This is a genomic window from Legionella beliardensis (assembly GCF_900452395.1).
GTDB classification, from domain to species: Bacteria; Pseudomonadota; Gammaproteobacteria; order Legionellales; family Legionellaceae; genus Legionella_C; species Legionella_C beliardensis.
In genome coordinates, this window is record NZ_UGNV01000001.1 from 455172 (window position 1) to 512842 (window position 57671).

Sequence of the window (57671 nt, forward strand, 5' to 3'; positions counted from 1 at the left end):
TAACATGAATAAATTACTTGTTAAACCCAATTAATCAGCTGTTTCACTATTCAAATAAGCTTTGCTGTGTATTTAAATAGCACGCAAGATATCTTAATATCGCATACCCCGTTGCTTGATTATAATTTTGCATCTTCGCTATAGAATAGAGAAATGGATACTGCGGACAAGCCGTGGTACGTAGGAATGGGGTTTATTGCATAATTAAAACCCTACGTACCGCGCATTAGTTTACCAGGTAAACGTATAGTGGGTTTTTGCTGAGCTCCATCCATCTGAGACTTGGATTTCAAGGCGTTTTTCTGCAACTAGGTGAAAGTCTATAACTGAGCCCCAATAAGGGTTGTTGAAATTAAATACATTATTAGATTTGCCATTTATATAGGTTAGCTTACAATAAATTTGTCTTGGGTCTGGTGCACCAAGTCCATCACCATAGCCTAAATCTAATTGAATAGAACTTTGCGCGCCTCCTAAGGCTTCTATCTGTTCTAGGCCATTACAATCAATCCTAATGGCTTGTTCATACTGATTATTTAGCTTTAAACAGCTATGCCTATACCAACATGGTTTTGCTGAAAAAGCTGTACTAGCAATTAAACTTAAACATAAAAAAGAAGAAAATTTTAACATGATGAGCACACTATTTTAATTATGATTGATAGGCTTTAACAGTTAATTAGTTAAAAACCACGTTAATAGCAAAAAGATTGTAATATTGAAGATTCGTTGCTGCAAGCAGGCGCGGTATTAAGCTTGTATTTTCTAAGTTGCAACGCCGGTTAATTCCTGGCCGTCTTCTTTTTTCAATTGAATAAAAATTAATGTAGATAAACACGTTATCAAAGCTAGCGCAATAAAAGTGTGATGAAATGTCATTAAAGTAAGCGTGATATTGCTAGGAAAAGGCGTAAAAATACGTAACATAATAGCCGCAATAGCAACGCCAAAACTTTGTGATAATTGCTGAACTGTACTCATAATACTTGTTGCAGCACTAAGGTCTGCCGGTGTTACATTAGCATATGCAAGGGAATTCATCCCGGTGTACTGTAAGGAAATAAGAAAGCCATAAATAAACGTTAAAATACCTAAGTTTAAAATAGTTGAGTATTCATTGATTAATGAAAAAGAAAATAAAGACAGGCCAACGAGGAAAGTATTTAAAATGAGTAATTTTTTATAGCCTAATAAGCGTAAAATATAAACGGATAAAGGCTTAACTATTACCACACCTAAAGCCATAGGGGCTAATAAAAGGCCTGAAGTTTGAGGAGATAGACCAAGACTAATTTGTAACAGCAAAGGGAGAAGAAAAGGCATGCCGCCAAAACCTAGTCGACAAATTAAGTTGCCAATAATAGATATGCGAAAGGTTCTTGTATTTAACAAAGTAATTTTAACGATGGGATGAGCGTTATTTTGTGAATGCCAAGCATAAATGACTAGTAAGAATAGCGCGGCCCCTATGATTATCGTTGAACGTAAATCAGATGTATGCGATTCACTAAAGCTTGCTAATCCATAAGTTAAGAAGGCAAGACTGGTACCAAACAGAACAAAGCCAATTTTATCTAGCCGATGAACTTGACTAGGCGGCATATCAGGCAATAAACGATTTGCTGAGACAAGAGTAAGCACGCCAATTGGCGCATTAACCCAAAAAATCCAGCGCCAGGAAAAATGATTTGTGATGAAGCCGCCAAGGACAGGCCCTATCATTAAGCCTATAGCACCAACCATAATGACCACACTCATTTTGCTGATTAATTCATGTCGTTCGCAAGTACGAATGATAATTAATCGGCCCACAGGCATGGTGATAGAACCGCCCAAACCCTGAATAAAGCGTGCTGCAATTAATTCAGCAAGATTATGAGTAAAGCCACACCAAATTGAACTTAGAGTAAAAATAGCAATGGCTGTCATAAACACGTTTTTAGCACCGAATTTATCGGCTAGCCAACCACTAATAGGAATGAAAATTGCCAAGCTTAAGAGGTAACTAATTAAGGCAAGCTTTAAGTCTATGGGATTTACGTTTAAGCTGTGCGCCATAACTGGAATAGCAGTATTGATAATGGTAGTATCGACTGCTTCCATAAACATAGCAAACGCCACAATAATCAGAATAATAGTTTTATTCATAGTAATTTAGTCTTGACATATTCTTATCAGCTATGTTGAATAAAAAAACATTTGGTTTATTCGCTTTCTAAGACGTATTATAGGCATGCCTATGTTTTTAATAAAAGGAGTAGGGAATTTATGAGAAAAATAGCGATGTTTTTATGTTGTGGTTTATCTGCTATGTCTGTGCAAGCAAATCCAAGCTTGTGTGGTTATAAAGATTATTTTCGCTTAAGCGATGCAACCCATCCAGGTATTTACATTGTTGATGCTAATACATCACCAGAAATTTTTATGCAAGTCATTAGTCCGCGAAGCTTTGAGTTACGTGATACACCTGCTTGCCGTAGCGGCTATGCGCATGTCACCGTAGCCTATGATAATTATAATTGGTGCATTCTAGATATTAAAGATGGACCTTATATGAACCATCCTAAAGTCAAAGCAACTTGCAGTGGCATTCGGTATATTGGTACAAAATACGATGGTGCTGGTTCTTATTCTTATACAATTCAGTTTGATTAAAGCCTGACTTGGGAAGCAATGCTTCCCAACTTATTGTCATCTTTAAATTGCTGCTGCAGTAAATGATTTAACTTCATTAGCATAACTCGTAAATGATGCAGGCCAAGCTAAACTTAACGTGTCAGCTTGCTTAATAAATGGTTGAATATATTGTTTAAATAAATCCTTAGTATTTTGTTTAGAATACATAGGATAATCATTGTCTTTAAGAAGTTTATCTAAACTATCGCGAATTGCATCACGCTCGCCTGCTGAGTTTATTTTACTGATTTGATCGCGAATAGCATAAATAGCGCCAGCCAGTTCATGCGCTGAAAGAGGCTGTTCACTTAAATTAAAAAACCAATTAATTAAAGCATAGTATTGCTGCGAAGGTTTATTCTTAAACATGCCGAAACAACAGGCTCTGCTATTATGAAGCTTAATATAATATTCAGCTTCGGTAAGCAGATTCTTAAAGCCTGTACAAAATCGAGACTGCTTAAGCTTTTCTAGTCGATCATTAAATTGGATAAGATTATTATAAGCATCTAAAACGAGCGCTTGTTGATTAGTTGACACGTTATTTTGCCCTAGAATTATTTCTAAGAGATGAGCATATTTATCGATTACTGTTGCTGCTATTTGAATATTAATAGTTAATGTTTTGCGACTATGTGGATCGTCTTTATCTTTTGGAGTAATGGCGACACTTAGCTCCGCATTATTTAGTGCTTCTTGCAGGTAAGTGTTTACTTTGCCTTGGTAGAGATCGCGTAGTAAATTGATAAGCTCTCCTAGATTGCTAAGAGAAGACGTCGCTGCTTTGGCAAAGTAATGGGTAGGTTTTAAGCTATTGTCTGGCGCTGTAAACTGATTTTTTAGCTGATTGAAATTATCTATCCACTCATCTAGCTCTTTAATCTGCACACAGTTATTTACCGTTAGTTTGATTGTTTGCTGGATTACGTTTAAATCATGCAACATCGACTGCTTATTTTCTTCCGTAAGCTTCATTGCTTTTCCTTTTCTAGTCAGCGATAGTCTAGAGTCTAGTCAATAGACTTCTAAACAGCTCAAGTATAGTTGATAAAAAAGTATCAGGTTAAAGGATAAAGAAATCGAGCTAAAGATAACATATGAGTGGGATCGCCCTTATCTTCAATAAACCATTGCGCAGACAAGATAACTCGTAGGAATACCCAAGCTATTAAGCGATTAATATCAATATCAATGGCATGGGCAAGCACGTTTATTCGTTCTAGAATAATGTGAATGCTGTCTTGCTGATAATGGCTTAATTCTTCCTGGCTGATTAAATCGTAAGCAGCCGCTTCAAATCCGCGCTCACTGATAATTCCCTTAGGATCAATGGCAAGCCAAGTACTTTGATGGTTTATAATATTTTCTAAATGCAAATCACCATGACAGCAATATTCTGACGTTGCGGTGTTTAATAGGCTAGAGCGTAGTGTGTAAGCTTTATCAATAAAAGATTGCGCAAAATGCTCTGTTGTTAATTTATCAATGGCCCTTAACCAATGACTCACATGAATAAACTGGTTTTCTTGCGGTAGAGGGAGGTCGGCTAGCGCTTTAATAACACCAGCATAGCTGGTAACTTTTTCATTGAAGGACAAATCAGACGCATTTTTTAATAACGTTCCTGGTATAGCTTGTTCGAGCAATAATGCTTGATAATTTAAATCAGCAGCGAGAAGTTGAATACAGCGATGGCCATTAAAATGCATTAATGCGCGGTATTCATCAGCAGTCGTTTTTTGATCACAACCTATTTTTAATACAATAGGTTGATTATTTTTCATCCCCTTAGCCACATAATGCCATGTCATATTGTTAACTGGTTTAAGCGCAGTCAGCGACCATACTGCTGATAAGGTATTGATCGTAGTAGGAAGGCTTTGTAACCACAACTTTCCTTGTTCACCAAAGGCGCCAATGATATTTTTTTCTAACAATTTCATGAATAAAATCCCGTGCGTTTAAGTTGAGTAGTTATGGCATCAGCTATAATTGATTTAGCGTATATCTTTCGTTAATAACTTAAACTAATCATCTTAGAGTAAAAACACGGCTAATTAAAATCGCTAAGGAAAGGATATGGATTTAAAGTCAATTAGTCTTTTTATTGTATTATTGGCTGCTGTTGGTAGTGCATTTTGGAATATTAATGTTAAAAAATCGAGTGATCGTGTCATTTTTGTCACTTTAATGGTCATTCCGCAATTTTTGATTGCACTTCCTTTGGCGCTGCTGTTTCCTATTAAGACCTTGTCGAGTTTATATTACATAGTAGCCAGTTCATTAGTCCAAACAGGGTATATTATTTTTCTTAGTAATGCTTATAACCATGGCTTAATTAATAGAGTCTATCCGTTAGCTATTGGCATACCGCCGCTACTGTCATTACTCGTTTGGCATTTTGTTCTACAAAAGCCTGTAACAATTATTGCTGATCTAGGCGTCATATTGCTATCATTTGGGATTATAAGCTTTACCTTTGCGCGCAAAGATGACCATGCTATTAGTATGCGCGGCATACTTTATGCAGCTGTAACCAGTTTATTCATATTTTCATATACCCTTATTGATACGTTTGGCGTTCGTAACACCTATCACCCTTTAGCTTATATTAGCTGGCTTTTTTTCATTAAAGCGTTAATTTTGTTTATACCTATGTATTTCTTATATAAACCTAAGCTTTATAGAGTCGCTAAAGAGAACACAAGTTATATTTTTGCGGGGCTATTAGCAGGGGTATGTTATGGTATTGCCATTTGGGCTTTTACTTACTCAAGAACGCCCCCGGTGCTTGCGCTTCGTTCTACATCAATGGTATTTGTTTTTCTTTTTTCTATTTTTTATTTGAAAGAGCAAGCGTCCCCTAAGATTTTCTTACTAACTCTATTAGGCGCAGTTGGTATTTTTCTAGTTTTAATTGGCGAATGAGTAAATTAAATAATTATTAATAATTTATTTTATTACTTTGTTTTTACACAATTTCTTATATTCTTTTTCTAAAATTTTTAATTCCTCATCATCTAATTTATCCAAATCAATGGAAGAGTTATTCGCATTACGTTGCGATTTAATTAATTCATCTAATTTTAAATTTAAAATTTTCGTGTCTCTATTTTGAGTATGTTGAATTAAAAAAACCATTAAAAAAGTAATAATGGTAGTCCCAGTGTTAATGATTAATTGCCAGGTATCTGAGTAATTAAAGATAGGCCCGGTAATTGCCCAAACAAGAATAAATAGCAGCGCAATTAAAAAGGACCAAGGGCTGCCTGCTAGATTACAACTTAGAGTAGCAAATTTATTAAATAAATTACTTAACCGATTATTTTTTCTCATGTTTTCTATCCTTGTACGAGCTCAGCGCTCGTTATTCCCTAAGCATAGTTACTAAAAATAGGCTATTTTTTAAATTAGATTAGCAATAATAAGACCTATATTGAACTAATCTTTTAATTTAGATTCCGTAAATATTATGCGTGTTATTTTAAGTATTAAAAATCTGTTTTCTCAATTATCTGTAAAATAACTTATATACTTAAAAGGCTTAATAACTTAAATGACAAGGAGAGCAAGATGATAGAGAATCATTCAGAAGATGTAGTAAGGACAGAGGATGTGATTGGTAAAGAAGTAAAATCTCCTACTTTAGATGATTTAGGAACAATTGAAGAAATTGTTCTTGATAAATTTACAGGCCAAACTCGCTATGTCGTGCTGTCATTTGGTGGCTTTATGGGCATGGGTGATGATTACTTTGCTTTTCCTTGGAAAAGTATTAGCTATAACAAAGAGGAAGAGTGCTTTATCCTTAATATAGATAAAGAAAAATTACAAAGAGCACACGGTTTTAATAAAGATCACTGGCCTGATATGAGCCAATGGCCTAATACAGTTGATAATTTGTATGCACAGCACTAACCTAAAGCAGCCTTTAAGGCTGCTTTCCTAAGTTTTAAGAAGTTTAATGATTATTTAATCAGGTACATGCAGCGCGACTTTAATCCAGCCATCATCGCGCTTATCAAAATGCTCATAAGCCTCTAACACATTACTTATGGCAACTTTTTGCGTTAAGATAGTTAAAGGATCAATGCGTTTATCTTCAATTAATGCCAGTAGTTGGGGAATATAGGCCCTGTGAGGGCAGTTACCCATAACTATGTTTAGATTTTTATTCATTGCTTCGCCAATAGGATAAACCTTAAAATTAGGAGGATAAACGCCAACAATAGAAATAGTGCCACATTTAGCTGCTAGTTGTACCCCTTCTCTAAGCGCATAGCTTGGTGCATTTCCAGGTACCCAGTGCTCAGTTTGGCTTAAAGCATTTGGTGCTAATTGCATTAGTTCTTTTTCAAATTCAGCTTGATATTGCTTAGTCTTTTTAGCGGCAGGCCCATGTTTTGGAGAGCAAGCGTCAATACCTACTGCATCAATTACGACGTCAGCTAAGGTACCATTCGTTAAATCCTCAATCACGGCTACAGGGTCTTCTTTATTAAAATTAATACATTCTGCGCCCTGTAAGCGCGCCATCTCTAAACGTGATGGGATAGAGTCAATCGCAAAAATCCTTGATACGCCTCGTAGCTTACTGCTTGCTATTGCAAATTGGCCAACCGGCCCGCAGCCTAAAACCACGACGATATCACCCTGTTTTGCTCGCGCATTATCTACAGCAAAATAAGCTGTTGGGAAAATGTCGGAAACTAAGATGGCTTGATCATCTGAAATCGCATCTGATAATTTAATTAAGTTATTGTTTGCAAAAGGAACACGTACGTATTCAGCCTGACAACCATGAAAAGGACCTGTTGTTTTAGGCCCGCCATAGAAAGCGGTGCCGGCTGTCGGGCCATTTGGGTTAGCTACATCGCATTGTGAATAACAACCTTTCCGGCACATGACGCAATAACCGCAAGCAATGGTAGAAGGAATAACCACTCGGTCACCTTCTTTTAAATTCCTGACCTCACTACCTATAGCCTCGACAACACCGACTGCTTCATGGCCTAATATTGTTCCTGATTTCATTGGGCCCATTGTCCCCCGGATAAAATGTAAGTCAGTGCCACAAATCGCTGATGTCGTGACCTTGACCAAGGCATCATACTGATCTTCTATTCTCGGTTTTTTTATATCTTCATAGCGAATATCACCAATGTCATGAAATACGAGCGCTTTCATTAAACCTCCTTGGCAGAATTAGGCTACTTGCAATTTAGAGTCCATCTACTAATAGTAGCTCAACAGTTAAGAAAGCGCTTTGCAAATTGGTTTGGTTTTAGACAATAATTTATTGAGATTTCCTCATAAAATTAGACACTTCATTATAAACTGCATCACCGCCATTTATTATATTTCTGAAGGCATTTTCAATTTCTGAACTTTCTGCAGCAGCTTTTGATGAGAAAAAAGTATTAATACTATTTAGTGCATTGGAGCCTGGTCTTCTGCTCTTGCCTATATTATGAAGTTGCTGTATTAGAAAGGCGTTTACTGCGATAGTAAATGCTAAACCAAGTTTAGAATCAATTAAATAAACCGGGGATACTATTAAATTTCCTAGACCAATTATTATGGAAGTTTTAACGAGTTTTTCTTCCAATTTTTTGTTATTATTTTGCATACTTACTCCTTGTTTTAGGCAAACAGCTTTATGAATATATTCTAAGACAGGGAGGTTAGCAATAGTGGGTGGACTTACTAGTCATGGCCGTTAGGCTAAGCAAATAGTTCTCTTAGCACCATAGAAAATAATACGTTTAGAGTACTTACGGTCTCGCAGCTTCCAAAAAGGGACCAGATTTACCTCTGCCTGCCTCTACCTTGGCCCTTGGGTGCTTAGCCTGATGGCCATGGCCTTACTAGTAGGGCAGCCCTTTATTATTTTTTTCTCATGATTTATTGCAAATGTATTGTATTATTAATAATTCATTTACTTTTAGGAAACTTATGCTAAATGGAATTCATCATGTGGCAATCATTTGCTCTGATTATGCCAAGTCTAAAGATTTTTATACCAAGGTTTTAGGCTTAACTATTATGAGAGAAACATTTAGAGAAGCACGGCAATCTTATAAACTCGATTTATGCGTCAACGGCAACTACTTAATTGAGCTTTTCTCATTTCCTAATCCACCTAAAAGGCTATCCAGACCTGAGGGGGCTGGACTTAGGCATTTAGCCTTTGCAGTTAATAATTTAGCTGAAGCTATCAAGCAATTAGCAGAAAAGGGCGTTGTTGCTGAGCCAATCCGTTTAGATGAATTAACCAATAAGTATTTTACCTTTATTGCTGATCCGGATAATTTACCCATAGAATTATATGAAAGATGAGTTAATAATCCGGCTATTGAAGGTGTTTAGTTAGACATTAACTTGATAATTAAAACTATTTCATACTTGGTTTTATTCCTTCTACCAACTCATCAACCATCTCCGTAGTAACCGCTGCATTGTTACTAAAACCAAAGCGCTGCTCATTTAGTAATCTTTTAATAGTATGCGTTTTACTTTCTTGCTTATCTTCTAAACGAGTTTGTAATCCGTTATCTAATACTTGTCGTAAAGAAATTGTTTTATCTTCAATGTCTTTTTTCTGTACGATAACTTGATTTCTAATTTCAGTTAGCGCTTGAATTTTTTTGTCTGTTAAGCCATGCCTGCCTGTTACAGTTTCAATTAATTTAAATAACCAGTTGGTTTGTTGCAGGCGGTCTATCATGGTGTCTAGTTGTTTTATCGCACGTGCTACATTATCTGAACCACTAGGGTTATAGTGGCGTTTTTCTTTTATGCCTTGAGTGAAAGAAGTAACACTATTAATCTGGTTATTAGGCCATGAATTTTTTAAACCATTACTAACAAAATCTTGTCTCGCATCATTTAAATCTTGAGGTTTTTCAGCCTGTATCTCCACGATAAAAAAATCTGGTTTATCGTTACTATTAAGTATATGTTTTTCGGCCTCAGCAAAAGACGGAAAGCTTAGGCCCATATCGCTTGTGGGGTTTTTAGAAAATACTTGATAAATTACAGGTGGTGAATCTTGAGCTTGCCGTTTTAGTTCCTCATACTCTTTTTTAATGCTTTCTATTTGCTTTGCTGCTTGATGTGTTTGTCGCAATAAAAGATCGGGTATTGAGCTATAAGTTTGGTTGATTAAGATATTAGATAACTGCCTTTTAACTATCTCCCCATTCTCTTTATCTCTTAGAGCGTCTTGTATTGCTAAGAGATCATTTTTGCTCAAGCCGCCTAAAAGAACTTGGTTAAAAGTGGGCTCGGTAGCCATCATGGATTGCAAAGGGATTATATATTTCATATGAAAAATTAAAACATTTAGCTGTTCTATAGACTTTTCATTGGCATTTTTTAAGAAATCCATGAGTTGCCCAACAAATTCTTCTGGTGGAAGAAGGGCTGATTTTGGATAAATAAAATCGAGTGCCTCGTTCTGAGAAATACCTGCGGTATGGTGTAAAAAATCAAAAATATTTGGACTGGCTGCCATAATTTCTACTCTTAATCATCTCATTTAATTAAGGTAAACATCTACCTAAAATTATAAACTAACATCATGAATTTAATGTCAGTGTTCAAAAGCATCAGCTTGGCACAGCAAGTCGCTTTCGCAGTAGCGTTTCTAAAGAGATTTAGAGGTTAGAATTATTATAAGATTGAACGTATTTTCTGCTTTAGCTTCTTGCTCAGTGACTCCTGTCTTTTTATCTATCTAACTAATTGATAAATCAATTAAATTTTTCTAATCCAGTCATTTTTTTGTTACAAAATGACGTCTAAGCTGATTAAAATATTACCTAATTTTAGATTAAAATCATACATTTTGCAATAAAAAAGATCAAATATAGGGAATATATTTAGTGATTTGGTAGCTAAGTCCTTCATTGCTTAGTTTTAGGAGCGAATAAATAGTGGCGTATTAAGTAACTGTCTAATTGCTTAAGAACAAGGGCTTAAGCAAATTAGACTTAAAATTTTCTTTAAAGATTAGCAGCTAAAGGTCAACTTGCTCCTATTCAGGTGCATCCGCTCCTGATACCGAGTCACTTCTTCTTGGCATTCTCTAACGCCATATTTAAAGCTTTTTAGATCTAAAACTGTTTCATTAGCGTTATTTACAAGCGTACTATCAACACGCTCATCTTGCAGTAGACGCTTAACACAGCCTAGATGGCCGCGCTCTACAGCATCATGAAGGGCAGTATAGCCAACATTATCCTGCTGATTTGGATTTAGTTTAGGATCAGCAAGAAATAATTCAAGAACTGCCACATCACCAATTGAGGTAGCCATAAATAAGATGGGTTCGGATGTAGCCATCAATGCATTAATATCAATACTTGGCGTATTCAAAAGCATTTTGATGATGGCAAAATTATCCTTATATGCTTGCCCTGTTTTTCCAGCCAATCTTCGTATAGCTTCGGTCAAAGGGGCTGAGCAATAGTGCTTACTATAATTAACGACTTTGATTTCAGGATAAGCGATTAAACACCCACGAATAGCGGGTAAGTCATTGTTACGAATCGCTATAATTAAATAATCGACATTTTCTTTAACAATACCTGGGTTACTTTCCTTAAATCTTTCAAAATAGGCAAGATCACTTTTTCTTTCTTTTTTCTTACAGGCAATCAGCTGTTTTAACTTGTCACTTGTCGCCATGCTAACCACCGAGTCACCTCGATAAGGTCGCTTAAACAAAGTACCAGGGTATTTAATTAATAGTTTAGCGGTATCAGGGTGTTTATATTTAAGGGCTAATTGTAAAGGGGTAATACCGTTTACATCACATGCACCTGGATTAGCACCCCCATAATAAATTAGATTACGAAGATTGGTATTATGGCCATTCCTCGCTGCTGCGTGAATGGCTGTACTGTAATTGTAGGTAGGCTTTGTGACTATTTCGGGATAAGTTTCAATGAGTGCCTGTAAAATCTTTGGATCTTTACGTGCGGCGTAACTCGCACTGTATTCGCTGGGTTTCGCGTTATGTTTAAGCAACGCTTCTACCAAATCCAATCTGTCGGCTAAAATTGCGCAATCTAAGGCATTATCGTACTTTGTCCTAGTTGTACTAGCGCCTGCTTTAACTAAGAGCTCAATCATTTCAACCGATTTGACTAAACACAGTGGCTCCTGCTCAAACCAATTGGATTGATTGATTGCCTCGGGAAACATCTGAATAAGTGACGAGGCTAATGTTAAATTGTTATTCATGACAGCAAAGTGTAACAAATGATAACCTTGGAAGGTTTGCTCATTTAAAGGCCATGAGCTTAGCTCATTTAAAGCGCCATCAGTTACAGCGTTAGCGAGGAATTGATCTAATATGACCAAACGATGACTGATGCTAGGATTGAGAACTATCCTAAGAGATTGCAGTTGCTTGTCGAGTTGCTCTGTAGAATTACCCTTAATATGCTGTTGCCATTGATGAATCATAAATTCAGCTTGCATGATTTCTTGATTGGTATCTGATGTAAAATGATTTTTTAATAATTGCTCTATTAATTCTAGTTTTCCCTCAGGCAGTAATTTTTGGATAATTAAACGCATTAACAGGTGAGGTAGAGTAGGATTATCGGCATAGCGTGATAAGAATTCTTCTAAATAAAATTGTTCAAAGAATGCTATCGTATCTGCATATAATTCATCAGCAATTGCTTCAGGTAAAACCAAACGATATTTTACTTTTAAAGCAATGAGCAGGCTTGCTAGACTACAATTGCCAACTGTTTGAAATTTTCCATCAACCGTACTATCAAATATTAAACCTAGAATATTATGTAAATCGCGCTGAATGTAGGTTTTATTTGATTCTTGGGAAGTCTCGTTATAGAGCTTAGCAATTATTTCTTTAGTTAAATTTTGCGCTTTAGACATCTTATAATGTTCAGTAGTTGCATCCGTACTACAACCGCCACCATTATTCCGATAAAAATTATCCTGTTGAATGATGAGATCTATTGCATGCTCAGGCCAGCCGGTAACTATTTCAGCACCTAGATTTGTGCTGTCAGCAAGTATAGATGACAACAAACTGTCCTTAGAAGGCCTCGCCTGTCCATAATAATCCCCCCAGGGTATCGATAAAAAGTAAAAGCGCATTGCTTTTATTGTCATGTTTCTTACGTGCTTTATGGAATCTAAATAGTCTGGGTATTTTCCATTTTGCTCACAATGTTTAGCATAAGCATTTAGTAAATGTACTATAAAAGGCGCGGTATTTGAGAAAGTGTTCCCCGTTAGCTTGATGAGCTGGTTATTGATTGGTACCGAGCCACTTAAGGAAAATAAATGGCCAAACAGGCTACAATCTGTAGTTAGACCAGAACTCACTTTCGCTTGAAGGTATTTTTCTTCCCAAGCCAACATGGTGTCATCAAAGCAATTTAGATCAAACCTTGTTTCGCCAACATAATCTAAAGCTTGTAATTGCTCACTATTATTTTCTTTAGTTAGGTTTTTAATGTGACGAATAACTTCGCTTAAATCAAAGTTAGGGTTGAGTTGTTTAATATTGGCGTATAGTTCATCTCGTTCAGAAGAAGATTCATAGACAGCGATAATGGCTAGGCAGTATTCGACATCTATATCAATAGTTGCTTCAAGCAACGCTTTAACTAGCAATCTCAAGGTATACTCAGATACGTTATTTTGTAGAAAGTCATTAAAGCAATCAGATATGATTTTTTTGAGGAGCTCACGGTTTTCTGGTTGATTTTTACATAGCTCTAGGAGTTCTTTAAATTGAGATGTAACGTGATACGCTGAGCTTTTAAGTAAATCACTTAATATGATTTTACCGTTTGCGTTTTTTTCAAAAAATAAGGCTGGCTGAGCTTTAAGAATTTCTAGTAGCAATGCCATATTTGTATAGCTTGACCTGCCTGCCTCATTTTCATAGAGGAGATCAATGATGGATTTATCGTCATTATTTTTATGTAAAATATCAATACCCTTGCTTATAAGTAGAGTAGCAATAGTCTCACATGAGAATTCATAATGAATAATGGCAAGTTGCAAATAGTTATTGCCATCGTTGTCTAGCGTATTGACTTCAAATTGTTCGTGATTGATTAACTGGCTGATTAATTCCATGTCTCTATATTTTGGATTAGAGAGGATATAAGCTAGCGCTGTTTGTCCATTAGTATTTTTAATATTGGGATTGGTTTTAATATTGTTAATTACATCATAAAGATATTTTTTACGAGAATATAAATTCTCCCAGATCATATGCAGCAATATAGAATTATGCCTGGAGGTTTTCTGATTCGGGTTAAATTTTTGGTGTTCTATTAAACTTTTAAATGCATCTTCTGCCCAGTAACTTAGCGATTGATAAATAAATTCAAAAAATGTTTGGTCTGCTTTCAATATCTGTTGGGGATTGAAGTCTTTATGGGCAAACAAGAGATTAAGCGTTTTGTCTAAGAAAAATGACTCATGCTCTAAATAATAGCTTAGAAAGCTATTACCCTGCTTATCAAGCACATTAACATCTGCCCCAGCTTGTAGTAGTACTTCAATATAATTGGAAAAAGCAAAATAATCTTTTGCATGATTTGACTTAGCCAATACATGCAAAACTGTATCGCCATCCTCAGTTAAATCAGTCACTGCAAAATTTTTTTCATGGAGTCTAATTAAAATTTCAGATGGTTGCTCTACCTGATTAAGTAGATCTAGCAGCTCTTCACTTCTCATCTTTCTCTCAATTTATTTTGAAGGCGGCCAGTCTAACAAGCAAAAATTAACGGATTATTAAGATTTATGGTCAATGTTTTTTCTAAAAGTAAGTTTTTTAATCAAGTTGAAATCAATACGGAATTAAAGTATTAATTTTATCAAGCTGTAATCTGAAAGCTGATAGTTAAATTTTGCTTAAATGATGAATTTAAGTTATTTATTTTTGGCTAGTGATAAAATTTTAGTAGTCTAATCTATAGTTTATAACCTGTATTATTTGCCTCATGCTCAGAGAGTGATAATCCAAATTCAATATTTACCTCACCTTTTAAGCCACATGCTGGCATCTTGTTGGGAATATCTGCAGCAGGGTAAAAAGGTGCTTCGCTATTCCAAGGATCAACAACTACTGCAGTATTAGAAAAATTTTCAATCTCGCTTAAAAACTTGCTCATTGTGCATTTTGATTGGGGGTTAATGTCAGCGCCAGCTATACCATTAATGAGTGTATAGCTGTGGCCACCAATCGTATTGCTAATATCAATACGGTGCAAACTTTGCAAAGAGGAAGGGGAGCTGTTGCTAAATTGTTCTCTAAAATGAGTATAAAGATAGACGAAAGCAGCATTGCTTTGCTCAGTGCAATTTCCTAAAACTTTACGACTCTTTGGAGAATTCATATGTCTATACCACATAGTCATATTAAAGCCAGTACCTTTACGATACGCTTCCTGATCAAATGCAGCTAAACTCTTATCAAATAAACTTAATTTTTCACGTTGATTTTTAAGCGCCCCAAAAGTAGCCCTTAACTCTTTGTTATTTAGTTTATCGCGTATTGCCGCTAGCTCACTAAAATTTTTACTGTGAGCAGAAGTCATACTTGCTCTAACATGCTCAACAGCTTGCTTTGCTAAAAGAAGATTATTTAATAACTCTTTAGCGTCATTCAAATTAGTCTGACAATCTGATGTATGCGCGGTGGTAAACCTATTATCATTTAGCAAGGATTGGTAAAGGTATAGCTTTTTTACGGCCTGATTATCAGTACTACTTACCAGCTTTTGAATCTGACTTAACACTAAATCTATTTCATCTTTAAATTTATTAACCATGACTGAACAGTTAGAATTTAAAATTTTAAATTATTGTTTAATTATAGAACATATAAAATGATTTACAGAGTTTTTAAATGGTGAAAATTTTTTAATTAAAAATTAATCACTTAGATACATTATATTAGATTGAGTGGTCACTTTTTGTATTATAATCCACTTAACTATCTAATAGCTCAATGACCCTTTTAGCAAAAGCTGGCGCAATTTTTATACCGCCACCACTTAAACCTGTGGCATAAAATAATCCTTTGATAGAGGACTTATGCATCAAGCCTTGCTCATCTGCAGTATAGGCATCATAGCTTCTTTTAATCGTATAAGGTTTATTAATTATCCACGGAAAATGCTTGCATAAAAGCTTGTGCAAGGAAGAAGCTTCTGATTCGTCTAAGTGTTTATTATGTTTCTCTGTTAGTGATTCCTTGTCTCTATTTATATACCCAGCTAAGAGGTGACCTGTCTTCTGAGGGAATAAATACCAACCTTCAAAATGATTAATGTAAGCATGGTCAATATATTGGCTTGCCTTAAGGTATAAATGATATTGAAAGGATTTGATGCTAATTAAGCTATTTAAATCGAGAAGGGGTGAGAAAGCAGCGCTATAGAATCCTGTAGCAACGATGATAGTTTGAGCTTCTATTACACCTTGGGGCGTTTCAACGCCATTAACTTTTCCTCCACTGTATAATAGGTTTAATGCAGGACAGTGTTCATACACAATTGCCTTGTTTTTTAAAGCAGCTTTTACCCAGTTCTTGCAAGTTAAAGTGGTATTAATGTATCCAGCGTTATATTCATAAATTAAGCTAGCATCAGTGCTAGCCCTTACCTCAATAGGATAATTTTCATCCATTAAATTTCCTATATTAGACTGTATTAAAGCAAGCATGTGATTAGGTATGGTGTAGGTGAGTCCTGTTTGCATAAAATCACAGGATTCACCTACTTCTTTTGTGAAATTCAAATAGTAATCAAAGCTTTCAGCAGACAGCTGGCTAAGATAAGGGTCTAAATTTAATTTCCTTATAAAGCCTCCGGACTCTCCCGATGTGCCGCTGGCAACTTCATCGCGTTCCAGCAGAATAATTTTATTTACAGAATTTTTTGCAAGTTCATAAAAAAGCGCACAACCTATAATACCGCCTCCAATGATAATCACATCAGCAGTGTTCATCTAGGGCTCCTGCCAATACCAGGAGCAAACAATCAGTACCTCTTGAGAATTGTTAACTAATTGATGCTTTTTGTAAGAATCAAAATAAAATATATTTTGCCGTACTAAATGATAAAAGCTACCTTCATAAATTAAAATGCCGCTGCCTTGTAATACCATCCAGCACTCTTTTTCAATATGAAAATCCAAAGGCGTTTTTCCACCAGGTTGTAAGTGAAAAAAAGTGGCTGCAAAAGGGACGTGTTTAGTGAAATCGATAGGATAGACTTTAAGTTCATTACTAATCTTTTCGACTTTTTTTAAACTTACTTTTGGATTAAGCGCATATGACATGTTTATTTTCCTCAAAAAAATTATTTTCTGAATTAACCTCAAAAACACAATTTTCAGACGATAAATCGTAGATTTCTTTTTCACATATACTGTTAATAATCGTTGCACTTCGCCACGCCATCAAACAGAAATTAGGATCTGCAAGGCCATGTGTATGTCGGGATGCATTTTGTACGTAAATCCGGTTTGTTTTAGGCCCATCCCATTGGATAGAGAAATCCTGATTAACTATAAAGTGATTATTTTGTAACGGAATGCTCTCTGCAAGCGATTGCAGATAGGTAGGATACTCCCATTGAAAGCCTGTACATAAAATAATAATATCAGCTGCAAGTATCTGAGAGGATGAGGACTTAAGCTCCTGAATAGTTAAGTTGTAAGTACCGCCATTTTGCGTAATTTTTTGCAGCTCATGATTAAAGATTAGCTTATAAAAGCGGCCTTTATTTTCTAAAAACTCTAACATATACAGTTTGCGATAAATCGAATTTAAAAGATTTAAAGAGATGCCATCACTCACAAACCTGTGTTTATCTAGAAAAGCAATTTTTTGCTCCTCTGTTAGATGAAAAAAATAATTATTAAACGAAGGCGTGAATAAATCATTTGTAAACGTTGAATCATCAAGTGGGGCAAACAGATTACGTCTTGTTACCCAAGTTAACTCTAAGGGTAAATTTGAAGTTTGAGCTAAAATATTATCGATAATCTCAGCGCCACTTTGCCCGCCTCCGACGACTACAACTTTTTTTCCTTGCAGGTTACCTTTATATTGCAAGAAATCCTTATTATGAAAAACATAGGCACCTAAGAAGTTTTTTGCTGCCTTAGGAATATAAGCGGATAAGCCACTTCCTAGCACTAAATGTTTTGATTGAATTTCGCTTTGTGACGTTCGTATAGTAAACAGGGCATTTTTAAACTGAATATCTTCAACCTTTTCCTTAAATTTTAAATTAGAAAGAGAGCGGCTAACCCAATTCAAATAATGATTAAACTCAAGTCTAAAAACATTATTAAACTGAGCATTCATAAATCGATACAGACGTTTATGTTTAGCTAAATAAGAAATAAAGGAATAGGGGTTAGTTGGGTCTACTAACGTTACTAAATCTTTTAAATAACTCACTTGAATTTCAGCATCTTGAATTAACATGCCTGGGTGCCAGGTAAACGATTCGTTTTGATCACAAAAATAACTTTTTAATGATTTTATTGGGGATAAAAGGGCGGCTATGCTTAAGTTAAAAGGGCCTATACCTACACCTAATAAATCTACGACCGGCGTGTGTTTTCCTTTAGTCATATTAACTCCTTTAATGAATGATTGAATCTTCGCTAGGAACTGTTTGGTTAATAGGGAGTGTTTTATTAATAGGTAGCGTGGGCTTAGTGAATAATAGGTGAATAGAGGGTTGGTTTGGAAACCCCAATGCTTGCCAAAGACCGTGTCCAAGCTTTGGCATAAAAGGTGATATAAAAAGAGAAAAAGCTTGTAGCCACCAAAAATAAGAAGACATGTCTTGAGTTAATTGATTGGCAAGCTTTAACCAAACATTGATGGCTTTCACTGCTTGATGAGGAAAGAAATGATTTGGTTGTAACACTTGATTATTGATAGTTAAAAGCTTAAATAATTGCTGTTGCAAATCTAAACTACAAGTCTTAGGCTGCGCGTCTGATAACTTTGCTAGCATTGCAAGAATTGTTTGGTTTTGCCAACTGAGCGTGTGATTATAAAAATTTAAAAAATCATGGGAAGAAAAATTACCCGTACCAGTATGAGTATCAATAGATGCTAAATAAAGCCTAATAATATCACTTGAAAGTTGCCGGTGGTTAATAACGTCATTCACCCAAATGGCATGACGACGGCTGGTAGAAAATTTTGAGCCATTTAAGTTAAAAAAATAATTTATTAAATAATAATCAAAAGGTTTATATTTTTTAAAATAGGAGCTAATGCCTACAGTACTGCTGATAAACGGTATAAAATTATCATGACCAAAGCTTGCAATTGTAATGGTGGAGGAGTCAATGGCGAACGCATTTTGATTGCTGCCATCCATTTGTCCTACTAGTTCGCCTAACATTAAAACATAAGCAAATATAAAACCATAGCTAAAAAATGTGCTGCTCTCATTACACTTTAATCCCCACGCCGCTTGCGTAGTCAAACGAAACAAATGATTCTGCTGCTGTAAAAATTGATAATAAAGCGTTTCAAGCTTTGCATTAATGCCTTTATCTTTTAAAGCTAAGGTTGATGGTAAACGAAGAAATAGATTGTCCATTCGCTGTATCATGTCTTGGTTATTCGATTTAATGATTTCTTCAGGTCGATAATGAGCACCACAGGCTTCACAGAAATAGCTTTCAGTTTTTTCTCGACATAATGGGCAAAAACCATTTAACCAACAACCTGTTTTAAAGCGTTGATTAAGATCATCCCAGAACATATTTTCTTTTATTGTTTGGCATGCCTTTTTATTTTTTAATTCCTTAAAGATTATCTCATGCCAGCATCGATAATTTTGTAGCCAAAAGAAATGACTGGGTTGTATAAAATGCTCAAATTCAATATCCATTGATTTTAAATCAGCAGCGATTAAGGGATGATAAAAATTGCAAATGTATTCTGGTGTCTTTTGCTTTCTAGCCGCTTGCAGCATAACATATGATTCAAAATCATCAGTTCCAGTGAGTATTCTCGCTTGATGGCCAGATAAACGTAAATGTCGCGCTAGGATATCAGCACTTAAATAAGGGCCACCAATATGGCCAAGATGTAATCTGCCATTTGGGGTGGGAAAAGCAGGTATTAATAAATATTTTTTTTGATTTAACATCGTCTATATCCCTTTAAACTCTGTCTATTTGTTTTTATTTTTAGCCAACATGTTGCAATAAATTATCTGACAGTTGGTGAGGTATTAAATTTTTATATTTTTGTAATTCATCACTTATAATTTGAATAGAAGATTGCCAAGCTCTATTGGAAATTTCTAGTGCTTTTATTTTGTCTCTAGTAATGACAGCGTCCACCAAATCCTGACAGTCATTAATATGCTCAAGAATGGTTTCTCTATTTGCATTATGGCGGCTTAGGCACAAAAAATGATAACGCGCAGCATTTTCATAAAGGATGGTTTTCATCTTAAGTAGCCATGGCGATTGACATGCTTTAATTAAGGTAGAACTAAATTCTTCTTCCATAGCATGCCAAGCATACGAATCGAGTGGAGCATTAGCTTTCATAAATTTTGAATATCGATACCAGCACGCGATAACGTCTGCCTCCCAATGCTCATCGCCATGTTCAATGGCTAACTCTAAAGCGATATTTTCAATACGCATTCTATTGGTATAAATATCATATAACTCCTCTAGAGAAAGCGCTGGCACACAAAACCCACATTGTTCCTCAAAATTAACCAATCCACTGGTAGCCAGACGTGATAATGCCTCACGCAGAGGGCTAAACCCAACACCGTATCTCTTTTTTAAATTCGCTAACTGTAATTTAGAGTTTGGTGCAAAATAACCACTAAGAATATCTTCCCGTAATTTTTGTGCGACCTGAGAAGATTTAGTTAATTTCCTTGGCCCATCTAACATCATTTAGCTCTAAAAAAGTAAGTAAGAATAACTATATATTATTTTCGAAAATTTTAAAATAATCGAAAATACAATTTTAACCAGATGAAGTTGTCAATAAAATGTGGCCTTGTTGCGTGGATAGAAAAGTGATCAAAACGACCTTGCAGATACTGTCTTTAAAATCAAGCTAAACTTTCATTAAAAGGCTAGTTATTTCTAAGGACAGTATCTAGGTTTACTGTCATCTCCGCGTATGCGGAGATCCATGCCTGATATTAGCATCATGCCATTATCAAGCTAGATTCCTGTCTACACGGGAATGACAATATTCGGCGTTATTCATATTGCGAGATCTAGCAAGTAGTAAGTAGCCTGGGTGAAACAAAGTGAAACCCGGGTTTAGGCCCTATAGGCCTGCACCTAAGCTACGTTTACTTAGTGTGACATAAATCATAACCGAATTATCGCGGCGTGACCGCGGTATTCAGTGAAGTGGCACTGAGGTATATTTGGTTAGTACCTTTTGTAAGAAAAAGTAACGCAACTATATTTCTCAAAACTGCTTTCCCAAGCCGGAAACTTACCAGGCAATACCTGAATATAAGAGGGTGACTATGAAAAAATTGAAAGGTAAACTTGATCGAGAAGAAAAAGAGCTTTTGGAGCCCATTGAGCAAGGTGAATGGAAAACTGTAGATAATTTAGAAGAAGAAATAGCTAAGCCAAAAAGTCTGCTGAGAATTATATACGTAAGGATGAGCGTATAACACTACGTATCTCAAGTGGCGATCTAGCGCTACTTAAACAGAAAGCAGCCTATAAGGGCCTTCCTTATCAAACCTTCATAGCTTCAGTTTTACATGAATATGCGGCGGGGCACTTCGTAGAAGCTGACCTTACCAGAGTACAAGAAAGCGATTAACTTAAGCTCTAACCTTCTCTTAAACAAGCAAGCTTAGAGATTAAATAAAAATTAAGTTATCAATTTTTTCCCTTAGGCCAAAAGTAGGCCTCTTTCCAATTTAGAAGTACATTGTTTCCAAATTACTTTATTCCAAAAATTAAACAAACATATTAAATTATACGCAGAATAATTAAAACATGTTTTGGTATAAATTTATTTAGGAGTGAAGAAATAATGAAATCAAATAATAATGGTAAAGTTGTGATTAAAGTTGATGAGAGTGATATTATTGATGGTTCTTATCAGATTCCTGCTGGCGAAACGTCCATTGGTAATCTCGCATTTGCTGAATGTAGAAACTTACAAAAAATAAAATTTCCTGCTGGAGTAACGAACGGTAAGGATAATAGTTTCTTTCATGCTAATAAGCAGCATGCATCAAAGGCAGAAAAAGAAGAGATAGAAAAGCTGGTAATAAGGTACTAGCATTTCACGCCGTTAAAGAAGAGGCCAACATTGCCTCTTCTGCCGCTCTGTTTGATTAGGCTAAAATAAAGGAGAGTACATTAGTTTAAATCAAGTCATTTGGTAAATGCCAGCCTGCTCAATAATTTAAATGATCAATTGTAAAAAATTAGCTGCTTTTAATCTCTACCTAGCTAACCGTTATGCCATCATTTAATGCCTGCGTATAGTAAAAATTTAAAAGTAGACGGATATTTTTATTATCTAACATAGCAGATGGAGAGATTGCATAGATCATAATAGGGGGCGAGCTATACTCTGGCAAAACAGGAATTAACTTACCCTCTAATATTTCTTGCTGTACCGAAAATAAAGGTGCCCAAATAATACCTAACGAGTCAATAGCAGCTTGTTTTAGCACGGTTGCATTATTGCTGATAAAATTACCTTCCACCTGAACTTTTGTATTATGAAATAGCCAATTATTATCTAAGCCATATAACGTGTTGACAAGACAATTATGGTTAGATAAATCAGTCGGGCTTTTGGGGCAGCCATGTTGTTTAATATAAGCAGGTGAGGCAAAAAGTTGTCGTTGAATAGAAAAAAAATCTTTATAGATTAACTTAGGATGCTTGACAGTTTGGAATGAAAAAGCAATATCAAATTGATAATTGTATATGGCTATTGATTCTGACCCAACCACAATGTTAATTCTAATTTGTGGGTATTTCTTCATGAATTCGATACTTAAATGAGTCAGATAGGGCACTAGGGGCGTTACAGTAAAGTAAACTTGAATTGTTCCTCGTGGTTCAGTGTCGCTATGCTGATGGATAGACTTAATTTCTTGTAATTCATCAAAAAGCCGCATGGTTTTTTTGTAAAGCATTTGACCTTGTTCTGTTAAAACTAGCCGAGTCGTTGAGCGAATAAATAATTTTACTTTTAAATCTTCTTCAAGCCAGGTAATTTGCTTACTGATTTTCGAGGCAGAAATATATAATTTGCGCGCACCTGCTGAAAAGCTGCCACAGTCCACGGTAGCGATAAAACTTTTTAAGCAAGATAATAAATTCATAGTATTTAGAATACTAAAAAGTTAATTAATCTTAATTATAGAATTAATTTAAACCAATTATAAAATGAGTCATGTTAACTTCGTCATTTTGATTTGGTTGTTGAGACTGGCCTAAAGTTAAAAAATTGCCAATAAAATCATTAACCTCACTATAACTCTTGCCAATTTAGAAATTTATTGTTTCCAAACTTCTATATTCCAAAAATTATACAAATTTATTAAATTATACACAGAATAATTAAAACATGTTTTGAGATAAATTTTTTTATAAGGTTAGTGTAAACCTAATTAGGAGTGAAGAAATAATGAGATTAAGTGATGACGGTAAAACTCTGCTTAAAGTGGATGAGAGTGATATTATTGCGGGTTCTTGTCAGATTCCGGCTGGAGTAACGACTATTGAAAGCTGTGCATTTGCAGAGTGTGCCAACTTACAAACGATAACGATTTCTGAGGGAGTAACGACTATTGGCCGTGGAGCATTTGCTAAGTGCAGCAATTTACAAAAAATAGCACTTCCGGACGGAATTAGGTCCATTGGAACCTTCGCATTTATGGAATGTAGCAGCTTAGAAACAATAATACTTCCTGCTGGAATGACAACCATTGACTCTATGATGTTTTGCAGCTGTAGCAGCTTGCAAAGGGTAACACTTCCTGCAGAGGTAACGACAATTGGAATAGGAGCATTTGCAGGATGTCGCAGCTTAGAAACAATAACCCTTCCTGCTGGATTAAAGACCATTGATACCGCGGCGTTTAGGAACTGTACCAACTTACAATCGTTAATGATTCCTGCTGGAGTTGAGAGTATTGACGATAGTGCATTTGAAGGTTGTAAAAAATTAACCTGGATTACCATTGATAGTGATGATCCTAAATTAGGGCAAATAGTTGCCTTATTACCTAAAGGGTTAATAAACAAGATTATCTTAAAAAATTCATATACTGAAGTTATCTGGCCTCAGGACCTGCAACTAGCTAGCACTCACTCTAGCCCGCCAAGCGATAAAAATTATAGTTTCTTTCAGGTTGATAGACAGTATGCATCTGGGGCAATGGTAGAAAATGAAGAAAAACAAGAGATAGAAAAGCCGGTAATAAAATACTAGCATTCCACGCCGCGACAGAAGAGGCCAATATTGGCCTCTTCTGTCCTCCACTTAACTAGCTAAGAAAAGGGGATTAAATTAAGACCGCTTGGTAAATGTCAACCTCGTCGTTGAGACTGGCCTAAAGTTAAAAAATTGTCAATAAAATCACTACTTCTACTATACCTCTTGCCAAATTAGAAATTTATTGTTTCCAAACTACTGTATTCCAAAAATTATACAAATTTATTAAATTATACACAGAATAATTAAAACATGTTTTGAGATAAATTTTTTTATAAGGTTAGTGTAAACCTAGTTAGGAGTGAAGAAATAATGTTAAGTGATGACGGTAAAATTCTGCTTAGAGTGGATGAGAGTGATATTGTTGATGGCTCTTATCAGATTCCTGTTGGAGTAACGAGTATTAGCGACGAGGCATTTATTCAATGTCGTAGTTTACAAACGATAATGATTCCTGATGGCGTAACGAATATTGGTGAATGGGCATTTGTTAAGCGTTGTAGTTTACAAACGATAACGATTGCTGATGGCGTAACAAATATTGGTGAAGGGGCGTTTAGTAAGTGTCGTAGTCTACAAACGGTAATAATTCCTGCTGGAGTGACAATTATTGATGATTTTGTTTTTGCACAGTGTACCAACTTACGAGCGATAACGATTCCTGTGGGGGTAACGGCTATTGGACTTGGAGCATTCGATAAATGTCGTAGTTTGCAAACGATAACGATTCCTACTGGCGTAACGACTATTTATGAAGGCGCATTTGCTAACTGTAGCAGCTTACAAATGATAACGCTTCCTGCTGGAGTTAAGACAATTGGCGATGGTGCATTTGAAGGTTGTGAAAAATTGGCCTGGATTATCATCGATAGTGACGATCAAGCTGATTTAGGTCGAATAACTGCCTTATTACCTGAAGAGTTAAGCAGCAAGGTTATCCCCAAAAGTTTATATGTTGAAGTTATTAGGCAGCTTCAGGACAAGCACCTCGCTAGAATTCTTTCCAGCCCACATACCAATCAGCTTTATCGTTTCTTTCATGTTAATACGCGGTATGTATCCAAGGTGAACATAGAAAATGAAGAACAACGAGCGATAGAAAAAGCAGGTACTACAATACCAGAAGAGATATTTTGCCATATTAATGCACAAGGAGCTGATGCTAATCGTTATTACCAAAAAGCGAAAGCTCTAATCGAGCGCGAGCCTTGGCCTAAAGCCCCTGAAGAGCTTAAAGGCTATGAAGAAAGGTTAATAAACATAGTCACTAAGTGCATTAAACAGGCAGAGCATTTTCACGTTGCCATAGAAGAGAATCAAACTGCTTCCCCGGTCACTCCGTTTAATTAATATGGCTTAAACCAAGGAATTTGGCAGGATGCCAAATTTAATGGTTGAAATAGTTAAAGGGCCAAATTACCTGCGTTAATGTCTACCTAGCTGGGCGTTAGTTCATCGTTTAATGCGTGTGTAATAAACGTTTAAAAGCAGCATGAACAATTAAAAATTACCAATAGAAACCCTACCTTTTCTAATTTAGAAATTTATTGTTTCCAAATCACTGTATTCCAAAAATTGTACAAATTAATTAAATTAAACACAGAATAATTAAAACATATTTTGGGTTAAATTTACTTAAAAGATGAGTGTAAATCTAATTAGGAGCGAAGAAATAATGCAATTAAGTGCTGACGGTAAAACGCTGCTTAACGTTGATGAGAATGATATTATTGATGGTTCTTATCAGATTCCTGCTGGGATAACGACGATTGGGGCTGGGGCGTTTAGTCATTGTAGTAGCTTGCAAACGATAACGATTCCTGTTGGCGTAACGACGATTGGGGCTGGGGCGTTTAGTCATTGTAGTAGCTTACAAGCGATAACGATTCCTGCTGGAGTCACGACCATTGATAATGGCACATTTGCTAAGTGTAGCAGCTTACAAACAATAGTATTTCCTGCTGGGATTACCGCCATTGGCGCCCGCGCATTTAGTGAATGTCGCAGTTTACAAAGGATAACACTTCCTGCAGAGGTAACGACGATTGGGATTGGTGCATTTCGAGGATGTCGCAGTTTACAAAGGATAACAATCCCTGCAGGAGTAACAACCATTGCTAACACAGCATTTATTAATTGTACTAATTTACAAACGTTAATACTTCCTGCTGGCATTGAGATTACTGGCTATAGTGTATTTCCGGGTTGTGACAAATTAACCTCGATTATTATCGATAATGATAATCAAGCGGAGTTAGAGCAAATGACTGCCTCATTAAGTAAACAGTTCAAAAGCAAGGTTATCTTAAAAAGTTTATTTGATGAAGTTATTCGGCTTCAGGATAAGCAACTCGCACGGATTCTCTTTAGCCCACAAACCAATCAGATTTATCGTTTCTTTCACTTTGATACACGGTATGTATCAATGGTGAACATAGAAGATGAAAAAAAACAAATGCTAGAAAAAACGTGTACTACACTATCAGAAGAAATCTTTTGCCACATTAATATCCAAGGCGCTGATGCTAATCGTTATTATCAAAAAGCGAAGGTTTTAGTTGGGCGCGAGCCTTGGCCTAAAACTCATGAGGAGCTTAGGTGCTATGAAGCACGCTTAATAAAGATAGTCACTAAGTGTATTAAACAGGCAGAGGATATCCAAGCTGCTATAGAAGAAATCCCAATTGCTTCTCCTACCGCCCCCGCTTAATTAAGCTCGGCAGGATGAATTAATATAGGCTTAAATCAAGGTCTTTGGCAGGATGCCAAATTTAATGATTCCAATAGTTAAATAGACAAATTACTTGCGTTTAATATTTATGTAATAAACGTTTAAAAGCAGTATGAAAAGTTAAAAACTGCCAATAACAGCCTTAGTTTTACCCTACCTTTTCTAATTTAGAAATTTATTGTTTCCAAACTACTATATTCAAAAAATTAAACAAATTTATTAAATTATGCACAAAATAATTGAAACATGTTTTGGGATAAATTGATTTACAAGGTAAACCTAATTAGGAGTGAAGAAATAATGAAATTAAGTGATGACAGTAAAACGCTGCTTAAAGTTAATGAAAATGATATTATTGATGGTTCTTATCAGATTCCTGCTGGCGTAACGACTATTGGCTTTGCGGCATTTGCTGAGTGTAGAAGCTTAAAAACAATAGTACTTCCTGCCGGGATTAAGGTCATTGCCGACCAGGCATTTTTCGGATGTGGCGGTTTAAAAACAATAGCACTTCCTGCTGGGATTAAGGCCATTGGCGACTGGGCATTTAGCGAATGCCGCAGCTTACAAACAATAACGCTTCCTGCGGGGATAAAGTCCATTGGTATTGGGGTGTTTGACAACTGTAGCAGCTTACAAAGGGTGGCACTTACTGCAGGGATAACGGCCATTACAATAGGGGCGTTTAAAGGATGTCGCAGCTTACAAACAATAACGCTTCCTGTCGGGATTAAGGCCATTGGCGCCGGGGCATTTAGCGAATGTATCAGCTTACAAACAATAGCACTTCCTGCTGGAGTTAAGAGGATTGGCCATGGTATATTCAAGGGCTGCAAAAAATTAACCTATATTATTATTGATAGCAATGATCAAGCGGAGTTAGAGCGAACAGCTGCCTCATTACGTGAAAAGTTCAAAAGCAAGGTGGTCTCAAAAAGTTTATACACTGAAGTCTTTCGGATTCAAGATAAGCAACTCGCCAGAATTCTCTTCAGTCCAAAAACTAATCCGATCTATCGTTTCTTTCATGTTGATACACGGCACGTAACCAAGGTGAACGTAGAAAATGAAGAACAACAAACGATAAAAAAATCGCGTAGTACACTACCAGAAGAGATGTTTTGTCATATTAATATTCAAGCAGCTGATGCGAATCTTTATTATCAAAAAGCAAAAGTCTTAATCGAACGCGAGCCTTGGCCTAAAACGCTTGAGGAACTTCAAAAATATAAAGCGCGTTTAATAAATATAGTTTCTAAATGTATTAAGCAGGCAGAGCGTTTCAACGCCGCTCCAGAAGAGACTCAAACTGCTTCTCCGGCCACTTCGTTTAATTAAGCTTAGGAAGATGAATGCATAGGACCTTAAACTAAATTCTTTGGCAGGATGCCGAACTTAATGATCAAACTAGTTAAATGGGCAAATTATCTGTGTTTAATCTCTATCTAGCTACCATTATTTTATCATTTAATGCTTGTAATTAAAATTTAAAAACAGCATTAAAGTTAAAAACCGCCAATATAAACCTTATTTTTACCTTACCTTTTCTAATTTAGAAATTGTTTATTTCCAAATCAATATATTCCAAAAATTGCACAAAATCATTAAATTACAAACAAAATAATTAAAACATATTTTGGGTTAAATTTATTTAAAAGATGAGTGTGGATCTAATTAGGAGCGAAGAAATAATGCCATTAAGTGCTGACGGTAAAATTCTGCTTAAAGTTGATGAGAGCAATATTATTGATGGTTTTTATGAGATTCCTGCTGGGGTAACGACTATTGGGGTTGAGGCGTTTGCTAAGGTTAGCAGCTTAAAAACACTAGCACTTCTTGGTATAAAGACTATCAGGGGAGGACATTTAAATCATAGCCACTTACCAGCGATGATGCTTCTTGCTGGGATTACGGATATTGGTGTCTCGGCATTTAAAGCTGCTGGGATAAGGACTATGGGCTGGGGAGGATTTTTTAAGTGTAGCAGCTTACAAACGATAGTAATTCCTGCTGGGATTACGGGCATTCACGCCCGGGCATTTCGAGGATGTAGCAACTTACAAACGATAACACTTCCTGTTGGGCTTAAGGCCATTGGCACCGAAGCATTTAGCGAATGTAGCAGTTTACAAACGATAACGCTTCCTGCTGGAGTTAGGGATATTAAATATGATGCATTTCTAGGTTGCGACAAATTGACCCGGATTATCATTGATAGCGATGATCAAGCGGAGTTAGAACGACTAAATGCTTTATTACCCTATAAGTTAACAAGCAAGATTATCGCAAAAAGCTTATATGATGAAGTGATTAGGCTTCAGGAGAAGCAACTTGCACGGATTCTCTTTAGCCCACAAACCAATCAGCTTTATCGTTTCTTTCATGTTGATACGCAGTATGTATCAAAGGTGAACGTAGAAAATGACAAAAAACAAATAGTAGAAAAAACGTGTCCTACTCTACCAGAAGAGATATTTTGTCATATTAACAATCAAGGAACTGATGCTAATCTTTATTACCAAAAAGCAAAGATTTTAATTGGGCGTGAGCCTTGGCCTACAACACCTGAGGAGCTTAAAGGCTATGAAGAAAAATTAATAAAAATAGTCAATAAGTGCATTAAACAGGCAGAGCATTTCCACGCCGCTACAGAAGAGGCTCAAATTGCTTCTCCGGCCGCGCCACTTAATTAACCTGGGATTCATTAATAAGGCCTTAAACCAGGCTTTTGGCAGGATGCCAAATTTAATGATTCCAATAGTGAAATGGATAAATTACTTGCATTTAATATTTGTGTAATGAATATTTAAAAGCAGCATGAACAGTTAAAAATTGCCAATAACAGCCTTATTTTACTCTACCTTTTCTAATTTAGAAATTTACTGTTTCCAAACTACCATATTCCACAAATTAAACAAATTTATTAAATTATATACAAGATAATTAAAATATATTTTGGGATAAATCTATTTATAAGATTAGTGTGGACCTATTTAGGAGCAAAGAATAATGAAATCAAATGCTGACGGTAAAACTCTGACTAGAATTGAGGAGAGTGATATTATTGATGGTTCTTTTCAAATTCCTGCTGAGATTACGACAATTGCCGGGTGTGCATTTTTTAAATGTCGCAGCTTACAAACAATAATATTTCATGCTGGCGTTAAGTCCATTGGCGACTGGGCGTTTAGTGAGTGTCGTAACTTACAAACAGTAATCCTTCCTGCAGGGATAACGACTATTGGTTTTGGCGCGTTTAATGACTGTAGCAGTTTACAAAAGGTAATACTTCCTACAGAAGTAATGGTAAGTGGGGATGGAGCATTGGGAGAATGTAGCAGCTCACAAGCAATAATACTTCCTGCTGGGGTAACAACCATTAAGAACTCGGCATTTTCTAATTGTACCAACTTAAAAATTTTATTACTTCCTGTTGGAGTTACAATGAGTGGCCGTGAGGTATTTGAGGGTTGTGAAAAATTAAAATTGATGATCATTGATGGCGATGATCAAGCGGAAGTAGAGCGAATAAAGACCTTATTACCTGAAAGGTTAAAAAACAAAGTTACCTCAAAAAGTTTATGCGTTGAAGTTATTCAGCTTCAGGAGAAGCAACTCGCTAGAATTCTCTTCAGTCCACAAACCAATCAGCTTTATCGTTTCTTTCATGTTGATACGAGGTATATATCAAAGGTAAGCGTAGAAAATGAAGAACAACAAGGGCTAGAAAAAACGTGTCCTACACTACCAGAAGAGATATTTTGTCATATTAACGTCCACGGAGCTGATGCTAATCGTTATTACCAAAAAGCGAAAGCCTTAATCGGGCGTGAGCCTTGGCCTACAACCCCTGAGGCGCTTAAAGGCTATGAAGAAAAATTAATAAAAATAGTCAATAAGTGCATTAAACAGGCAGAGAATTTCCAAGCTGCCACAGAAGAGGCCCAAGCTGCTTCTCCGGCTGCGCCACTTAATTAAGTTCGGGAGATTAATTAATAGAGACTTAAAAAGGACTTTGGCAGGATACCAAACTTAATACGTGTGTAATAAACATTTAAAAGCAGCATGAACAGTTAAAATAGCCAATAACGGCCTTATTTTTACCTTACCTTTTCCAATTTAGAAATTTATTATTTCCAAATTACTATCTTCTGCAAATTAAACAAATTTACTAGTTTATCTACATAAAAATTCAACCAAATTTTAGAATAAATTTATTTAATCAAATGGTTAAGGGTAAACCTATAAGGTTAGCGCAAAGCCTAATTAAGAGTGAAGAATTAATGCAATTAAGTGATGACGGTCAAATTCTGCTTAAAGTTCATGAGAGTGATGTTATTGATGGTTATTATGAGATTCCTGTTGGAGTAACGACTATTGACTTTGCGGCGTTTGCTGAGTGCCCCAGCTTACAAAAGGTAACGCTTCCTGCGGAGATAACGACTATCAACAAGGGAGCGTTTACTTATTGTTCTAGCTTACAAACGATAACGTTTTCTGCTGGGGTAACGACGATTGGTATGGCAGCATTTCACGGATGTAGCAGCTTACAAACGATAACGATTCCTGCAGGGGTAACAACCATTAGTTTTGAGGCGTTTAGTAAGTGTAGCAACTTACAAACAATAACACTTCCTGCAGGACTCACGACCATTGAGGATCAGGCGTTTAGCGAGTGTAGCAGCTTGCAGATGATAGTGATTCCTGCTGGAGTAACGACCATTAGTTTTAGCGCATTTAAGGGATGTAGCAGCTTACAAACGATAGTACTTCCTATTGGGATTACGACCATTGGCGACTGGGCATTTGAAGAGTGTAGTAGCTTACAAACGATAACGATTCCTGCAGGGGTAACAACCATTGGCCTTGGAGCATTTAGTGAATGTAGCAGCTTACAAACAATAACGCTTCCTGCTGGGATAACGACCATTAATTATAATACATTTAACGGATGTAGCAGCTTACAGACGATAACGCTTCCTGCTGGAATAACGGGCATTGCTGATAATTTTTTTGGCTGTAACAACTTAAACTGTATTATTATCGATAGTGATCATCAAGCTGAGCTAGAGCGCATGACTGACTTGCTACCTGAAAAATTTAAGAATAAGGTTGTCAGCAAACGTTGGCTTGATGAGGTAATTTGTTTTCGTGATGACCAATTGGCTAGGCTCATTAAAGCACCACAGACTAACCCGCTATATCGCTTCTTTCGTCAGGATGCACGCTTTGTGTCAAAAGTCGAAATAACAAATAAAGAAGGGAAAATTACAGCTCAAGCGTGTAGTAAACTGCCTGATGAGATCTTTTGGCATATTAATGAGCAGATAGGCAAGGACAATCCATATTACCAAAAAGCGCAAGCTTTAATAAGCTCTAAGCTTTGGCCTACAACTAATGAGGAGCTTGAAGATTATAAAATATACGTAAGAAGTAAAGTCAAAGCATGTATTAAAGAGGCAATCAAAGTGGCTGAAGACGATGCTAATGTTTACTCTCATACTTTATTCCATTAAGTTAAGGCGTGAAATTAAAAAAGAGTAGTTCGCTATAAAGCCGTTATTTTTATAGCGAACTTACATTAATTAAATAATAGTCAAGTGTCGTTGTTGGTAACTAGCAAAGGTAATATCATTCTTCATCTGATTCCCAGGGATCAATTATGTCTACGCCAGTTTTCGCAAAATCTACCTTATTGCGGGTCACAAGAGTCATGCCATGGATAAGGGCGCTAGCTGCAATCATTACATTTCTTCTCGAGCAAGATTTAGGTACATGAAGCTTGGCCATTGTCCTCGTTACAGCAATATCAATAGGGACAATGCGTGCAGCAAATGCAGGTAACACATGGGAATCAAACCAGGCTCTAAGCGTCGAGCCTTGCAGAGGATCTTTTTTCTCCTTTTTCAAAATACCCATTTCTAATTCTAAAAGGGAAATAACTGAAATGAACATGAGTGAAATATTTGTTTTTTTAGCCCAGTGAACAAGATTATGATTTACTTTATTTGAATTAGCCTTGCGTAATTCAGAAACTACATTCGTGTCAAGAAGAAACATAGTCGAATTCCTCAGAGTATAAAATTTTTTTACTAAGCTTTTCTGGCTCAAAATCAATATCTGCTATCTTTGCCATTGCCAACAAATCAACGATAGTTTCTTTTTGAGAAATAAGCTTTTCATAGTCTTGAATAGACATCAGGACATGTGCTGCGCGTCCTCTATCGGTAATAAAAACTGGCTCATTTCGGGCGTCACGTCTTATCTTACTTACATCTTGATTGAACTCTCTACTTGTTACTATTTTAATCATCTCTCTGACCTCAGTTATACAATGGTAGTTACGGGCTACATCATATTATGATTTATTGTTACATAGAAGTATGTGATTGCAATTCATTGATTTTAAATTAAATAACATTAATTATATGCATCACTAAGGCCTTGATTAAACTCTCTATGATCTAATGTAGGAGAGAGAATTTATTGTTGATCACTGCCGTGGATTTACGGAAATGAGAATTATAATATTTGGCTATTGGTAACGCTTTAATGAACTAAGATTAGGCGATATTAAATGAGGTATCTCATTTTAATTGAACAAATTATTAACCCGTATTTGCACAGGTAATGCTCTCGCAGAATTGGGCCTTAAGCTCGGTTTGACCAATGAAGATTTTGAAGTTTTCAATCAAGTTAGTAATAAAGAACCAGCCAAACCGCTGAGCTAATAAACCCGCTTTCAAGCTATGAATTGATCATAATAATGGCGCAGCGATTAAATCTAATTAACTAAGATTATATCGGATTGATTGAGGCAGTTCTTCTAAGTCTTTAACTGGGTATTGGGTTTTGCTATGCCATGTTTTTGGTGTATCAACGCTAGCATGCCCATAAACACTATCCCAAAATAATAATTCATAGTGAGTTGATTTGATAAAGGCGTGAATCATCTTTTTTTGCTGAGCCTCATCTTGCGTACTGGCTAGGTTATTGGTTACATCGATTAATAAATCTCTAGCTGATAAAAAATTTTTACTGGAGTAAGATTCTATCCACAGATAATAAGGATTATTCTTCTCTACCCCTTGCTGTTGCATATGTAATCCTAAATTACTGTATAAAGAAAAGCACGGCAAGCAACTTGCCACCGCTATGGCAACTGGCTCATTGTCAGCTGTCTCATGTAAATAACGAATGTATTCAGAGACGGTTGGAAGTTGCTTTATTGGTTTAAATTCTTTGTGTGCAAAGAAGCTTATAAAACTAGGGGATAAATATTTTTGGTGCAGGTTCATTTCGGTTTTAAGTATGTAATTAGAAAACTTATGAAACAGCTGCTGGTGTTGTTCCTGCGGTAAACGTGTGGCAATTTTTTTTAACACACTGGAGAATTCATGCAAGTATAATTTATCTTGCACTAAGAAATTATTAAATACCTTTCTAGGTAAAGTGCCACGATATAGTCCTGTATTAAATGGGTGGTGCTGGGCTTTTCTAAACAGGGTAGAGCTGGTTTGTAACATCTGTGTATAAATCATTTAATCACCTAAGGCTTCATTTTTTGTTAGATTTGTACGACCTTGTTGCCTGGATAAATTAAAATGTAGATACTGTTTTTAAAAGCAAGCAAAATTTCATTAAAAGTTTTTTGTTTTAAGACAGCATCTACTAGCTTTATCTAACCCTAGTCCGAAATACCGTGGCTTGACCACGGTTATCCAACCCGTCAGTGCCACTGCACTGGATACCGTGGTCAAGCCGCGGTAATTCGGTTGTAATTTAATTTCATACTAAGTAAACGTAGCTTAGGCGCAGGCCCCTAGGGTCTAAACCCGGGTTTCACTTTATTTCACTCAGACTACAAGGTCGTTTTGTTCACTTATTCTGTCCACGCAACAACGCCTTGCGAGCGAAGCGAAGCAATCCAGCACGGACTTTGAAAACGCACTTGACTTGCTTCACCTTTGACTTCGTAAAGGTTCGCAAGACTTAACTCTTCTAGCTTGGCTTTCTTCTACGCAATAATCCCGGTTTACACGGCTCATCGGTACGATTCTCCAAAAAATAAAAATGATCGACAGGCCCATGACCGTGACCTAACTGATATCGTTTTCCAGATAAAATGGCTTGGGTTAAATAGTGTTTCGCCTGAGTTATTGCTTCCCATAAAGAAAAATCTTGAGCAAGGTATGAGGCAATGGCTGATGATAAGCTGCAACCGGTACCATGCGTATTCTTAGTTTTTACTCGTTTAGCATGAAACCAATGGCAGGTGTCTTCTTTTAAGCAGTAAAGCACATCAGATGATGTATCAGTATTAAGATGTCCGCCTTTGAGAAGAACGTTCGTTTTATATAGTTGGCCGATGGTGATAGCGGCAGTTTGCATGTCCTCTTTGCTGCGGATGCTTTTATCTAATAGATGTTCTGCTTCAGGTAAGTTAGGAGTAATAAGGTAGGCTAAGCTTAGTAATTTTTCTTTTAGTTTTCCTAAGGTTTTTGGCTTGAGCAAGGGAGAGCCATCTTTAGCAACCATCACTGGATCAAACACAATAGGTATGGATTTAAATTGGCTTAATGTTTGACAGACTACATCAATGATAGGTTCATCATGCAACATGCCTATTTTAATAGTCTGAACATTTAAGTCATCCAAAACAGATTGCAATTGCTTTTGCACAAATCCCGCAGAAATGGTTTCAATCGCTTGCACACCTTCTGTATTTTGTGCGACTAACGCCGTAATGACCGCTGCAGCATAACTGCCCGTTGCAGAAATCGCTTTGATGTCAGCGTGGATGCCAGCACCCCCGGATGGATCAGTACCAGCAATACTTAAAACACAAGCTAAATTATTCGTGGTCATAATCACCTCGTTGTGGCAATTTTGCTAAGGTATCTAAAAAATGAACTTTAAAGGAGCCAGGACCCTCTGCGAGATAAGCTGCACGTTCGCCACAAATCCCATAAAACACAACAGCCGCACAAGCAGCGAGATAAGCATCCGAAGAGCACGCTTGAAATGCGCCAATAATGGCAGTTAATAAACACCCAGAACCCGTAATGGCAGGCATAAGCTCAGAGCCTCTAGCGAATAAGTTAATTTGTGTTCCTTGAATGACTGCATCCGTTTGGCCACTGATCACGAGAACCACTTTATACTCGGTTGAAAAACAGGTGGCTGTATCTAAGGCTTCTGCAGTCGTGATACTGGCATCAACACCTTTTGTTGTATAAGTTGACCGGCATAACGCCGATATTTCGCTGGCATTGCCGCGAATGGTTGCAAACTGATACTGTTTAAGTAAATGTAAGCAAGCTTGAGTGCGGTATTGACTTGCCCCAGCCCCGACAGGGTCAAAAATAATAGGTTTGCCTAGCTCATTAGCAACTAAACAGGCTTGCTCACATAGTGCAAGAAATTCATCTGTTAATGTGCCAATATTAATAATAATCCCATCTGATAAGTGAATTAAATCGCGAATTTCAGCAAGTCCTTGCGTCATGATTGGTGAAGCGCCTAAGCTCAATAGACCATTCGCGACAAAGCCCATCGTGACCTGATTGGTTATATTGAGCATGAGGGGTCTTTGCTCTTTAATTTGCTGTACTATGCGATAGACAGTTTCATATTGCATAAGATTTTCCTTGTTGAATATTTTTTATTAATTCTCTAGTAGCCAAGAATGGGTCGGGACAATCATGAATTGCGCTGATGACCGCAACGCCATTGGCGCCATGCTTTATTACATCATGGACATTACTGGCATTAATGCCACCGATGGCTACCACTGGATGTTTAGAGCGTTGCGCTATTTCTTTTAAGCCGGCTAATTGCCAAATGGTTTTACAATCGGTTTTGGTTTGACTGGGAAAGACAGCACTGGCAGCAATATAATCGATACAATCTAATTGGTTTGCCTGGTTAAGCTCGTTAAACGATTCAATGGAATAACCGATGATTTTATCGGGTCCTAGTAGACGATGCGCTTGCCAGGGTGAAAGATCAGATTGGCCAATGTGTACGCCATCGGCATCAATGTCTGCCGCAAGTTCAACATAATCATTAATGATGAAGGGAATTTTTAATTTAGCTAATAAGGATTTTAATGCGAGTGCGGTGTTACGGATGTCGGATAGTGATTTATTCTTGTCTCTGTATTGTACCAGAGTGACACCGCCTTTGATGGCTAATTCAAGGAATTGCAGGTATTGATCAAGAGGCTGGTCATTGAGTTGCGTGACCAAGCAGAGGTCAAGTGTGGCTTTATTAGTCATTGCGTTTCTCCTTTATTTAGGAAGAAAAGAGCAATGACTGCTTAGGCAAGAATGCCTAATACAAGCAATACTCACTCTCCCTCCGCAGGCATTATCCAGTGCAGGTTCTAAGGGTAATTCTCAGCTTTGACTAATCAAAGCACCCCCGGTGATTTAAGTTTGGCATCCTAAATTAGCTTCACTAGTCTGTCAATTTAATTTTGATCTGGCTGTTAAAAATCGATATATCAAGACTATGAATAGGACTTTCATGTATAGTAGTATTTTAACTTAACTTGTTAATTACAGCGCTCGCTCACTGGTATTTATGGAAGCTACGACTATTACAGAGCAGTTAATGGAAGAATTATCGGGACGAGTTTTAATCATTAAAGAAAAACTTGCTCAGTATCACGCTGCAGGAAAGAAACTATTTGCAACATCCTCGTTTCAAACTCAAAGCTTGCCTCTGCTACATATTCTTTCTGAGCTTGATTTTACTGTCCCCATTTATTTTATTGATACGGGTTTTTTGTTTCCAGAAACGTATTTATTTAAAGAAAAATTAAGCAACCAATTGCATCTAAAAATTGTTACGCTTCAATCAGCAACTTCAAAATTAAGACAACTAGATAAACAGCAGCAATTTTTATTTATGACTGATCCTGATCACTGTTGCTTTGTTAATAAAATTTTGCCCTTAGAACCAATTATCCAACAACATGATATTTGGATAAATGGTGTTAGAGAATCACAAAGTAAAACGCGTGAAAAATTTCATGAAGACATGCAAGGCAAACATGGCATTCTTCGTTATCACCCGTTATTAAAATGGACTGCAAAAGAGATTTACTATTATGCAAAATATTATGGCTTGCCCGAGCATCCCTTACAAAGTAAAGGGTATGCAAGCCTCGGCTGTATACCTTGCACGACAACCTTAATCAATGCCAGCACGCTATCACGAAAAGGGCGATGGGCTGGCATGCGAAAAGAAGAATGCGGTTTGCATACTGAATTGATGGGAGTAGAAAACAAGTGAATGTTTTAATTACTGGAGGAGCAGGGTACATTGGTTATGAATTAACTAAATGCTTAATGAATAACGTAGCAATTAATCACATCACCGTGTATGACAATTTTTTACAAGCAAATTACCAGTGTTTAAAAGATTTAGCCGCTGCTAACGTTAGCGTTATTCGCGCAGATATGTTAGATGAGCGTAAGCTTAAACACGCATTAAAAGATATTGATTTTGTTTGCCACCTAGCAGCAGTTAGGCGCGCACCTTATAACGAAGAATATACCCACTTATTTGAACAGGTTAATCACTGGGGCACGGCAGGACTTTGTTCCTTGCTTGCAACAAGTCAAGTAAGTAAAGTAATTCATGTAAGTAGTGCTGCTGTTTATGGCACCTCTTCTAAGCCCTTTACCGTTGCAGACGAACCCATGCCAAGCACACCTTACGCTTACTCAAAATTAAATGGTGAGAAGCAGCTCGTGCGAGTTCAGCCAAATAGGGATGTTGTTATTTTGCGTTTAGGGCATGTTTTTGGCTATAGCTTGGCAATGCATTATGGCTCGTTAATCAACAAATTTAATTTGGCCATGGCTTTTCATGAACCTTTATTAGTGCATGGTTGCGGTAATCAAATTAGACCTTATATTCATATTGATCGAGTAGTACAAAGTATTGCTTATTTTTTATCTGCTGATTATCAAGAGCAGGCGGGTTTATATAATATTTATGATTTTAATTTAAGTATTAATGACATCCTGCAAGCTTATCAGGATTTATCCTTAAATTTTGAAACGATTCATGTGAGCCAGCAGCAACGCTTAAATGATTTGATTTTATCAGGCAATGAACTTCAGCAGTTTATCGGCAAACCAAAAGAAATAACGGCTTATCTCCAACAAAGTTTGCTTGCTTAAAAGTAACTTACTCGTAGCTGGGTAATAAATCAAAACATCAGCTTCAATCCCGACACACTTAAAATGGCGACCAGACAAAATCTTAGTTTGCCTGGTTTAAATTGCGTGGCTGCGATGCTACCTAAAATGGCAGTAGGTAGTGAGCCAAGTAATAAAGAAAGGAGCATGTGACTATCTACATGTCCACCTATTAGATAACCAAGGCCTGCAACCAACGCTAGGGGAATAGCATGGGCGATGTCTGTCCCGACAAGTCGATTCGGCGTCATTTGGGTGGGATAAAGATACAATAACATGACACTGCCTAGCGCGCCTGCGCCAATGGAAGTAAGAGAAACAAGTACGCCTAGGATGATGCCTGCTAAAATTGTTAATTTATCTTGAATGTGACGGTAAGGTTGGTTGTGAGAAAATTGACAGTAAGACAAATAATTCAGTAACCAGCCTTTAATGAGTAGGCCAAGGGCGGTGAATAAAATGACGCCACCGATGATGGAAGTCAGATAGGTTGAATGAATTGTTGTTAGGAGTCCAGTTAATAAGGCAATAATCATGACTAAGGCGCTAGGCAGACTACCAAGCCAAAGCTTACGAACCACATGCCAATCTACTTGCTGTTGGTGATGATGAATGAGTAAGGCCGCCATTTTAGTTAAGGTAGCAAACCATAAATCAGTAGCGACAGCCGTGGTAGGGGCAACATGAAAGAGCAGAAGTAGGATAGGCGTCATTAACGCACCACCCCCAACGCCGGTTAAACCTACGATAAATCCGGTAAAGGCGCCGGCAACGACATACATCAAATCCATTTTAACCTAAATCCCTGGGTTTTAACTTTTCTGTCTTACACCGTATAGCGTTTACTTTATTTTGTAAAGATTAGGATAACTTTAAAAGTTAAACAGTTGCTAACGCTTAGCATTGTTGCGTGGATAAAATAAAACGTAGCTCAGGCGCAGGCCCATAGGGCCGAAACCCGGGTTTCACTTTGTTTCACCCAGGCTACAAGGTCATTTTGATCACTTATTCTATCCACCCAACAATGCTATAACGCTTTAGCGACGAAAAAAGGATTTTTAAATCCTTTTTTGCCATAGACCAGGGGTTTACCATCAAGTGCTTCTACCTGTCCTCCTGCTGCGGTTAAAATGGTGTGACCTGCGGCAGTATCCCATTCCATGGTATGCCCAATTCGTGGGTAGAGATGAGCGTTCCCTTCAGCAATTTTACAAAATTTTAAGGATGAACCAACTGCCATAAATTGCGCGACTTTCTTGTTGATAAGATAAGCATCCATGGCTTTTTGATCACCATGCGAGCGGCTGCCCACCACATAGAGTCCTTCTTCAGCAGGTTGAATGACTTGAATCGATTGCCTATTACCATGCCTATCCATTTTGATTGCCTCGCCGCCCTTAAAGCCTGCATACAATAGGTTTAAAGCGGGGGCCGCGACAATGCCTAAAACAGGTTGATGTTCTTCTATTAAAGCCACGTTTATCGTGAATTCGCCATTATAATTGATAAATTCTTTCGTCCCATCAAGTGGATCAATCAGCCAAAATTGCTGCGGATTTTGCCATTCTAGGTGTTCTAAATCGGCATTTTCTTCAGAAATAATGGGAATATCGGGCGTTAATGTATGAAGTGTTCTCGTAATGATGTCATGTGAGGCGAGATCGGCCTCTGTTAAAGGACTGCCATCAAATTTAGTCACATAGTCACAATGGCCTTGATAAAGCGCTAGTACAGCATCTGATGCTTCCCAAACCATCTTGATGAGTTCTTCTAATAGTGCTTCTGTGATTTGCATAGACAACTAAACATCTCCTTTAAATTTTTAGCAAGGCTCACAAAAAGCCTTAAATCGCGTAGTTAGCTTAACTAACTTCCTCATTAGCTACCTGGTTTGCTTGAGCCTTGGTGATTTTCTTAAATTCTCTGAGCAATTGTAATACTTGGGCTGCCGATTCTAACGGGGTGAGCTTTACGGTATTAATAATTAAATCAGGTGCTGAAGGTATTTCATAACGGCTATCAATGCCTGTGAAGTTCTTAATTTTTCCGGCTTTAGCTTTTTTATATAACCCTTTAACATCACGTGCTGCAATGACGTCAATTGGCGCATCGACAAATATTTCTAAGAATTGGTCATCGCCAATTAATCGCCTTGCCATCTCCCGTTCCGCTGCGAAAGGTGAAATGAATGACACTAAGGTAATTAATCCTGCTTCCGTCATCAGTTTAGCCACCTCAGCCGCGCGCCTAATATTTTCAGCCCGATCAGCTTCGGTAAAACCTAAATCCCGGTTAAGGCCTAGGCGGATATTATCACCATCGAGTAACATAGTGTGTTTGCCCAAGGCATTTAATTCGCGCTCAACTAAGTTAGCTATAGTGGATTTACCAGCGCCAGATAAACCGGTAAACCACAGTACCACAGGTTTCTGCTGTTTAATATCAGAGCGCATGGACTTATTGACTAGCAAATCTTGACGATAAATAGTTGTTGAGCGGCGGAGTGCAAAATGAATTAAGCCTGCTGCAACTGTTGCGTTGGTTATTCGGTCAACAAGAATAAAGCCACCTAGTTCCCGGTTAACATCATAAGGTTCAAAAGCAATTAGCCTATCTAAGGCGATGTCGCAACAGCCAATCTCATTTAACGTTAATTCTTGGGCCGCTAGCCGCTCCATCGTATTTACATCAATACGGAATTTAGGTTTATTAGGTGTACAAAGTGCTGTGGCTGCGCCAATTTTTAGTAAGTATTGGCGGCCAGTGACCATGGGTTGCTTATCCATCCATAATAGGGTTGTTTCAAATTGATCTGCTACCTCAGCAGGCATGGCCGCAGCGGTAAAGACATCACCGCGAGACACGTCTACTTCATCGGTCAATGTAAAGGTAACTGATTGGCCGCAACTGGCCTCAGGCAAATCACCCTCATAAGTTACAATGCGCGCAATTTCTGTTTCCTTACCGCTAGGTAAAATCTTAATGCGATCACCAGGGCACACGGTACCGGCAGAAATACGGCCGGTAAAGCCACGAAAATCTAGATTTGGGCGATTAACCCATTGGATTGCCATACGAAAAGGGCGCTTTTCTAGTGAGGTCTCAATGATTACTTCTTCCAGATGCTGCATGAGCGTTGGGCCTTGATACCAAGGCATATGGGTGGAATATTTTACGATATTATCACCATGCAATGCCGAAACTGGAATCGCTTCAATTGTGGTAATACCTAGTTTCTCTGCAAATAGACGATAGTCATTGGTAATGTGTTTATAAATGGCTTCGTCATAATTAACGAGATCCATTTTGTTAATCGCAAGAATGATGTTTTTGACGCCCAGCATGGAGACAATAAAACTGTGGCGCTTGGTTTGGGTTAACACGCCTTTACGGGCATCAATGATGACCACAGCCAACTCTGCTGTAGAAGCACCTGTTGCCATATTACGCGTGTATTGCTCATGACCTGGTGTATCAGCGACAATGAATTTACGCTTGTCAGTGGAAAAAAAACGATAAGCGACATCAATGGTAATGCCTTGTTCGCGTTCTGAGGCAAGTCCATCAACTAATAAGGCAAAATCCAAATTACCGCCTGTTGTGCCAAATTTTTTGCTATCAGAGGCTAATGTCGCCAGTTGATCATCATAAATCGTGTGGGATTCATAAAGTAATCGCCCAATTAAGGTTGATTTCCCATCATCCACAGAGCCACAGGTAATAAAGCGCAGCAAGCTTTTCGTGTTGTCCGTTTGTAGATAAGATGTAAAATTATTCGTTATCCATGAATTTGTTGGCATTAAAAATAGCCCTCTTGTTTCTTCTTTTCCATAGAAGCGGTGCCATCATGATCAATCATTCGGCCCTGTCGTTCTGATGTGGTGCTGGCTAGCATTTCTGCAAGTATGTCTGGTAGTGTTTCGGCATTTGATTCAATAGCACCAGTTAACGGGTAGCAGCCTAAGGTTCGAAAGCGCACTTGGCGCAACTGAGGTTGCTCACCTGTTGCCAAAGGTAGTCGTTCATCATCCATCATGATGAGTGCGCCATTGCGTTCAACAACAGGTCGTATGCCGCTGTAATAAAGGGGAACAATATCAATTTTTTCCTGGTAGATGTATTGCCAGACATCAAGCTCAGTCCAATTTGATAACGGGAAGATGCGCAGGCTTTCTCCTTGATGCTTGCGCGTATTATACAAACTCCATAACTCAGGCCGCTGGTTTTTAGGATCCCAACGATGATCTTTATTGCGAAATGAAAAAACACGCTCCTTAGCACGCGATTTTTCCTCATCACGGCGCGCACCCCCAAATGCTGCATCAAAGCGATATTTTTCTAGCGCCTGTTTTAAGGCGGCCGTTTTCATGACATCGGTATGAATGGCTGAGCCATGGGTAAAGGGATTAATGCCAGCCTCTATGCCTTCCTGATTGACATGTACCAGCAATTCAAGCCCATGTTTTGCAATAGTCTGGTCACGAAATTCTATCATTTCCCTAAATTTCCAAGTCGTGTCCACATGCAGCAAGGGAAAGGGTGGTTTAGCGGGATAAAATGCTTTTAAAGCTAAGTGCAACATCACTGAACTGTCTTTACCAATGGAATAAAGCATAACGGGATTGTCTGCTTCAGCCACCGTTTCTCGCATGATGTAAATACTTTCTGCTTCCAGGTATTTTAAGTGGTTTAACTTCATGTTAGTCACTCCTGCAAATGCCCTTAATTTAATGTGTTCGTTCAGAGAGTATGAATAAATAACTAGGTGGTGGCAGGGCAATCGTTGCTATTATTTATTTAAATAAATTACTATAATTACCTTTTTTTTAAAAGCCTTATGTACTCTCGTAGGATAATTGTCAATGCATCAATATAAAGGTGAATGCCTCTGTGGGGCTTGTCGCTATGTCATTACCGGACAAAAACCAGAAGCGATGTATTTGTGTCATTGCAGTCGCTGTCGGAAAGAAACAGGGACAATTCATGGTGCTACCGCTTTCTTTAAGGATGCGCAATTATCATGGGAAAAGGGCGAAGAGAATCGTTCGCATTTCAAATTAGAAGGAACAAGAAAAGAGCGCGCTTTTTGTAAGACGTGCGGCTGCCCGCTTCCTAGGCAAGAAAAAGACTACATCATTCTACCAGCAGGTACGCTTGATGATGATAAGTTGATAGAACCAACAGCTCATATCTTTTGTGCAAGCCGTGCTGTTTGGGAAGATAAACTAAGTACCTTACAGCGGTTTGATGAGTTACCTAAGTTAAAAGACTAAATGCTAGTTACACTTATTCCATAAACCACACCGGTATATCGCGTTTTGTCCATTTTGCTAAGTGAGATTTGTGCCCTCTAAAATACTGCCGATAGGCCAGCACAGGATTTTCATGCCTATATTCATCCGGAAGAACTTGTGTGATTTTTGTTAGCCCTAGATCAGGTAGAGGGGGTGGGTCTAAGGCTAAAACGACATCATAAGATTTATGATTTTTATCCCGGTTAAAGCGGTATTTATATTCCTCATTTAAAGCCCCAGATAAGTCTTTTAACCAATTCCAATTAGCTAATGATTGATTTGCCCATAAAACACAAGGATGAGATTGATGGGTTGGGCGATAGGGCGCTGGTATGTTATTTATCCATAATACAGTACAAAGAATTTGCGCTGACTCAAGAATCATTTTCACCACATGCGCATCACAATGATAAAGAGCACAGGTTTGTATGTCTTCATCAAAATAAAAAATATTCATCCTTTTTTTCAACCTATCAACAGGAAAATTCAGCAAACCAAGCAATTCATTAATTTTATCACCCTTTTCCTCTTTGCCTACAAGCATTGTTGCTTGGATAGAAAAAGTGATCAAAACGACCTTGTAGCCTGGGTGAAACGAAGTGAAACCCAGGTTTAGGCCCTATGGGCCTGCGCCTGAGCTACATTTTAATTTATCCACGCAACAATGCCTTGCCTACAGCCTTTAAAAATAGCGTGTTTTAACACGTATTTAGCCAAAAGTATTAATATATGATCCTTTCAGTATGAAAATAATATAATTTTTAAACACTGGTATTAAATATATAGCAAATTTAGTAAATTCGTTTCTGTGTTAACAACTAATCAGGTGATACCGATGAAAAAAATAACGAATTTAGCACTTTGCTTTTTTATACCAACACTAGCCACGGCCCAGGTAGTAGCACCGTCAACCGCAGCCAGTGTAGCTTTATCAACCAATGGCATTAGTCAAATTGTACAAGGCAGTGGCAACATTCTTGCTGCAGGCAGCCAATTAACCATTGTGTCTATCAATAACGTAGGTGAGTTTATCGATATCACCTTACAAGCAGTCGCTAATTCAGCCACCGTCACTTTGCGCGTGTCTAGAAATATCTTAGGCAATTCACTACTTGCAACAGGCCAAGCTGTGCAAGTCATAGGTGTAAGTAGCGGTAATCTGATTTATGTTGCAGGTCAACTGATTGCCTTTTTACCTAATGAGTTAGGTAGACATCTACTTTTCAGTCAAAAATTATAATCGGAGTCTCTTATGAAATTTATAATGAAACAACGACTAGTGGTATGGGTATTCTTAAGTTTAATTTGCCCTGCTTTGAAAGCAGGGACAACCTGTAAACCGATAAAAATGACACCGCAATTATATAATCAATCCAGTTATACGGCATTAAGCGTACAAAAAAAGCTAACTCAAAGTGACGCCCAAGTCGCTTTACTCGCGCGAGTAGGCACAAATTTGGAAAAATATGGCCTACGTTACAGTCATGTAGGCTTTGTGATTAAGGATTATCCTGGCGCACCAGGCAAGTGGACTGTGTTGCATTTATTAAATGAATGCGGAACCACGTCTTCCTCCATTTATGCTCAAGGATTAATGAACTTCTTTATGGATGATTTAGTCAGCATGGATTATCAATTGGTTATCCCTGACTTGCCTACGCAAAGAAAACTTCATGCCTTACTTTTAACAGATAGGGTTAAGCAGCTACATAATAAGCGTTATAGTCTAATCGCGTACCCTTACTCAACGCGTTATCAAAATTCTAATCAATGGGTTTTAGAAGTATTAGCCAGTGCCTTAACGAATAAGCCTTCGCCCTCACGCGCGGCAGTACAGCATTACTTATTAAAAACAGGTTATAAGCCTACTGTGATTAAAATAGACCCTTTTGCGCGTCTTGGCGCGTCTATGTTTAATTCCACTGTTTCCTTTGCTGATCATCCAGTAAGAGAGCAACAAACTAATCAATTCTCAACAGTAACCGTGGTTTCTATAGTTAACTACCTGAAGCAGCAACACCTTATACAAAAAATAATCAATTAATCCATTGATGTCCATAAGATTTAATCCGTAATTATTTATCTAGGTGACCAAAATGAAAATTTCTAGAGTGAAAGGCTTTTGGCCTTATCTGATGTTAGTTTTCTTCAATACCTTTGTAGATATAAGTCACAAAATTTTAATACAAGATACGCTCTATCAGTCTGCTAAAGGTTCAGTGTATACCTTATTATCATCCATTATTAATGCGTTTATTTTGTTGCCTTATATCTTGTTATTTACGCCATCAGGGTTTATTGCTGATAAATTTCCCAAAGTTACGGTATTAAGAGTTACAGCAGCACTTGCTATTCCGCTGACCATAGTTATTACTTGGTGTTATTTTCAGGGCTATTTTTTCGGCGCTTTTTTCATGACCTTGTTGTTGGCGGTGCAAAGTGCTCTGAATTCACCTGCTAAATATGGCTATATTAAAGAGCTTTTTGGCAAAGAACAGTTATCGCGGGTGAATGCTATTGTGCAAACCTTAACAATCATCGCCATTTTAAGTGCGACTGCGCTATTTACCGCCTTATTTACCTACTTGATTAAGGCAGCAAACCTACAACAAAGCCTCGATAAAGTGCTGCTATTAAAAGCCTTCGCGCCGTTAGGCTTTCTCCTTATCCTATTTTCCGTGATTGAAACCTGTATGACCTTTTGTTTAATTCAAAAAGAAGCTGTCGATAGCGAGTCAACTTATGAAATTGTTAATTATTTTAAAGGAACTTACTTAAAATCTTATTTAAATAATACCCGTCAACCACGTATCATTTTTATTAGTATCATCGGCCTATCTATCTTTTGGGCGATTAACCAAGTACTTTTAGCAAGCTATGGTGCTTTTTTAAAAGAGCACATTGGCCAGGTCAGCGTGCTTTTTGCGCAAGGTTCTTTAGCCATTGCAGGCATTGGTATTCTATTGGGGGCGCTTTATTCAGGACGACGCTCTAACGTGCTTCTAGAATTAGGCATGATACCCATGAGTACGATTGGGATTGCACTAAGTCTTTATCTTTTGCCGCATTTGACCAGCCATTGGGCTATCCTTAGCCTCTTTTTAATTTACGGATTTTTTGGCGGCATGCTCATTGTCCCATTAAATGCTTTAATTCAGTATTATTCACCTAAGCATGCGGCAGGAAAAATTCAGTCAGCTAATAATTTTTTGCAAAATTGCTTTATGCTAGGTTTTCTTGGCTTAGGAATATTGTCTTACTTCTATCAACTAGATAGTTTAATCCTACTCCATGCCTTGTTTATTATTGCCTCACTCGGCGCACTTTACACACTTATAGCTTGGCCGCAGCTATTCATGCGTTATGTGTTTTCTATGGCATTATCATTCATGTATCGCTTTCGTATTCATCAAGTACAGGAGTTACCAATTCAAGGCGGGATTTTATTGCTAGGTAATCATGTAAGCTTTATTGATTGGGCCTTATTACAAGCAGCCTGCCCACGGCCCATACGATTTGTTATCGATAAATCATTTTATAATAAATGGTATGCTAAATGGTTGTTTAAGCTTTTTAAAACCATTCCCATTGCGCCAGGGGACTCACGATTAGCCTTAATAAAAATTAATCAAGCTTTAAATGCCGGTGAAGTGGTGGCGTTATTTCCCGAAGGGCAGTTGACTCGAGATGGCCAGTTAGGTGTTTTTCGCACAGGTTTTGAGCGAGCAGCTAAAGATGCTAAGGCCCTAATTATTCCTTTTTATCTACACGGCATGTGGGGTTCGCGAACATCTCGGGCACCAGAAAAGATTAAAGGGGTGCGGCGTGCAGTGAGCATAACCTTCGGTAGCGCTGTAAATGTTAATAGCAATGCGGAGCAGGTAAAACAACACGTGCAGGCATTGAGTTTAAACTACAATGCAGTAAATCGGTAGTGAGTTTATAGGGTTAATTATTACGTTTCAAACTATCAAAAATCTCTGGAACCCAAGGGCGAATGGCGATGATTAACGCAGTGCCATCGCGCTTATGGATAGGGATATCCACTGTGTCGCGACAAAGGGTGGCAAATTCGTTTGCTGTTTTAATTAAGGTTTGTTGAAACAGTTGATTATCCTGCTCACTTAACATACCACTGCGCACTAAATACAGCTCGGTAGGCTTTTCAAATTTACAATTAAAAAAATCACTTTGAATGGTTTTTTGAAAAAAGCGTTGAATTGGTCCGTCTGGAATCCAATGAAAGTTGGGGTCAATGAGTCGTTTAAAGCGGTTACCAGGAAGCAATTCAATGATTTTCATCTGATCAAGGCGTGCTGCATAACGAATTAATGCATGCTCAGAAATCGTATAATAAGCTAAAATATCCTCAAAAGACCAATGGTTAAGAATACAAATTGCGACTAATAATAAGGTAAGATCCCCAACCAATTCTTCTTCTTGTTTGATGGATAAGCTCCGAATCTTGATTTTACTTTTTTCTAAAAAAGCAAAAATATCAGCAAGTGTCATATCAAAGCATAAACAAATATCTTCCAAGCGGCTAACATTCACATCTTCTTGACTAAATATGCGTTTAACGCTTGCCTCGGATAATTTAAGTTTGCTTGCTAGCGTTTTGTAGGTTAATCCATGCAGGCGGAGTTGCTGTTTGATAACAGTAAATAAATCACTCAATTGGGCCATTAATAGTTATAAAAATGAGACATAAACTAACCACATTATACCAAATTTAGCTTTAAGCGTCAGACACACATTTAAGGGATACTAAAATAATATAAGCTGTTTGTACCTTAGCTTGTCTAGATAATTACCATTTTTTAATCTCTTGATTAACTTTATTGGTCATTTCTTCTAGCGCCGTTTGGGTATCTTTGGGCGGTGAAAAAAACCGACTTACCTGTTCTTGTGTACTGGCTTTTCCGATTAATATTTGCAGTTCCGCAGGTTGGAAATGCATTTTTGTTATGGCATTTCTACCAATTTCAGGTATGACAGTAAGTATACTACCTTGTACTAATTTATAGTCTTTAGTTTCCTGATTAATTTTATTTTTTTTATAAGTTATATCATTAATAACTTCATTTAATTCAGCAATTTTATTAGAAATGATAATAATTTTTTGCTCGTTTCCTTGGAAAGATTTCAGGGTTTTTAATTCAGCTGCTAAGCCATCTCGGTAAGTGGAAAGTGACTTAAAAATAGGCTCAATCTCGTTATTAAAAAAAGTTTTAAATTCTTTCAAGGCTGTATCTTTAGCTTTTCTTAAAAAGTCAGTATCTAATATGTATCCTTTCAGAGTTACATGATGCTCATCGGTTAAATCTTCTAAACCATTTTTATAAGCCACCTTATCAAAATAGTAGTTTTTTAAATTCTCTTTGTATGTTGCAGCAGGGTATACTTTATTGGCCCAAGGATCACAAATAACTGCATCATCACCCCATGTTAATGGGTCGCTCATATCACTGGGAATTTTACGACCTATCACTAAAAAGACATGTCCATTCGTTTCATGACTCCCACCATAAACCCGGAAAACCTCTGCTTTTAAATCGGTTTTATCTAAAACATAATTTAAGGCTAGATGGGCAAGCTCATCACAGTTTCCTACCGTATATTTCATAGGTATTTCATTAACGATATCAAACCATATTAATTGAGCTATTTCTTCTAAAGCATCTCGGTTTGACATTTTATTAAAATGCTTTAATCGCTCATTTGCCATCATCTGAGCAACATTGCGAACGTCTTCTACGCCCTGAAAATGCTGTAATAAATGCTCTGCATCTAATTCATTATTCTCCATTTGCGTACCGCCTCTAGAAATAAAAGAGCGCGCAAATTGACTTGCTGCTTCACCAATTTTAATAAGGGGGGAACTATCTTCGTAACGACCTTCCATACTGTACAACTCATTTTAAAGCACAATACTATAAATAGTAGACTATTTATTAAACATAAAGATTAAAAATTGATTATTTAAGATGAAATGAGGTAGGTTACGAGAGATTTTTTTGGAGTCTATTTATAGTATTTTGGGAATTTTTAAGCTAATTATGCTTCATTTTCAATATCTTTCAGAATATAGATTAGATTTATTAAAGCAAATACGGCAAGCGATAAATAATGGTAGCTAATATTAAGTGGCACAGAAAGCAACGAAGGTTAGAAAATAAAAGAGTTGAGCTTAAAAGCTTACATCAAGATAAATCATTGCCATGTCCAATATATTTTTATGGGATGCAGTTAAGACTAAGCGATTGATTTTATATATTTATTGCTTGAATGAATTAGTGTCTCTTAAAAGCTCTCCAATTCATCAGTAAATTTGCAAACTTTCTAGAAACTTACCCGCATTAAGATTAGAAATTTTTTTAATCCAGTAATAATTGCTTATAATATAAACAATAAGCGTTTTAATTAAAAAATATGGAAAGTAAATTAGAAGTTAGCGATAAACAAGTTCTTCCAAAGATCGTGCATTTTATCTGGGTAGGCGGGCCTATCCCTGCTGATGATCTCCGCTTTATTCATCAAATTTCAGCTATTGCAAAAAAAAGTGGTTTTGAAGTTAATCTTTGGGTCGATAATGAAATGAACTATCATAAAACGGCGAAACTTGAAGATATAACCATACCCAATTTAAAACTTAGAAATGTATCTGAATTAGATGAAAAAATAGCTCAAGATCCTTTTTTTGCTGAAGATAGTAGACAAAAAAAATTAGCAAAGTCGATATCTAGAGAGGAAGTTGGATTTAAAAATCTTGCTGCTGCAGCAGATTTATACCGTTATGTTATTTTACGTTACTTTGGTGGATATTATATTGATACAGATACTCGTTTAAAAAGCAACGAGAAGGCTGAGCATGAGAGGCTATCAGGGAAAGAAAAATTATCTAACACAGCCAAATTTGGCGTAAGTGAGCTAGAAATGATACCTGATCAGGCGGAATTCGGTATCAAGGTCAACGGTAATTTTAAGATTTTTAAAGCTAGGGTTAAGTCTGAATCTGAAGAACCCACCATCAGATCTGTATCAATGGGCGGCAATAATGATGTAATCGGTGTAATGCCGATGCATGAAGTAATTGATAATGCATTATTAGCGGCTCTGCAAGAATATGAGAAATTAGATAGTACTAAAATAGAAAAGGAACCTTATCCAGCACTTTATAACCCACAGATAAGTCGAAAGGAAACCACGAGTATGGACGCTAAACGTTTTCCATTTGGAGAGCAAGCGGAAGGGAAATTAAATCGACGTACTCTAACCATACAGACCTCCGGCCCTTCAATTTTGTTTAGCTCCCTACAAAAATTTTGGGAAAAATTAAAGGATAAACGAGTTAAAACAGTAGAAGGATTGTCTTTTAATAAAAAGGATGTTGCTAATCTTCCTATTGAATTCAAAAGTGAGCTACGCTGGTTACAAAAAAAATCAGGCCCTGCATATACTACTGATTCATTACCTAACAAGTTTTTTTCTAGTAAAACAAAAGATAAGGATGAAAGTAGCATGCAAAATACAACTGATAGAAACACTCCAAAAGCTTAAGTAATATAACCTAGCCTATACAAATATAATTTAAATTGATTATAAGGGTAGGGTCTTAAGTAAAACTAATCTAAAAATTAAAATCGTAATCTTGCTGATTCTACACGGCCTTAATATCAAGCCGTTTGGTCAATGCTTTTAACTGCCATGAAACGATTAAGTTAAATTTAATAGCAGTGCTGATTGTCAGCTATAATTAAAAGCTATTTGTAGTAAGCTAATCATAATTAGCGTAGATTGCATGAAGGCAATGTAATCAAGATTTAATATGATTATACTCATCAATGTATATTAAGTACCTTGGAAACCTTGATTGCGCGTTGCTTCATCAAGGCTACACGGGCTAGTTAAGCCCTTATTTATTATCCCTTTTTCATGCCATTTTCCTTGGACTATTACACAAAACTACTTTCCTCTTAATATTTCCTTAAGGTTTGTCAATATATAATACAAAAAGTATATTTTTTGGAGTAAAACTATGCAGAAAGAGGCATTGGTGAGGAAATTTGCTGACTCAATTGGCCATTATACCCAGGGCGCTTATAACACTAATCGAGATAACAAGTGGTGCTGTGATACATGCCATAAAGATTATACCATCACGTATAGAAGCAGGCATGTAAAGGACATTCATAGTACTGCATTAGAACTATTTATGAAAAATGCGACCCAGCCCGTAAACTTAACACCTGTTGAAAATCACCCTGCTTCGTTTACATTAAATTCGCCAGCATTATCTGATGTTACCTATATAAGCGAAGATTTAAATGATAAAGAGCCAGCCTTTTCACCAACTGTGCCATTATCCAAATCAATTACACGGCTTGCAAAAGAACAACAGGGTCAAGTGACAGCCCCGCTGAATCTAGAGGTAGCTAGACCAGAACAACCGGATACCAATTCGCCTATGGCTGAAATAGAAGTTGAAAAGGATGTAGCCAATACACTAGTAGAATTAATGGATACAAAAGAACCAGAAGCGCCAGCGAACCCAGATGATTATTCTCTATTAAGCAGACATTCCATATTTAAATCACAACCACCCACACTTGACAACACCAGCCGAGTTTTACCTACTTATGCAGATAAGAATACAGACGATCAAATAATGGATATAGAGGTCAAATCTAATGAGATCGATACTGAGAGTAAAGCTTTTATAAGTTCTACTTTAAGAGGTTGTAGGTAAAAAGAAGATAAAGATAGATTTGTTAAATTTAGAGGATGGTTCTAAGCCAGCGTAGTCTTGATAAGGCGCAGCGTAATCAAGTTTAATATAATTATTTTCAGCAACGTTACGGTTAAACCTTGATTGCGCCTTGCTTCATTAAGGCTAAGATGGCTTTGAACTGCAGTACTTGAATCTCTTACGCTAGTATCATCAATATTATTCGCTAAGTTAAGCTCTTTAACGCTTAGGTCATTACTACGCAATTGCACTAAGTTATCTTCAAATAGCTTTTTCATATGATTTTGTATTTTTAAAAAAAGGGATTGGATAATTTCTAATAGGGGTTTATAAGTCATTCCTAAACATACATTTAGCGCGTTACTTTTTTATTTTATTATGTCTGAAATCAACGTAGGGCTTCTTTTTTTGATATAAGAGCCTCTTTTGTATATTTTTAGGAACCATAAAGATAACGGTGAAATTTTTGGCATCATCTAAGCCATAGTTTTATTCTGCAAAACCTTTAAGGATAAGACTATTTACAAATTGAGTTTTGACCTTCGGTTGTCTCAAGTTACATAAACAAAAGAAATATCTATTTACGTAATGTTAATTAAATGATCAATTAAGTAACTAATTTACAGTTTATTAAAGATAGGTTGTAGCTAGTACTATAGCCGCCCAGTTATGTGACAGTAACTTTAAAACAATAATAAAGAATAGGGTAAATATGTTTATCGGATATCGTGAGTTTCAAAAGTAGATGGGTTGCAGATAACAGATTTACAGCGCGATGCGTTGCTTATGACTGGAGTTGAAGAAAATGCTATTTATCAAGATTATGTTTCAGGAAAAAATGATGATCGCTCTGGCTTTAAAAATTATCTTAAAGTGCTTCATCTTAATTTTCTGAAGGCTAGATAGGTTAGGTATAAATTTTCATCATCTCGTTAATATTGTTCAAGAATTAAGGGAGCACAAAATCGGCTTAAAGATATTGGCCGGCCATGGTGCTGCAATTGATACAACTACGTCAGCCGGTAAATCAGTTTTTGGAATTTTTTCAGCACTTGCTAAATTTGAGCGCAAAATGATTCTTGAACGCTGGCCGGTATGAATTCCGCACGAGTGCGTGGCCATATAAAATAACAATTACTAATTTATGCTTAACTATGGATTCACTAGAGCAGGCAGGTGGAAACTAAAATTAGACCTTTCCAAACAGACACTATATAGAAATGTGGCTCCAAAAAAGGGTAATTAAGTGCAGATGGAAAAAATTGTTAGGATTAAGTTAAGTTAAAGCACCTAAAAATATTTAAGTTTGGTCAATAAAATGTCTTTAATCATATATATTTTATTTTTCTCAAACTAAGAGTTATCTTGCTTAGAAATGTGTACAGTTACTCCGTCTTTTTCTTCAATTATATCTAATTTAAGTTTATTTTTAAGATCTTCACTACAAGTGAATTTAAGTTTCAACTTAATTTTATCTTTATTTTTCGTTGATATCATTATATTATTTAAAAAGTCCATATTGTCCATATCTATCTCCATTTATTCCTCTTTATAATTATAGTCAACTATTTAAATTAATCTCTTTTGACTATGTCTTCAATTAATAATCGCACCTACTATTTTAATAGCCCTAATCAAGATGACTATAAAAATGCGATTGATACTATAAAATTTGTTTATTTAAAACAAAGATAGCTAAGATGATTACAGGAAAGGGATTTTAAAATATTCTTTTTCTTTACTATCGAAAAGTACATTTTTCAAGTAATTTCTTAAGTATTTACTAATGATCTATAATTTTAAATAGTTCTCCAATTATAATTATTAGTAATTATGAATTTATTAAATAAGGATATAAATAACTTTCTTAATTATTTTGCTGAAGAATGCTTTTTAATTCAAGCAGATGGCGATTATATTATTGCAAGATTATCATTTCGTTTAAATCTTTATTCTCAATTTCAATGGTCTAGTCTTCAAGCTATTGAGAAATATATTAAAGCAATATTGCTCTTTAATAGGATTAACTCAAAAAGTATGAGGCATAATTTATTAGAAGGTCTTAAGCTGATCAATAAACTAGATTTTGTAAATTTAAGTAAGGTAACTACGAGTACTATAGAGCATTTTAATATTTATGGAAATAATAGGTATTTTACTAACCCCTATTTTGAAGATGGACTTAGGCTTTTTAATTTGGATTTTACTGTTTGGGAATTAAGAAGATATTGTAGGTCGTTGGATCCAAAATTTACTCATGAAGATGATAAAAAAATAGAGAAAAATCTTAAAGTATTAGCTGAAAGTAATTTTCAAAATCCTAGAAGCGGCTACTTAGAATATGGTAATTTAGAGAAAATAATTAAAGATAAGAAAAATCCTGCTAGAAAGTATCTTGTTTGGCATAATCCTTTTTTTAGGTCAAATTTTAGAAGAACAGTTAAAGTTCCGAACTTGTGGATAGCTAAAAATTCTCCATTATCTAATTATCCAGAATATGCAGATATTTTATCAGAGTATGTTCAAATTTCGAAAGAAGAATTATCCGCATATAAACTGCATTCTATTAAAAAGAAATAATTATAATTATTTTTTATATAGTGGTTAATAACATGGTAACCATAAGAAATTTAAATCACGGTAACGGATAGTACCAGCTAGCGTAGCCTTGATGCAGCGCAGCGTAATCAAGGTTTAATATGATTATTCTTATCAACGTATATAACGTATATTAAGCACCTTAAGTCAAGGGAAAAGATTAAGTACATCTAAGTTAAATCTTGATTATGCGTTGCTTTATCAAGATTATACTGGCTCAGTAGATTATCTTAGCTAATATAATGGAAATTGAAACTAAATGTTAAAAACAAGCTTTAAAAAATTTTATTCTATCTATTTTAATGCTCCTAAAGGGACAGGTAAATTAGTTCCATTGATAGTGATTGAATCGGCTGCAATATGTATAACCTATTTTATCTCGGTTTATTTAATGAAATCTTTGGGTTTTGACTCTTTTCAAGTAGGCAAGCTCATTTCAGCATTATCTGTTGGAACTTGTATTGGGTCTTTGTTCAGTGGCTACCTAACAATTAAAATAAATCCAACTAAGGTGGCTGCTTTAGGTTTCCTTATTTACTCTATAGGTTTTGCATTACTATCAATGATTGTCTCATATTATCATCTATTATTTACTTTATTCTTATGTGGATTTGGCGGCGTATTCATTGCTGTTGCCAATTTAACAGCGCTAATTAAGCTGGCAGAAGATGATATTATGAAAAATAAAATTCTTGTGATTCAATCGGTAGTATTTAATTTTTCACTATCTATATTTAGTTTTCTCCTCTGTTATTTAAAAACAGAACAAATACGAGCTTTATTTTTAATCTGTGCCTTATTTCTAGCTTGTACTAGTGCTTTTGTATTTAGAATTAAAGAAATCAATTCAATAAATAAGAAAGTGCTTAAAGTTGAAAGGGATAAAATAAATATTCCGCTTGTAGTACTGATCATATCAGTAGTCTTTTTGTACGGAGTAATATATTCTCTGGTTAAAGTTTATTTTCCCTTTGAAGTAAATGTACGATTTAGCAACAATCCTTGGATTTTATGGTTAATTTTATCTGCTAACCCGATCTGTGTTGTTTTATTACAACCGGTGCTTATAAATAAATTAAAATATAAAACAAATACCTTTTTATTGTTGGCTGGGGGTACTTTAGTGGGGTTTGGGTATTTATTTTTTGGATTAACTACATACTTTATACCAAGCTTACTATTCATATGTTTTGCAACGTTAGGAGAATTAATTTTTTCACCAATCTCAAAAAAAATTGCTGCAACAAGTATGGGAGAAGGAAAAGAAGGCCTGGGTTTTGCTGCATGGAAAATGACTTATTATATTAGTGGGATCCTTGGTGCTACATTAGTAGGTTATTTAGGAGTGAACTATAAAAATATTAATATTTGGATAGCTTGCGCTCCATTATCGTTAACTATTATTCTTTGCATAGTTGGCTTTGAATTCTTTAAGAAAACTAACATTAATATGGTTCTCAGAAATTGAGTAATGAAAGTTTAGAGGAGTTTATGTCAGAAAATTTAGAAATTGCACTTAAGCAATTTATATTTTCCTCTAAAAATATTGATATAAATAAAAATTTAATAAATAAAATTAAGTCAATTTTTTGATATTTTAATGCAACCTCGAAAAAACTTAGCATCAGAAGGGAAAAAGTATTTTTTTAAATTATTAGTTCCTAGATGAAATCTGGCATCTTCTTTTGCTATGTCTGAAGAAATATTAATGATAGTATTATTTTCATATTTACTATCTTGTTTAGGAGAATGGTGGAAATAGGAAAACTTAACTTTTCCTGCTATTTCTTGAAGTAAAGTTCCTTTGTAATCTCCGTTTTTTTGAGCCTCTAAGAAGGCATATAATTTATTCAATATCCTAATCAGAGAATGAAGATTTACTAATGCTCTC

General features: G+C 36.4%; 57 protein-coding genes and 1 riboswitch (1 of these 58 only partly in view). Of the genes, 25 read left to right on the plus strand and 32 right to left on the minus strand.

What is annotated here, in order from left to right:
• Positions 1 to 231: 231 nt before the first annotated feature.
• Together DYE47_RS02040 and DYE47_RS02045 are read right to left on the minus strand one after the other, a co-directional pair.
• On the minus strand, positions 232 to 633 hold the full coding sequence (locus DYE47_RS02040) for a C2 domain-containing protein (protein ID WP_115301671.1): 402 nt from the start codon (positions 631 to 633) through the stop codon (positions 232 to 234).
• Positions 634 to 765: 132 nt separating this feature from the next.
• On the minus strand, positions 766 to 2148 hold the full coding sequence (locus DYE47_RS02045; RefSeq protein ID WP_115301672.1) for a DHA2 family efflux MFS transporter permease subunit: 1383 nt from the start codon (positions 2146 to 2148) through the stop codon (positions 766 to 768).
• A 120-nt stretch (positions 2149 to 2268) separates the two neighbouring features.
• Here DYE47_RS02045 and DYE47_RS02050 point away from each other — a divergent pair, with 120 nt between their 5' ends.
• Positions 2269 to 2655 (plus strand): hypothetical protein, encoded by a 387-nt coding sequence (locus DYE47_RS02050; RefSeq protein WP_115301673.1) that lies wholly within the window; start codon positions 2269 to 2271, stop codon positions 2653 to 2655.
• Between the two features lie 42 nt (positions 2656 to 2697).
• On the opposite strand, the gene DYE47_RS02055 is transcribed toward DYE47_RS02050, so the two are convergent.
• Positions 2698 to 3651, minus strand: a complete 954-nt coding sequence (locus DYE47_RS02055; protein WP_115301674.1) for a hypothetical protein — start codon at positions 3649 to 3651, stop codon at positions 2698 to 2700.
• An 83-nt stretch (positions 3652 to 3734) separates the two neighbouring features.
• Positions 3735 to 4619: an aminoglycoside phosphotransferase family protein gene (locus DYE47_RS02060; RefSeq protein WP_115301675.1), complete on the minus strand. Its 885-nt coding sequence runs from the start codon at positions 4617 to 4619 to the stop codon at positions 3735 to 3737.
• A gap of 136 nt (positions 4620 to 4755) precedes the next feature.
• Here DYE47_RS02060 and DYE47_RS02065 point away from each other — a divergent pair, with 136 nt between their 5' ends.
• A complete protein-coding gene (locus tag DYE47_RS02065; RefSeq protein WP_115301676.1) occupies positions 4756 to 5604 on the plus strand; it encodes an EamA family transporter in 849 nt (282 codons plus the stop codon).
• Between the two features lie 24 nt (positions 5605 to 5628).
• On the opposite strand, the gene DYE47_RS02070 is transcribed toward DYE47_RS02065, so the two are convergent.
• Entirely contained in the window at positions 5629 to 6012 is a 384-nt protein-coding gene (locus tag DYE47_RS02070) for a low affinity iron permease family protein (protein WP_115301677.1), read from the minus strand.
• Positions 6013 to 6249: 237 nt separating this feature from the next.
• Between DYE47_RS02070 and DYE47_RS02075 the strand changes: the two genes are divergently transcribed.
• The gene (locus DYE47_RS02075) at positions 6250 to 6594 is read left to right on the plus strand and encodes a PRC-barrel domain-containing protein (protein ID WP_115301678.1); all 345 of its coding nucleotides are present in this window, start codon (positions 6250 to 6252) and stop codon (positions 6592 to 6594) included.
• A gap of 54 nt (positions 6595 to 6648) precedes the next feature.
• Here the strand turns inward: DYE47_RS02075 and DYE47_RS02080 are convergent, their stop codons facing one another.
• Positions 6649 to 7863, minus strand: a complete 1215-nt coding sequence (locus DYE47_RS02080) for a zinc-dependent alcohol dehydrogenase (protein WP_115301679.1) — start codon at positions 7861 to 7863, stop codon at positions 6649 to 6651.
• A gap of 109 nt (positions 7864 to 7972) precedes the next feature.
• Positions 7973 to 8305: a hypothetical protein gene (locus DYE47_RS02085; protein ID WP_115301680.1), complete on the minus strand. Its 333-nt coding sequence runs from the start codon at positions 8303 to 8305 to the stop codon at positions 7973 to 7975.
• Between the two features lie 326 nt (positions 8306 to 8631).
• On the opposite strand from DYE47_RS02085, the gene gloA2 reads away from it, so the two are divergent.
• Complete coding sequence (gloA2, locus tag DYE47_RS02090; RefSeq protein ID WP_115301681.1) at positions 8632 to 9015, plus strand: SMU1112c/YaeR family gloxylase I-like metalloprotein; 384 nt, start codon at positions 8632 to 8634, stop codon at positions 9013 to 9015.
• A gap of 55 nt (positions 9016 to 9070) precedes the next feature.
• On the opposite strand, the gene DYE47_RS02095 is transcribed toward gloA2, so the two are convergent.
• The 8 genes from DYE47_RS02095 to DYE47_RS02130 all read right to left on the minus strand — a co-directional run bounded on the left by DYE47_RS02095 (position 9071) and on the right by DYE47_RS02130 (position 20649).
• Positions 9071 to 10192 (minus strand): hypothetical protein, encoded by a 1122-nt coding sequence (locus DYE47_RS02095; RefSeq protein WP_115301682.1) that lies wholly within the window; start codon positions 10190 to 10192, stop codon positions 9071 to 9073.
• A 497-nt stretch (positions 10193 to 10689) separates the two neighbouring features.
• Positions 10690 to 14418, minus strand: coding sequence for an ankyrin repeat domain-containing protein (locus tag DYE47_RS02100; protein WP_115301683.1), 3729 nt, complete (start codon positions 14416 to 14418; stop codon positions 10690 to 10692).
• A gap of 236 nt (positions 14419 to 14654) precedes the next feature.
• A complete protein-coding gene (locus tag DYE47_RS02105; protein WP_115301684.1) occupies positions 14655 to 15515 on the minus strand; it encodes a hypothetical protein in 861 nt (286 codons plus the stop codon).
• A 160-nt stretch (positions 15516 to 15675) separates the two neighbouring features.
• Positions 15676 to 16695, minus strand: coding sequence for an NAD(P)/FAD-dependent oxidoreductase (locus DYE47_RS02110; RefSeq protein WP_115301685.1), 1020 nt, complete (start codon positions 16693 to 16695; stop codon positions 15676 to 15678).
• The gene (locus tag DYE47_RS02115) at positions 16696 to 17028 is read right to left on the minus strand and encodes a cupin domain-containing protein (RefSeq protein ID WP_115301686.1); all 333 of its coding nucleotides are present in this window, start codon (positions 17026 to 17028) and stop codon (positions 16696 to 16698) included.
• Positions 17012 to 18334 carry a lysine N(6)-hydroxylase/L-ornithine N(5)-oxygenase family protein gene (locus DYE47_RS02120; protein WP_115301687.1) on the minus strand — a complete coding sequence of 441 codons (1323 nt, stop codon included), beginning with the start codon at positions 18332 to 18334 and terminating at the stop codon, positions 17012 to 17014. Before DYE47_RS02120 ends, DYE47_RS02115 begins: the two co-directional genes overlap by 17 nt.
• 10 nt (positions 18335 to 18344) lie before the next feature.
• Positions 18345 to 19877, minus strand: coding sequence for a methionine--tRNA ligase (locus DYE47_RS02125; RefSeq protein WP_115301688.1), 1533 nt, complete (start codon positions 19875 to 19877; stop codon positions 18345 to 18347).
• A 40-nt stretch (positions 19878 to 19917) separates the two neighbouring features.
• On the minus strand, positions 19918 to 20649 hold the full coding sequence (locus DYE47_RS02130; RefSeq protein WP_242604241.1) for a GntR family transcriptional regulator: 732 nt from the start codon (positions 20647 to 20649) through the stop codon (positions 19918 to 19920).
• Positions 20650 to 21242: 593 nt separating this feature from the next.
• Between DYE47_RS02130 and DYE47_RS16245 the strand changes: the two genes are divergently transcribed.
• The gene (locus DYE47_RS16245; RefSeq protein WP_160149819.1) at positions 21243 to 21395 is read left to right on the plus strand and encodes a hypothetical protein; all 153 of its coding nucleotides are present in this window, start codon (positions 21243 to 21245) and stop codon (positions 21393 to 21395) included.
• 371 nt (positions 21396 to 21766) lie between these two features.
• A complete protein-coding gene (locus DYE47_RS02135; protein WP_115301690.1) occupies positions 21767 to 22018 on the plus strand; it encodes a leucine-rich repeat protein in 252 nt (83 codons plus the stop codon).
• Between the two features lie 169 nt (positions 22019 to 22187).
• Here DYE47_RS02135 and DYE47_RS02140 read toward each other — a convergent pair whose 3' ends face one another.
• Positions 22188 to 23078 (minus strand): LysR family transcriptional regulator, encoded by an 891-nt coding sequence (locus tag DYE47_RS02140; RefSeq protein WP_115301691.1) that lies wholly within the window; start codon positions 23076 to 23078, stop codon positions 22188 to 22190.
• Between the two features lie 305 nt (positions 23079 to 23383).
• Here DYE47_RS02140 and DYE47_RS02145 point away from each other — a divergent pair, with 305 nt between their 5' ends.
• The 7 genes from DYE47_RS02145 to DYE47_RS02175 all read left to right on the plus strand — a co-directional run bounded on the left by DYE47_RS02145 (position 23384) and on the right by DYE47_RS02175 (position 32440).
• Positions 23384 to 24190, plus strand: coding sequence for a leucine-rich repeat domain-containing protein (locus DYE47_RS02145; RefSeq protein ID WP_115301692.1), 807 nt, complete (start codon positions 23384 to 23386; stop codon positions 24188 to 24190).
• Between the two features lie 315 nt (positions 24191 to 24505).
• Positions 24506 to 25543 carry a leucine-rich repeat domain-containing protein gene (locus DYE47_RS02150; RefSeq protein WP_115301693.1) on the plus strand — a complete coding sequence of 346 codons (1038 nt, stop codon included), beginning with the start codon at positions 24506 to 24508 and terminating at the stop codon, positions 25541 to 25543.
• A 325-nt stretch (positions 25544 to 25868) separates the two neighbouring features.
• Entirely contained in the window at positions 25869 to 26903 is a 1035-nt protein-coding gene (locus DYE47_RS02155; RefSeq protein ID WP_160149820.1) for a leucine-rich repeat domain-containing protein, read from the plus strand.
• A 321-nt stretch (positions 26904 to 27224) separates the two neighbouring features.
• The gene (locus tag DYE47_RS02160; protein WP_160149821.1) at positions 27225 to 28262 is read left to right on the plus strand and encodes a leucine-rich repeat domain-containing protein; all 1038 of its coding nucleotides are present in this window, start codon (positions 27225 to 27227) and stop codon (positions 28260 to 28262) included.
• 353 nt (positions 28263 to 28615) lie between these two features.
• The gene (locus DYE47_RS02165; protein WP_160149822.1) at positions 28616 to 29617 is read left to right on the plus strand and encodes a leucine-rich repeat domain-containing protein; all 1002 of its coding nucleotides are present in this window, start codon (positions 28616 to 28618) and stop codon (positions 29615 to 29617) included.
• Positions 29618 to 29933: 316 nt separating this feature from the next.
• Positions 29934 to 30902 carry a leucine-rich repeat domain-containing protein gene (locus tag DYE47_RS02170; protein WP_115301697.1) on the plus strand — a complete coding sequence of 323 codons (969 nt, stop codon included), beginning with the start codon at positions 29934 to 29936 and terminating at the stop codon, positions 30900 to 30902.
• Positions 30903 to 31207: 305 nt separating this feature from the next.
• On the plus strand, positions 31208 to 32440 hold the full coding sequence (locus DYE47_RS02175; RefSeq protein ID WP_160149823.1) for a leucine-rich repeat domain-containing protein: 1233 nt from the start codon (positions 31208 to 31210) through the stop codon (positions 32438 to 32440).
• Between the two features lie 115 nt (positions 32441 to 32555).
• On the opposite strand, the gene DYE47_RS02180 is transcribed toward DYE47_RS02175, so the two are convergent.
• From DYE47_RS02180 to thiE, 6 genes are all read right to left on the minus strand, one after another.
• A complete protein-coding gene (locus tag DYE47_RS02180) occupies positions 32556 to 32984 on the minus strand; it encodes a type II toxin-antitoxin system VapC family toxin (protein WP_115301699.1) in 429 nt (142 codons plus the stop codon).
• Entirely contained in the window at positions 32971 to 33237 is a 267-nt protein-coding gene (locus DYE47_RS02185; protein WP_115301700.1) for a type II toxin-antitoxin system Phd/YefM family antitoxin, read from the minus strand. Before DYE47_RS02185 ends, DYE47_RS02180 begins: the two co-directional genes overlap by 14 nt.
• 475 nt (positions 33238 to 33712) lie before the next feature.
• Complete coding sequence (locus DYE47_RS02195; RefSeq protein WP_115301702.1) at positions 33713 to 34465, minus strand: TenA family protein; 753 nt, start codon at positions 34463 to 34465, stop codon at positions 33713 to 33715.
• Positions 34466 to 34925: 460 nt separating this feature from the next.
• Positions 34926 to 35792, minus strand: coding sequence for a bifunctional hydroxymethylpyrimidine kinase/phosphomethylpyrimidine kinase (thiD, locus tag DYE47_RS02200; protein WP_115301703.1), 867 nt, complete (start codon positions 35790 to 35792; stop codon positions 34926 to 34928).
• Positions 35779 to 36564: a hydroxyethylthiazole kinase gene (thiM, locus tag DYE47_RS02205; RefSeq protein WP_115301704.1), complete on the minus strand. Its 786-nt coding sequence runs from the start codon at positions 36562 to 36564 to the stop codon at positions 35779 to 35781. Before thiM ends, thiD begins: the two co-directional genes overlap by 14 nt.
• A complete protein-coding gene (gene thiE / locus DYE47_RS02210) occupies positions 36554 to 37204 on the minus strand; it encodes a thiamine phosphate synthase (protein ID WP_115301705.1) in 651 nt (216 codons plus the stop codon). Before thiE ends, thiM begins: the two co-directional genes overlap by 11 nt.
• A gap of 59 nt (positions 37205 to 37263) precedes the next feature.
• Positions 37264 to 37361: riboswitch (TPP riboswitch) on the minus strand.
• Between the two features lie 150 nt (positions 37362 to 37511).
• Here thiE and DYE47_RS02215 point away from each other — a divergent pair.
• Both DYE47_RS02215 and DYE47_RS02220 read left to right on the plus strand, forming a co-directional pair.
• Positions 37512 to 38225: a phosphoadenylyl-sulfate reductase gene (locus DYE47_RS02215; protein WP_115301706.1), complete on the plus strand. Its 714-nt coding sequence runs from the start codon at positions 37512 to 37514 to the stop codon at positions 38223 to 38225.
• On the plus strand, positions 38222 to 39121 hold the full coding sequence (locus DYE47_RS02220) for an NAD-dependent epimerase/dehydratase family protein (protein ID WP_160149824.1): 900 nt from the start codon (positions 38222 to 38224) through the stop codon (positions 39119 to 39121). Before DYE47_RS02215 ends, DYE47_RS02220 begins: the two co-directional genes overlap by 4 nt.
• Before the next feature lie 29 nt (positions 39122 to 39150).
• Here DYE47_RS02220 and DYE47_RS02225 read toward each other — a convergent pair whose 3' ends face one another.
• From DYE47_RS02225 to cysD, 4 genes are all read right to left on the minus strand, one after another.
• The gene (locus tag DYE47_RS02225; RefSeq protein WP_115301708.1) at positions 39151 to 39930 is read right to left on the minus strand and encodes a sulfite exporter TauE/SafE family protein; all 780 of its coding nucleotides are present in this window, start codon (positions 39928 to 39930) and stop codon (positions 39151 to 39153) included.
• A 236-nt stretch (positions 39931 to 40166) separates the two neighbouring features.
• On the minus strand, positions 40167 to 40934 hold the full coding sequence (gene cysQ / locus DYE47_RS02230) for a 3'(2'),5'-bisphosphate nucleotidase CysQ (protein ID WP_115301709.1): 768 nt from the start codon (positions 40932 to 40934) through the stop codon (positions 40167 to 40169).
• A 67-nt stretch (positions 40935 to 41001) separates the two neighbouring features.
• Complete coding sequence (gene cysN, locus DYE47_RS02235; RefSeq protein WP_115301710.1) at positions 41002 to 42939, minus strand: sulfate adenylyltransferase subunit CysN; 1938 nt, start codon at positions 42937 to 42939, stop codon at positions 41002 to 41004.
• A complete protein-coding gene (gene cysD / locus DYE47_RS02240; RefSeq protein WP_207385199.1) occupies positions 42939 to 43847 on the minus strand; it encodes a sulfate adenylyltransferase subunit CysD in 909 nt (302 codons plus the stop codon). The genes cysN and cysD overlap by 1 nt, the downstream gene beginning before the upstream one ends.
• A gap of 154 nt (positions 43848 to 44001) precedes the next feature.
• Here cysD and DYE47_RS02245 point away from each other — a divergent pair, with 154 nt between their 5' ends.
• Complete coding sequence (locus DYE47_RS02245; protein WP_115301712.1) at positions 44002 to 44412, plus strand: GFA family protein; 411 nt, start codon at positions 44002 to 44004, stop codon at positions 44410 to 44412.
• Between the two features lie 13 nt (positions 44413 to 44425).
• Here the strand turns inward: DYE47_RS02245 and DYE47_RS02250 are convergent, their stop codons facing one another.
• Positions 44426 to 45004 (minus strand): hypothetical protein, encoded by a 579-nt coding sequence (locus DYE47_RS02250; protein ID WP_207385198.1) that lies wholly within the window; start codon positions 45002 to 45004, stop codon positions 44426 to 44428.
• 264 nt (positions 45005 to 45268) lie between these two features.
• Here DYE47_RS02250 and DYE47_RS02255 point away from each other — a divergent pair, with 264 nt between their 5' ends.
• Genes DYE47_RS02255 through DYE47_RS02265 form a run of 3 tightly spaced genes read left to right on the plus strand, consistent with a single transcriptional unit; the run spans position 45269 to position 48368 of the window.
• Positions 45269 to 45673 (plus strand): hypothetical protein, encoded by a 405-nt coding sequence (locus DYE47_RS02255; protein WP_115301713.1) that lies wholly within the window; start codon positions 45269 to 45271, stop codon positions 45671 to 45673.
• Between the two features lie 12 nt (positions 45674 to 45685).
• The gene (locus DYE47_RS02260; protein WP_115301714.1) at positions 45686 to 46477 is read left to right on the plus strand and encodes a DUF2145 domain-containing protein; all 792 of its coding nucleotides are present in this window, start codon (positions 45686 to 45688) and stop codon (positions 46475 to 46477) included.
• Positions 46478 to 46529: 52 nt separating this feature from the next.
• Positions 46530 to 48368, plus strand: coding sequence for an MFS transporter (locus tag DYE47_RS02265; protein WP_115301715.1), 1839 nt, complete (start codon positions 46530 to 46532; stop codon positions 48366 to 48368).
• 13 nt (positions 48369 to 48381) lie between these two features.
• Here the strand turns inward: DYE47_RS02265 and DYE47_RS02270 are convergent, their stop codons facing one another.
• Entirely contained in the window at positions 48382 to 49119 is a 738-nt protein-coding gene (locus DYE47_RS02270) for a helix-turn-helix domain-containing protein (RefSeq protein WP_115301716.1), read from the minus strand.
• Positions 49120 to 49243: 124 nt separating this feature from the next.
• A complete protein-coding gene (locus DYE47_RS02275; protein WP_115301717.1) occupies positions 49244 to 50338 on the minus strand; it encodes a hypothetical protein in 1095 nt (364 codons plus the stop codon).
• A 527-nt stretch (positions 50339 to 50865) separates the two neighbouring features.
• On the opposite strand from DYE47_RS02275, the gene DYE47_RS02280 reads away from it, so the two are divergent.
• Together DYE47_RS02280 and DYE47_RS02285 are read left to right on the plus strand one after the other, a co-directional pair.
• Positions 50866 to 51993, plus strand: a complete 1128-nt coding sequence (locus DYE47_RS02280; protein ID WP_115301718.1) for a TcdA/TcdB catalytic glycosyltransferase domain-containing protein — start codon at positions 50866 to 50868, stop codon at positions 51991 to 51993.
• A 478-nt stretch (positions 51994 to 52471) separates the two neighbouring features.
• Positions 52472 to 53182 carry a hypothetical protein gene (locus DYE47_RS02285; RefSeq protein WP_115301719.1) on the plus strand — a complete coding sequence of 237 codons (711 nt, stop codon included), beginning with the start codon at positions 52472 to 52474 and terminating at the stop codon, positions 53180 to 53182.
• A 41-nt stretch (positions 53183 to 53223) separates the two neighbouring features.
• Here DYE47_RS02285 and DYE47_RS02290 read toward each other — a convergent pair whose 3' ends face one another.
• Entirely contained in the window at positions 53224 to 53520 is a 297-nt protein-coding gene (locus DYE47_RS02290) for a hypothetical protein (RefSeq protein ID WP_115301720.1), read from the minus strand.
• A 412-nt stretch (positions 53521 to 53932) separates the two neighbouring features.
• On the opposite strand from DYE47_RS02290, the gene DYE47_RS02295 reads away from it, so the two are divergent.
• Positions 53933 to 54088, plus strand: a complete 156-nt coding sequence (locus DYE47_RS02295) for a recombinase family protein (protein WP_115301721.1) — start codon at positions 53933 to 53935, stop codon at positions 54086 to 54088.
• Between the two features lie 31 nt (positions 54089 to 54119).
• Positions 54120 to 54281, plus strand: a complete 162-nt coding sequence (locus tag DYE47_RS16575) for a recombinase family protein (RefSeq protein WP_425324455.1) — start codon at positions 54120 to 54122, stop codon at positions 54279 to 54281.
• A 254-nt stretch (positions 54282 to 54535) separates the two neighbouring features.
• Here DYE47_RS16575 and DYE47_RS15970 read toward each other — a convergent pair whose 3' ends face one another.
• Positions 54536 to 54709, minus strand: coding sequence for a hypothetical protein (locus DYE47_RS15970; protein ID WP_160149825.1), 174 nt, complete (start codon positions 54707 to 54709; stop codon positions 54536 to 54538).
• A 306-nt stretch (positions 54710 to 55015) separates the two neighbouring features.
• On the opposite strand from DYE47_RS15970, the gene DYE47_RS02310 reads away from it, so the two are divergent.
• Together DYE47_RS02310 and DYE47_RS02315 are read left to right on the plus strand one after the other, a co-directional pair.
• Complete coding sequence (locus DYE47_RS02310; RefSeq protein ID WP_115301724.1) at positions 55016 to 55762, plus strand: HEPN domain-containing protein; 747 nt, start codon at positions 55016 to 55018, stop codon at positions 55760 to 55762.
• Between the two features lie 277 nt (positions 55763 to 56039).
• Positions 56040 to 57248 carry an MFS transporter gene (locus tag DYE47_RS02315; RefSeq protein WP_115301725.1) on the plus strand — a complete coding sequence of 403 codons (1209 nt, stop codon included), beginning with the start codon at positions 56040 to 56042 and terminating at the stop codon, positions 57246 to 57248.
• Positions 57249 to 57361: 113 nt separating this feature from the next.
• Here DYE47_RS02315 and DYE47_RS02320 read toward each other — a convergent pair whose 3' ends face one another.
• Positions 57362 to 57671, minus strand: the final stretch of a protein-coding gene (locus tag DYE47_RS02320; RefSeq protein WP_115301726.1) for a hypothetical protein. 1028 nt of this gene lie beyond the right edge of the window; only the last 310 of its 1338 coding nucleotides appear in the window; its start codon lies off the right edge, out of view; the stop codon is at positions 57362 to 57364.

Coding starts and splice junctions, on each gene's coding strand:
- DYE47_RS02060 (WP_115301675.1), bottom strand. CDS start 4,619: ATGAAATTGTTAGAAAAAAATATCATTGGCGCCTTTGGTGAACAAGGA.
- DYE47_RS02270 (WP_115301716.1), bottom strand. CDS start 49,119: ATGGCCCAATTGAGTGATTTATTTACTGTTATCAAACAGCAACTCCGC.
- DYE47_RS02130 (WP_242604241.1), bottom strand. CDS start 20,649: ATGATGTTAGATGGGCCAAGGAAATTAACTAAATCTTCTCAGGTCGCA.
- DYE47_RS02105 (WP_115301684.1), bottom strand. CDS start 15,515: ATGGTTAATAAATTTAAAGATGAAATAGATTTAGTGTTAAGTCAGATT.
- DYE47_RS02315 (WP_115301725.1), top strand. CDS start 56,040: ATGTTAAAAACAAGCTTTAAAAAATTTTATTCTATCTATTTTAATGCT.
- DYE47_RS02245 (WP_115301712.1), top strand. CDS start 44,002: ATGCATCAATATAAAGGTGAATGCCTCTGTGGGGCTTGTCGCTATGTC.
- DYE47_RS02155 (WP_160149820.1), top strand. CDS start 25,869: ATGCAATTAAGTGCTGACGGTAAAACGCTGCTTAACGTTGATGAGAAT.
- DYE47_RS02050 (WP_115301673.1), top strand. CDS start 2,269: ATGAGAAAAATAGCGATGTTTTTATGTTGTGGTTTATCTGCTATGTCT.
- DYE47_RS02145 (WP_115301692.1), top strand. CDS start 23,384: ATGAGATTAAGTGATGACGGTAAAACTCTGCTTAAAGTGGATGAGAGT.
- cysQ (WP_115301709.1), bottom strand. CDS start 40,934: ATGCAAATCACAGAAGCACTATTAGAAGAACTCATCAAGATGGTTTGG.
- DYE47_RS02170 (WP_115301697.1), top strand. CDS start 29,934: ATGAAATCAAATGCTGACGGTAAAACTCTGACTAGAATTGAGGAGAGT.
- thiD (WP_115301703.1), bottom strand. CDS start 35,792: ATGACCACGAATAATTTAGCTTGTGTTTTAAGTATTGCTGGTACTGAT.
- DYE47_RS02265 (WP_115301715.1), top strand. CDS start 46,530: ATGAAAATTTCTAGAGTGAAAGGCTTTTGGCCTTATCTGATGTTAGTT.
- DYE47_RS02120 (WP_115301687.1), bottom strand. CDS start 18,334: ATGACTAAAGGAAAACACACGCCGGTCGTAGATTTATTAGGTGTAGGT.
- DYE47_RS02080 (WP_115301679.1), bottom strand. CDS start 7,863: ATGAAAGCGCTCGTATTTCATGACATTGGTGATATTCGCTATGAAGAT.
- DYE47_RS02135 (WP_115301690.1), top strand. CDS start 21,767: ATGAAATCAAATAATAATGGTAAAGTTGTGATTAAAGTTGATGAGAGT.
- DYE47_RS02225 (WP_115301708.1), bottom strand. CDS start 39,930: ATGGATTTGATGTATGTCGTTGCCGGCGCCTTTACCGGATTTATCGTA.
- DYE47_RS02280 (WP_115301718.1), top strand. CDS start 50,866: ATGGAAAGTAAATTAGAAGTTAGCGATAAACAAGTTCTTCCAAAGATC.
- DYE47_RS02185 (WP_115301700.1), bottom strand. CDS start 33,237: ATGATTAAAATAGTAACAAGTAGAGAGTTCAATCAAGATGTAAGTAAG.
- DYE47_RS02095 (WP_115301682.1), bottom strand. CDS start 10,192: ATGGCAGCCAGTCCAAATATTTTTGATTTTTTACACCATACCGCAGGT.
- thiM (WP_115301704.1), bottom strand. CDS start 36,564: ATGCAATATGAAACTGTCTATCGCATAGTACAGCAAATTAAAGAGCAA.
- gloA2 (WP_115301681.1), top strand. CDS start 8,632: ATGCTAAATGGAATTCATCATGTGGCAATCATTTGCTCTGATTATGCC.
- DYE47_RS02110 (WP_115301685.1), bottom strand. CDS start 16,695: ATGAACACTGCTGATGTGATTATCATTGGAGGCGGTATTATAGGTTGT.
- DYE47_RS02290 (WP_115301720.1), bottom strand. CDS start 53,520: ATGACTTATAAACCCCTATTAGAAATTATCCAATCCCTTTTTTTAAAA.
- thiE (WP_115301705.1), bottom strand. CDS start 37,204: ATGACTAATAAAGCCACACTTGACCTCTGCTTGGTCACGCAACTCAAT.
- DYE47_RS02075 (WP_115301678.1), top strand. CDS start 6,250: ATGATAGAGAATCATTCAGAAGATGTAGTAAGGACAGAGGATGTGATT.
- DYE47_RS02140 (WP_115301691.1), bottom strand. CDS start 23,078: ATGAATTTATTATCTTGCTTAAAAAGTTTTATCGCTACCGTGGACTGT.
- DYE47_RS02045 (WP_115301672.1), bottom strand. CDS start 2,148: ATGAATAAAACTATTATTCTGATTATTGTGGCGTTTGCTATGTTTATG.
- DYE47_RS02055 (WP_115301674.1), bottom strand. CDS start 3,651: ATGAAGCTTACGGAAGAAAATAAGCAGTCGATGTTGCATGATTTAAAC.
- DYE47_RS02115 (WP_115301686.1), bottom strand. CDS start 17,028: ATGTCATATGCGCTTAATCCAAAAGTAAGTTTAAAAAAAGTCGAAAAG.
- DYE47_RS02065 (WP_115301676.1), top strand. CDS start 4,756: ATGGATTTAAAGTCAATTAGTCTTTTTATTGTATTATTGGCTGCTGTT.
- DYE47_RS02285 (WP_115301719.1), top strand. CDS start 52,472: ATGCAGAAAGAGGCATTGGTGAGGAAATTTGCTGACTCAATTGGCCAT.
- DYE47_RS02215 (WP_115301706.1), top strand. CDS start 37,512: ATGGAAGCTACGACTATTACAGAGCAGTTAATGGAAGAATTATCGGGA.
- DYE47_RS02260 (WP_115301714.1), top strand. CDS start 45,686: ATGAAATTTATAATGAAACAACGACTAGTGGTATGGGTATTCTTAAGT.
- DYE47_RS02085 (WP_115301680.1), bottom strand. CDS start 8,305: ATGCAAAATAATAACAAAAAATTGGAAGAAAAACTCGTTAAAACTTCC.
- DYE47_RS02100 (WP_115301683.1), bottom strand. CDS start 14,418: ATGAGAAGTGAAGAGCTGCTAGATCTACTTAATCAGGTAGAGCAACCA.
- DYE47_RS02275 (WP_115301717.1), bottom strand. CDS start 50,338: ATGGAAGGTCGTTACGAAGATAGTTCCCCCCTTATTAAAATTGGTGAA.
- DYE47_RS02125 (WP_115301688.1), bottom strand. CDS start 19,877: ATGTTAAATCAAAAAAAATATTTATTAATACCTGCTTTTCCCACCCCA.
- DYE47_RS02180 (WP_115301699.1), bottom strand. CDS start 32,984: ATGTTTCTTCTTGACACGAATGTAGTTTCTGAATTACGCAAGGCTAAT.
- DYE47_RS02310 (WP_115301724.1), top strand. CDS start 55,016: ATGAATTTATTAAATAAGGATATAAATAACTTTCTTAATTATTTTGCT.
- DYE47_RS02150 (WP_115301693.1), top strand. CDS start 24,506: ATGTTAAGTGATGACGGTAAAATTCTGCTTAGAGTGGATGAGAGTGAT.
- DYE47_RS02040 (WP_115301671.1), bottom strand. CDS start 633: ATGTTAAAATTTTCTTCTTTTTTATGTTTAAGTTTAATTGCTAGTACA.
- DYE47_RS02175 (WP_160149823.1), top strand. CDS start 31,208: ATGCAATTAAGTGATGACGGTCAAATTCTGCTTAAAGTTCATGAGAGT.
- DYE47_RS02160 (WP_160149821.1), top strand. CDS start 27,225: ATGAAATTAAGTGATGACAGTAAAACGCTGCTTAAAGTTAATGAAAAT.
- DYE47_RS16245 (WP_160149819.1), top strand. CDS start 21,243: ATGAAAAAATTGAAAGGTAAACTTGATCGAGAAGAAAAAGAGCTTTTG.
- DYE47_RS15970 (WP_160149825.1), bottom strand. CDS start 54,709: ATGGACAATATGGACTTTTTAAATAATATAATGATATCAACGAAAAAT.
- DYE47_RS02195 (WP_115301702.1), bottom strand. CDS start 34,465: ATGATTTATACACAGATGTTACAAACCAGCTCTACCCTGTTTAGAAAA.
- cysN (WP_115301710.1), bottom strand. CDS start 42,939: ATGCCAACAAATTCATGGATAACGAATAATTTTACATCTTATCTACAA.
- DYE47_RS02070 (WP_115301677.1), bottom strand. CDS start 6,012: ATGAGAAAAAATAATCGGTTAAGTAATTTATTTAATAAATTTGCTACT.
- DYE47_RS02255 (WP_115301713.1), top strand. CDS start 45,269: ATGAAAAAAATAACGAATTTAGCACTTTGCTTTTTTATACCAACACTA.
- DYE47_RS02165 (WP_160149822.1), top strand. CDS start 28,616: ATGCCATTAAGTGCTGACGGTAAAATTCTGCTTAAAGTTGATGAGAGC.